Source organism: Methanoculleus frigidifontis, from assembly GCF_030464345.1.
GTDB classification, from domain to species: Archaea; Halobacteriota; Methanomicrobia; order Methanomicrobiales; family Methanoculleaceae; genus Methanoculleus_A; species Methanoculleus_A frigidifontis.
This window is the reverse complement of record NZ_VCYH01000004.1, coordinates 225,073-279,594: the sequence shown is the minus strand read 5'-3', so window position 1 is coordinate 279,594 and position 54,522 is coordinate 225,073. Positions and strand designations below refer to the sequence as shown.

59 protein-coding genes, 1 tRNA gene and 1 pseudogene (2 of these 61 cut by a window edge) are annotated in these 54,522 nt (G+C 61.4%); 31 read left to right on the top strand and 30 right to left on the bottom strand.

Going from position 1 to position 54,522, the window contains the following annotated elements:
• Both trpA and FGU65_RS07945 read left to right on the top strand, forming a co-directional pair.
• A protein-coding gene (gene trpA, locus FGU65_RS07950) for a tryptophan synthase subunit alpha (RefSeq protein WP_301663901.1) crosses the window boundary here: on the top strand, positions 1–207 show its 3' portion. 630 nt of this gene lie to the left of the window's left edge; only the last 207 of its 837 coding nucleotides appear in the window; its start codon lies beyond the left edge, outside the window; the stop codon is at positions 205–207.
• Positions 207–1,307, top strand: a complete 1,101-nt coding sequence (locus FGU65_RS07945; protein ID WP_301663900.1) for an ATP-NAD kinase family protein — start codon at positions 207–209, stop codon at positions 1,305–1,307. The genes trpA and FGU65_RS07945 overlap by 1 nt, the downstream gene beginning before the upstream one ends.
• A gap of 405 nt (positions 1,308–1,712) precedes the next feature.
• On the opposite strand, the pseudogene FGU65_RS07940 reads toward FGU65_RS07945, so the two are convergent.
• Both FGU65_RS07940 and FGU65_RS07935 read right to left on the bottom strand, forming a co-directional pair.
• Positions 1,713–2,921: pseudogene (locus tag FGU65_RS07940) on the bottom strand (Na/Pi cotransporter family protein); the annotation flags it as partial.
• 67 nt (positions 2,922–2,988) lie between these two features.
• Positions 2,989–3,477: a helix-turn-helix domain-containing protein gene (locus tag FGU65_RS07935; RefSeq protein WP_301663899.1), complete on the bottom strand. Its 489-nt coding sequence runs from the start codon at positions 3,475–3,477 to the stop codon at positions 2,989–2,991.
• A gap of 266 nt (positions 3,478–3,743) precedes the next feature.
• On the opposite strand from FGU65_RS07935, the gene FGU65_RS07925 reads away from it, so the two are divergent.
• From FGU65_RS07925 to FGU65_RS07895, 7 genes are all read left to right on the top strand, one after another.
• The gene (locus tag FGU65_RS07925; protein WP_301663898.1) at positions 3,744–4,976 is read left to right on the top strand and encodes a methanogenesis marker 16 metalloprotein; all 1,233 of its coding nucleotides are present in this window, start codon (positions 3,744–3,746) and stop codon (positions 4,974–4,976) included.
• Positions 4,977–4,982: 6 nt separating this feature from the next.
• Complete coding sequence (locus FGU65_RS07920) at positions 4,983–6,257, top strand: cysteate synthase (RefSeq protein WP_301663897.1); 1,275 nt, start codon at positions 4,983–4,985, stop codon at positions 6,255–6,257.
• Positions 6,250–7,377 (top strand): sulfopyruvate decarboxylase subunit beta, encoded by a 1,128-nt coding sequence (gene comE / locus FGU65_RS07915; RefSeq protein ID WP_301663896.1) that lies wholly within the window; start codon positions 6,250–6,252, stop codon positions 7,375–7,377. Before FGU65_RS07920 ends, comE begins: the two co-directional genes overlap by 8 nt.
• Positions 7,378–7,421: 44 nt before the next feature.
• Entirely contained in the window at positions 7,422–8,177 is a 756-nt protein-coding gene (locus FGU65_RS07910) for a carotenoid biosynthesis protein (protein WP_301663895.1), read from the top strand.
• Positions 8,178–8,334: 157 nt separating this feature from the next.
• Positions 8,335–9,807, top strand: coding sequence for a bifunctional phytoene desaturase/3,4-desaturase (gene crtID / locus FGU65_RS07905; protein WP_301663894.1), 1,473 nt, complete (start codon positions 8,335–8,337; stop codon positions 9,805–9,807).
• Between the two features lie 8 nt (positions 9,808–9,815).
• Positions 9,816–10,640: a phytoene/squalene synthase family protein gene (locus FGU65_RS07900; RefSeq protein ID WP_301663893.1), complete on the top strand. Its 825-nt coding sequence runs from the start codon at positions 9,816–9,818 to the stop codon at positions 10,638–10,640.
• 14 nt (positions 10,641–10,654) lie between these two features.
• The gene (locus tag FGU65_RS07895; RefSeq protein ID WP_301663892.1) at positions 10,655–11,506 is read left to right on the top strand and encodes a prenyltransferase; all 852 of its coding nucleotides are present in this window, start codon (positions 10,655–10,657) and stop codon (positions 11,504–11,506) included.
• A 5-nt stretch (positions 11,507–11,511) separates the two neighbouring features.
• Here the strand turns inward: FGU65_RS07895 and FGU65_RS07890 are convergent, their stop codons facing one another.
• Positions 11,512–12,444, bottom strand: coding sequence for an AEC family transporter (locus FGU65_RS07890; protein WP_301663891.1), 933 nt, complete (start codon positions 12,442–12,444; stop codon positions 11,512–11,514).
• A 114-nt stretch (positions 12,445–12,558) separates the two neighbouring features.
• Here FGU65_RS07890 and FGU65_RS07885 point away from each other — a divergent pair, with 114 nt between their 5' ends.
• Positions 12,559–12,951 (top strand): NUDIX hydrolase, encoded by a 393-nt coding sequence (locus FGU65_RS07885; RefSeq protein ID WP_301663890.1) that lies wholly within the window; start codon positions 12,559–12,561, stop codon positions 12,949–12,951.
• 9 nt (positions 12,952–12,960) lie between these two features.
• Here FGU65_RS07885 and FGU65_RS07880 read toward each other — a convergent pair whose 3' ends face one another.
• From FGU65_RS07880 to FGU65_RS07865, 4 genes are all read right to left on the bottom strand, one after another.
• Positions 12,961–13,425 (bottom strand): ArsR/SmtB family transcription factor, encoded by a 465-nt coding sequence (locus FGU65_RS07880; protein WP_301663889.1) that lies wholly within the window; start codon positions 13,423–13,425, stop codon positions 12,961–12,963.
• Positions 13,426–13,528: 103 nt separating this feature from the next.
• Complete coding sequence (locus FGU65_RS07875) at positions 13,529–14,338, bottom strand: hypothetical protein (protein WP_301663888.1); 810 nt, start codon at positions 14,336–14,338, stop codon at positions 13,529–13,531.
• A 28-nt stretch (positions 14,339–14,366) separates the two neighbouring features.
• Positions 14,367–15,143: a hypothetical protein gene (locus tag FGU65_RS07870; protein WP_301663887.1), complete on the bottom strand. Its 777-nt coding sequence runs from the start codon at positions 15,141–15,143 to the stop codon at positions 14,367–14,369.
• Between the two features lie 15 nt (positions 15,144–15,158).
• Positions 15,159–15,668 carry a hypothetical protein gene (locus tag FGU65_RS07865; RefSeq protein ID WP_301663886.1) on the bottom strand — a complete coding sequence of 170 codons (510 nt, stop codon included), beginning with the start codon at positions 15,666–15,668 and terminating at the stop codon, positions 15,159–15,161.
• A 590-nt stretch (positions 15,669–16,258) separates the two neighbouring features.
• Here FGU65_RS07865 and FGU65_RS07860 point away from each other — a divergent pair.
• On the top strand, positions 16,259–17,575 hold the full coding sequence (locus tag FGU65_RS07860) for a M12 family metallo-peptidase (protein WP_301663885.1): 1,317 nt from the start codon (positions 16,259–16,261) through the stop codon (positions 17,573–17,575).
• A 42-nt stretch (positions 17,576–17,617) separates the two neighbouring features.
• On the opposite strand, the gene FGU65_RS07855 is transcribed toward FGU65_RS07860, so the two are convergent.
• Positions 17,618–18,112 (bottom strand): hypothetical protein, encoded by a 495-nt coding sequence (locus tag FGU65_RS07855; protein WP_301663884.1) that lies wholly within the window; start codon positions 18,110–18,112, stop codon positions 17,618–17,620.
• 10 nt (positions 18,113–18,122) lie between these two features.
• Here FGU65_RS07855 and FGU65_RS07850 point away from each other — a divergent pair, with 10 nt between their 5' ends.
• Positions 18,123–18,338 (top strand): hypothetical protein, encoded by a 216-nt coding sequence (locus FGU65_RS07850; RefSeq protein ID WP_301663883.1) that lies wholly within the window; start codon positions 18,123–18,125, stop codon positions 18,336–18,338.
• Positions 18,339–18,825: 487 nt separating this feature from the next.
• Positions 18,826–19,026 (top strand): hypothetical protein, encoded by a 201-nt coding sequence (locus FGU65_RS07845; RefSeq protein ID WP_301663882.1) that lies wholly within the window; start codon positions 18,826–18,828, stop codon positions 19,024–19,026.
• Between the two features lie 101 nt (positions 19,027–19,127).
• Here FGU65_RS07845 and FGU65_RS07840 read toward each other — a convergent pair whose 3' ends face one another.
• Positions 19,128–19,307 (bottom strand): hypothetical protein, encoded by a 180-nt coding sequence (locus FGU65_RS07840; protein ID WP_301663881.1) that lies wholly within the window; start codon positions 19,305–19,307, stop codon positions 19,128–19,130.
• Positions 19,308–19,585: 278 nt separating this feature from the next.
• Between FGU65_RS07840 and FGU65_RS07835 the strand changes: the two genes are divergently transcribed.
• Positions 19,586–20,398, top strand: coding sequence for a hypothetical protein (locus tag FGU65_RS07835; protein ID WP_301663880.1), 813 nt, complete (start codon positions 19,586–19,588; stop codon positions 20,396–20,398).
• A 219-nt stretch (positions 20,399–20,617) separates the two neighbouring features.
• Here FGU65_RS07835 and FGU65_RS07830 read toward each other — a convergent pair whose 3' ends face one another.
• A complete protein-coding gene (locus tag FGU65_RS07830; protein ID WP_301663879.1) occupies positions 20,618–20,776 on the bottom strand; it encodes a hypothetical protein in 159 nt (52 codons plus the stop codon).
• A 784-nt stretch (positions 20,777–21,560) separates the two neighbouring features.
• Here FGU65_RS07830 and FGU65_RS07825 point away from each other — a divergent pair.
• From FGU65_RS07825 to argB, 5 genes are read left to right on the top strand one after another with little or no spacing between them, the layout of a single operon-like run.
• Complete coding sequence (locus FGU65_RS07825) at positions 21,561–22,466, top strand: ADP-ribosylglycohydrolase family protein (protein ID WP_301663878.1); 906 nt, start codon at positions 21,561–21,563, stop codon at positions 22,464–22,466.
• A 26-nt stretch (positions 22,467–22,492) separates the two neighbouring features.
• Entirely contained in the window at positions 22,493–23,479 is a 987-nt protein-coding gene (gene argC, locus FGU65_RS07820) for an N-acetyl-gamma-glutamyl-phosphate reductase (protein ID WP_301663877.1), read from the top strand.
• A gap of 9 nt (positions 23,480–23,488) precedes the next feature.
• Positions 23,489–23,971 carry a CBS domain-containing protein gene (locus FGU65_RS07815; RefSeq protein ID WP_301663876.1) on the top strand — a complete coding sequence of 161 codons (483 nt, stop codon included), beginning with the start codon at positions 23,489–23,491 and terminating at the stop codon, positions 23,969–23,971.
• Positions 23,968–25,119: a bifunctional ornithine acetyltransferase/N-acetylglutamate synthase gene (gene argJ / locus FGU65_RS07810; RefSeq protein ID WP_301663875.1), complete on the top strand. Its 1,152-nt coding sequence runs from the start codon at positions 23,968–23,970 to the stop codon at positions 25,117–25,119. Before FGU65_RS07815 ends, argJ begins: the two co-directional genes overlap by 4 nt.
• The gene (argB, locus tag FGU65_RS07805; protein ID WP_301663874.1) at positions 25,116–25,985 is read left to right on the top strand and encodes an acetylglutamate kinase; all 870 of its coding nucleotides are present in this window, start codon (positions 25,116–25,118) and stop codon (positions 25,983–25,985) included. The genes argJ and argB overlap by 4 nt, the downstream gene beginning before the upstream one ends.
• An 8-nt stretch (positions 25,986–25,993) precedes the next feature.
• On the opposite strand, the gene FGU65_RS07800 is transcribed toward argB, so the two are convergent.
• A complete protein-coding gene (locus tag FGU65_RS07800; RefSeq protein ID WP_301663873.1) occupies positions 25,994–26,278 on the bottom strand; it encodes a chorismate mutase in 285 nt (94 codons plus the stop codon).
• Between the two features lie 122 nt (positions 26,279–26,400).
• Between FGU65_RS07800 and FGU65_RS07795 the strand changes: the two genes are divergently transcribed.
• Complete coding sequence (locus FGU65_RS07795) at positions 26,401–26,991, top strand: site-2 protease family protein (protein WP_301663872.1); 591 nt, start codon at positions 26,401–26,403, stop codon at positions 26,989–26,991.
• 35 nt (positions 26,992–27,026) lie between these two features.
• Here the strand turns inward: FGU65_RS07795 and FGU65_RS07790 are convergent, their stop codons facing one another.
• From FGU65_RS07790 to FGU65_RS07760, 7 genes are all read right to left on the bottom strand, one after another.
• Entirely contained in the window at positions 27,027–31,355 is a 4,329-nt protein-coding gene (locus FGU65_RS07790) for a PAS domain S-box protein (RefSeq protein WP_301663871.1), read from the bottom strand.
• A 128-nt stretch (positions 31,356–31,483) separates the two neighbouring features.
• Entirely contained in the window at positions 31,484–32,119 is a 636-nt protein-coding gene (locus FGU65_RS07785) for a flavodoxin family protein (protein ID WP_301663870.1), read from the bottom strand.
• Positions 32,116–32,736, bottom strand: a complete 621-nt coding sequence (locus FGU65_RS07780; RefSeq protein ID WP_301663869.1) for a flavodoxin family protein — start codon at positions 32,734–32,736, stop codon at positions 32,116–32,118. Before FGU65_RS07780 ends, FGU65_RS07785 begins: the two co-directional genes overlap by 4 nt.
• A gap of 135 nt (positions 32,737–32,871) precedes the next feature.
• Positions 32,872–33,519 carry a peroxiredoxin gene (locus FGU65_RS07775; RefSeq protein WP_301663868.1) on the bottom strand — a complete coding sequence of 216 codons (648 nt, stop codon included), beginning with the start codon at positions 33,517–33,519 and terminating at the stop codon, positions 32,872–32,874.
• Positions 33,520–33,538: 19 nt separating this feature from the next.
• Positions 33,539–33,880 carry a carboxymuconolactone decarboxylase family protein gene (locus FGU65_RS07770; protein WP_301663867.1) on the bottom strand — a complete coding sequence of 114 codons (342 nt, stop codon included), beginning with the start codon at positions 33,878–33,880 and terminating at the stop codon, positions 33,539–33,541.
• Between the two features lie 8 nt (positions 33,881–33,888).
• On the bottom strand, positions 33,889–34,014 hold the full coding sequence (locus FGU65_RS07765; protein WP_301663866.1) for a desulfoferrodoxin FeS4 iron-binding domain-containing protein: 126 nt from the start codon (positions 34,012–34,014) through the stop codon (positions 33,889–33,891).
• Between the two features lie 65 nt (positions 34,015–34,079).
• Positions 34,080–34,319 carry a zinc ribbon-containing protein gene (locus FGU65_RS07760; protein WP_301663865.1) on the bottom strand — a complete coding sequence of 80 codons (240 nt, stop codon included), beginning with the start codon at positions 34,317–34,319 and terminating at the stop codon, positions 34,080–34,082.
• A gap of 161 nt (positions 34,320–34,480) precedes the next feature.
• Here FGU65_RS07760 and FGU65_RS07755 point away from each other — a divergent pair, with 161 nt between their 5' ends.
• Positions 34,481–35,089 (top strand): flavodoxin family protein, encoded by a 609-nt coding sequence (locus FGU65_RS07755; protein ID WP_301663864.1) that lies wholly within the window; start codon positions 34,481–34,483, stop codon positions 35,087–35,089.
• Here FGU65_RS07755 and FGU65_RS07750 read toward each other — a convergent pair.
• Entirely contained in the window at positions 35,086–35,952 is an 867-nt protein-coding gene (locus FGU65_RS07750) for a cation diffusion facilitator family transporter (protein ID WP_301663863.1), read from the bottom strand. The two genes, FGU65_RS07755 and FGU65_RS07750, sit on opposite strands and share 4 nt — an antisense overlap.
• A gap of 116 nt (positions 35,953–36,068) precedes the next feature.
• Between FGU65_RS07750 and FGU65_RS07745 the strand changes: the two genes are divergently transcribed.
• The 3 genes from FGU65_RS07745 (at position 36,069) to FGU65_RS07735 (ending at position 38,259) form a co-directional block, all read left to right on the top strand.
• Positions 36,069–36,569 carry a rubrerythrin family protein gene (locus FGU65_RS07745; protein WP_301663862.1) on the top strand — a complete coding sequence of 167 codons (501 nt, stop codon included), beginning with the start codon at positions 36,069–36,071 and terminating at the stop codon, positions 36,567–36,569.
• A 144-nt stretch (positions 36,570–36,713) separates the two neighbouring features.
• Complete coding sequence (locus tag FGU65_RS07740; protein ID WP_301663861.1) at positions 36,714–37,883, top strand: FAD-dependent oxidoreductase; 1,170 nt, start codon at positions 36,714–36,716, stop codon at positions 37,881–37,883.
• 40 nt (positions 37,884–37,923) lie between these two features.
• The gene (locus FGU65_RS07735) at positions 37,924–38,259 is read left to right on the top strand and encodes a DUF3784 domain-containing protein (RefSeq protein ID WP_301663860.1); all 336 of its coding nucleotides are present in this window, start codon (positions 37,924–37,926) and stop codon (positions 38,257–38,259) included.
• Between the two features lie 424 nt (positions 38,260–38,683).
• Here FGU65_RS07735 and tfrB read toward each other — a convergent pair whose 3' ends face one another.
• Both tfrB and tfrA read right to left on the bottom strand, forming a co-directional pair.
• Entirely contained in the window at positions 38,684–40,144 is a 1,461-nt protein-coding gene (tfrB, locus tag FGU65_RS07730; RefSeq protein ID WP_301663859.1) for a fumarate reductase (CoM/CoB) subunit TfrB, read from the bottom strand.
• Positions 40,141–41,769 (bottom strand): fumarate reductase (CoM/CoB) subunit TfrA, encoded by a 1,629-nt coding sequence (gene tfrA, locus FGU65_RS07725; RefSeq protein WP_301663858.1) that lies wholly within the window; start codon positions 41,767–41,769, stop codon positions 40,141–40,143. The genes tfrB and tfrA overlap by 4 nt, the downstream gene beginning before the upstream one ends.
• A gap of 72 nt (positions 41,770–41,841) precedes the next feature.
• Between tfrA and FGU65_RS07720 the strand changes: the two genes are divergently transcribed.
• Both FGU65_RS07720 and purM read left to right on the top strand, forming a co-directional pair.
• Positions 41,842–43,230: an aspartate kinase gene (locus FGU65_RS07720; protein ID WP_301663857.1), complete on the top strand. Its 1,389-nt coding sequence runs from the start codon at positions 41,842–41,844 to the stop codon at positions 43,228–43,230.
• Positions 43,223–44,215, top strand: coding sequence for a phosphoribosylformylglycinamidine cyclo-ligase (gene purM, locus FGU65_RS07715; protein ID WP_301663856.1), 993 nt, complete (start codon positions 43,223–43,225; stop codon positions 44,213–44,215). The genes FGU65_RS07720 and purM overlap by 8 nt, the downstream gene beginning before the upstream one ends.
• A gap of 59 nt (positions 44,216–44,274) precedes the next feature.
• Here the strand turns inward: purM and FGU65_RS07710 are convergent, their stop codons facing one another.
• The 4 genes from FGU65_RS07710 to FGU65_RS07695 all read right to left on the bottom strand — a co-directional run bounded on the left by FGU65_RS07710 (position 44,275) and on the right by FGU65_RS07695 (position 46,039).
• Positions 44,275–44,511, bottom strand: coding sequence for a hypothetical protein (locus FGU65_RS07710; protein WP_301663855.1), 237 nt, complete (start codon positions 44,509–44,511; stop codon positions 44,275–44,277).
• A gap of 76 nt (positions 44,512–44,587) precedes the next feature.
• Entirely contained in the window at positions 44,588–45,115 is a 528-nt protein-coding gene (locus FGU65_RS07705) for a ZPR1 zinc finger domain-containing protein (protein WP_301663854.1), read from the bottom strand.
• Positions 45,115–45,492: a cell division protein SepF gene (locus FGU65_RS07700; protein WP_301663853.1), complete on the bottom strand. Its 378-nt coding sequence runs from the start codon at positions 45,490–45,492 to the stop codon at positions 45,115–45,117. Before FGU65_RS07700 ends, FGU65_RS07705 begins: the two co-directional genes overlap by 1 nt.
• 49 nt (positions 45,493–45,541) lie before the next feature.
• Positions 45,542–46,039, bottom strand: a complete 498-nt coding sequence (locus FGU65_RS07695) for an RNA-binding protein (protein WP_301663852.1) — start codon at positions 46,037–46,039, stop codon at positions 45,542–45,544.
• A 122-nt stretch (positions 46,040–46,161) separates the two neighbouring features.
• Between FGU65_RS07695 and FGU65_RS07690 the strand changes: the two genes are divergently transcribed.
• The 3 genes from FGU65_RS07690 to purF are packed head-to-tail and all read left to right on the top strand — an operon-like array spanning position 46,162 to position 48,032.
• The gene (locus FGU65_RS07690; RefSeq protein WP_301663851.1) at positions 46,162–46,389 is read left to right on the top strand and encodes an LSM domain-containing protein; all 228 of its coding nucleotides are present in this window, start codon (positions 46,162–46,164) and stop codon (positions 46,387–46,389) included.
• A gap of 14 nt (positions 46,390–46,403) precedes the next feature.
• The gene (locus FGU65_RS07685) at positions 46,404–46,586 is read left to right on the top strand and encodes a 50S ribosomal protein L37e (protein ID WP_301663850.1); all 183 of its coding nucleotides are present in this window, start codon (positions 46,404–46,406) and stop codon (positions 46,584–46,586) included.
• Between the two features lie 9 nt (positions 46,587–46,595).
• Positions 46,596–48,032, top strand: coding sequence for an amidophosphoribosyltransferase (purF, locus tag FGU65_RS07680; RefSeq protein WP_301663849.1), 1,437 nt, complete (start codon positions 46,596–46,598; stop codon positions 48,030–48,032).
• Between the two features lie 696 nt (positions 48,033–48,728).
• Here purF and FGU65_RS07675 read toward each other — a convergent pair.
• Positions 48,729–48,803 (bottom strand) — tRNA-Met (locus FGU65_RS07675).
• 127 nt (positions 48,804–48,930) lie between these two features.
• On the opposite strand from FGU65_RS07675, the gene trxA reads away from it, so the two are divergent.
• Positions 48,931–49,350, top strand: coding sequence for a thioredoxin (trxA, locus tag FGU65_RS07670; RefSeq protein ID WP_301663848.1), 420 nt, complete (start codon positions 48,931–48,933; stop codon positions 49,348–49,350).
• A 39-nt stretch (positions 49,351–49,389) separates the two neighbouring features.
• Here trxA and FGU65_RS07665 read toward each other — a convergent pair whose 3' ends face one another.
• Both FGU65_RS07665 and FGU65_RS15890 read right to left on the bottom strand, forming a co-directional pair.
• Positions 49,390–50,967 (bottom strand): sodium:solute symporter family protein, encoded by a 1,578-nt coding sequence (locus FGU65_RS07665; protein ID WP_301663847.1) that lies wholly within the window; start codon positions 50,965–50,967, stop codon positions 49,390–49,392.
• A complete protein-coding gene (locus FGU65_RS15890; RefSeq protein ID WP_367652365.1) occupies positions 50,957–51,082 on the bottom strand; it encodes a symporter small accessory protein in 126 nt (41 codons plus the stop codon). Before FGU65_RS15890 ends, FGU65_RS07665 begins: the two co-directional genes overlap by 11 nt.
• Positions 51,083–51,396: 314 nt before the next feature.
• On the opposite strand from FGU65_RS15890, the gene FGU65_RS07660 reads away from it, so the two are divergent.
• Positions 51,397–52,350: a nucleoside recognition domain-containing protein gene (locus FGU65_RS07660; RefSeq protein WP_301663846.1), complete on the top strand. Its 954-nt coding sequence runs from the start codon at positions 51,397–51,399 to the stop codon at positions 52,348–52,350.
• A 9-nt stretch (positions 52,351–52,359) separates the two neighbouring features.
• Here the strand turns inward: FGU65_RS07660 and FGU65_RS07655 are convergent, their stop codons facing one another.
• Positions 52,360–53,739: a PAS domain S-box protein gene (locus FGU65_RS07655; RefSeq protein WP_301663845.1), complete on the bottom strand. Its 1,380-nt coding sequence runs from the start codon at positions 53,737–53,739 to the stop codon at positions 52,360–52,362.
• A gap of 169 nt (positions 53,740–53,908) precedes the next feature.
• On the bottom strand, positions 53,909–54,522 hold the 3' portion of the coding sequence (locus tag FGU65_RS07650; RefSeq protein WP_301663844.1) for a DUF362 domain-containing protein. Its footprint extends 493 nt past the window's final position; 614 of the gene's 1,107 nt are visible here — the last part of the coding sequence; its start codon lies off the right edge, out of view — the gene reads right to left on this strand; the stop codon is at positions 53,909–53,911.

Here is a 54,522-nt window from a genome sequence, read left to right as displayed (position 1 = left end):
TCAAGCCCCGAACACGTCCGGGCGGTCGTTGCCGCCGGTGCGGACGGCGTCATAGTAGGGAGTGCGCTCGTCAGGCTCGTCGAGGAGCGCCTCGGCGACGAGGCAGGAATGCACGATGCCCTCCGCACCGCCATTGGAGCAATGCTGCGTGTGCTCGTTCCCGAACGCGAGCCTGATATACCCGGACGGGAAAGCATAGAGGGATAATGCGGCGGATCGGATTCCTGGTAAACCCCATCGCCGGGATGGGCGGCGCCGTCGGGCTGAAGGGAACGGACGGGCAGTTTACGGAGGCTCTCCGGCGCGGGGCGATCCCGCACGCCTGCGATCGGGCGGCGGGGACCCTCGCCCTTCTCCGGGGCGACGGTATCGAGTTCGTCACCTGCGCCGGAGCGATGGGCGAGGATATCCTGCGGAGCGTGGGCATCACCGAATATACCGTCCTTCACCGGCCGGGCGAGCCCACCACCGCCGCCGACACCCGCACCGCCGCCCGGGCGTTCCTCGACGCGGGGGTCCGCCTGATCCTCTTCTGCGGCGGCGACGGGACGGCCAGGGACGTTTACGACGCCGTAGGCCGCGAGGTGCCGGTCCTCGGGATTCCGGCCGGGGTGAAGATGTACTCGGCGGTCTTCGCGGTCAACCCGCCGGCGGCGGCGGAGCTCGTCCGGCGGGCGGGCGAGGCCGGGTGCCGGGACGCCGAGGTGATGGACATCGACGAGGAGGCCTACCGCTCGGGGCACCTTGCCGCCCGGCTCTACGGCTATGCCTGCGTCCCCTCTATCCCTGAGCGGATCCAGGGCGGAAAGCAGGTCTTCGAGCAGCAGGACGAGGAGCGGGCGAAGGACGAGATCGCTGCGTTCATTACCGAGATCATGCTGCCGGAGACGCTGTACGTCATCGGCGCCGGGAGCACGACGGCGCGGATCCTGGAGCGGATGGATCTTGTGCCGACGCTTCTCGGCATCGACGTCGTCCGGGACGGGAAAATCGTCGCCCGCGACGCCGACGAGCGGACGCTGCTCTCTCTCCTCGATGACTATCCGCGTGCAAAGATCGTCGTCAGCCCCATCGGCGCCCAGGGTTTCGTCCTCGGGCGGGGGAACCAGCAGATAAGCCCGGCGGTGCTCCGGAAGGCCGGGTTACAGAATCTCGTCGTGGTCGCCACGCCCGCCAAGCTCGCCGCCACGCCCCTCCTGTACGTCGATTCCGGGGACGCGGCGCTGGACCGGGAGATCGGCGACTCCCTGCAGGTTATCTCCGGGTACCGCATCGCCCAGCGCAAACGGCTTCTCCACCCCGGGTAAGGAGCTTTCGCTCCTCTTCTGCAGTGAGTACTGTTCGGCGAGTTTGCGCAGGTCCCGGACTTTGGCGTTGGCCGCCTCGATGATGGAAAGAATCTCGAGGAAGCTGCTGTCTGCGATATCCCCCTCCACGCGGAGGCTGACCAGATGTTCGCGGTAGTGGTCGTTGATGGCACGCTGCAGTTCGACGTCCCGGGCACGCAGCTCGGCGACGGTCGCGTCCAGGATCCCGGGGAAGAAGATTCCGAGCCCAACGATGTTCTCTTCGAGGATCCGGTAGATACTCTCCGTCCTCTGCATCAGGGCGGCAGGAACGGCCTTCCCGCCCCTGGACGCTTTATGGGAGAATTCCCCGAGATCCGCTCCGAGATCCCCGAGCCGTTCGATCTCGTTGGACATCCTGGCCAGGTAGACCACCCCGGTTGCGCCGGAGCCCGAGAGCGCCCGCTTCGAGAGCGCCCGGAGAGCCTGTTCGATCCGTTCGTCGAGGTAGTCGTTCAGGCTCTCGAGTTTCTCGACCATCTGGTAGTCTGCCTCCCTTCCTGTGGCGAGGCAGGTCATCGATGCACGGAAGAGGTCGAGCGTGATCTCGTGGGCATGCCGAAGCTCCTTCTGGATCAGCTCGAGCCCGAGGTGCGTATCGTCGGGGATGCCGTCTTCGAGGTAGCGCGTCCGCATCAGGATCTCGGGCTCGCTGCCGGGCACCGCCCGCTCAACGAGGCGTTTGAACTGTCCGATGAAGAGGAGGAAGACTGCCGCCGCGATCAGGTTGAAGATGAGGTGGGCGTTCGCCACCATCTGCGCCTCGGTCCCGCCGATCGTCTCCACGACGCCGGTGAACGGCACGAGGAAGGGCAGGACCAGGAGCACGCCCCCGAGGTTGAAGATGAAGTGAGCCGCCGCGGCACGCCGGGAGTAGAGGTTCATCCGGGCGGAGGCAATGAGCGTTGTCGTGGTCGATCCGATGTTTGCGCCGAGCAGGATCGGGATCGCCTGCGGGAGGGTGAGCAGCCCCTGCTGGGCGAGAACGACGACGAGGCCGGTCGTGACGGAGCTCGACTGCACCATGGCGGTGAAGAGGAATCCGATCAGGATGGCGAGCGGAAGCGACGAGAACTCCGTGATGATCCCGACGATCTCGGGATCGCTCTGGTAGGGTGCGAGCGCCGTGGAGACGAGGTTTAAGCTGAAGAGAACCAGGCCGAAGTAGAAGAGGGGTTTACCCAGGAACTTATACCGGCCGCCGAAGATCCCGACGAGAAAGCCGACCGGGATCAGCACCTGCCCGAAGGCCGTCATCTTGAAGGCGACGAGCTGGGCGGTGACGGTCGTCCCAATGTTCGAGCCGATGATGATGCCGAGGCTCTGGAGGAACGAGAGGGTCCCGGCGTTGACGAGCCCGATGGTGATGATCGTCGTCGCGGCGCTCGACTGGACGAGGGCGGTGACGCCGGCGCCGAGGAGCGCTCCGACGACCGGGCGCGTCGTCACTCTGCCGAGAATCCTGTTGAAACTTCCCTTCGCGACCGCCAGGATCTCACGGGAGAAGTTCTCTATGCCGTAGAAGAAGAGGATCAGGCCGGGAACAATGGCGAATACGAGCTCCCAGGGGACCATGGTATCGTATGAGATACATGGGAGGTGCGGACGGAAAAAGGAGATGAATTGTACCGATGCACCGCTGCTACTCGATCCTCTTCCCGATCGTCTCGATCGCTTCCATCAGCGTCTGCTGCTGCGGCTTGATGATCGCGACCGGACAGTCGACGATCTTCTCGACGATAGTGGCGAGGATAGGTGCGCAGATGATCCCGAGCGCCCCCTCCTTGTCCGCCCGGGCGGCGGCGATGATGCACTCGTCGAGCGACTCCGCCGAATAGCCCCGGATCCGGTACCGCCGGTCGCCGACCGGGATCTCCCGGTTGTCGAGGTCGTCGAGGAGGAAGCGTGCGGCGATCACCGCGATGAAGCTCTGCTCCCGCGGTTCGAGGACGCCGACGATCTTCTTCACTGTGGAGAGGCGGGGATCGGCTCTCCCGCCCGTCAGTTTGTAGAGGGTTGCGACCGGGATCTCCGCCCGGTCCGCAAGCTCCCGCACGCTCATATCCCGGCGCCGCAGCTCCTCCTCGAGTGCGGCCGCAAACTCGACTTCGAAGATCCTTCTCGAGAACATTACTCTCCTATAGGAGAATTATTTGGGATAAACATTTCTTTTTTGGTAAATTTCAGGCGAGAATAATGAGATTCCTCTCGGTCGATGCCTGACCGGCGCAGGCACCCCGGGGCAGAGAGTTTAAGGATGTGGAGGGCTACCACATCATTGGTTTCACGGGAATCACCCGGGTACTGCATGATGAACCTGACGCATACGGGGGTTGTGAATATGGTGCTCGGAAAGTCCTGCGGGCTCTACGTGCGGGTGGAGGATATCAGGTTGTTATGAAGACGGTTCAGGAGATTGGGGAGAAGATCCGGCGAGGCGAGGCGGTCGTCTACACGGCCGCCGAGTTCAAGGCGCTCGTCCGGGAGGGGGAGGCGCTCTCTGCGGCCGATGTCGACGTCGTCACCACCGGAACCTGCGGGGTGATGTCGGGCACCGCCGCCATCCTCTCGGTGCCGGTCGCTCCTGCGGGGAGCTTCGAACGGGCGGAGAAGGTCTGGCTGAACGGCGTGCCGTGCCTGCCGGGCCCCTGCCCGAACGAGCGGCTCGGCCTCGTCGATCTCATCGTCTCCGGCACCGCTCATGCGGGTTCCGACTACGGCGGCGGCCACCTCCTCCGCGACCTCGCCGCCGGAAACCGGATCGAGGTCGTGGCGGAGGCGAAGAACCAGACCTTCGAGGCGGCGGTGACGCTCGAAGACCTGCCGTTCGCCCGGATGTTCACGACCCGGAGCGCGTTTAAGAACTACACGGCCTTCGTGAACCGCCGGCCGACGATGGTTTCCACCATCTTCTCGGTGCGGGGGCTCCGCGGCCCGTGCCGCGAGGTCTCGGTGAGCGGCTGCGGCGAGATAAACCCGCTGCAGAACGACCCCGCCCGGCTCTCCCTCGGTGCGGGTGCATCGGTCCTCCTGAACGGAGCCGCCGGGATCGTCGTCGGCGAGGGCACGCGGAGCAGCCCGGAAAGGCCGAACCTCTCAATCAGCGCAGAGATATGCGGGATGCGGTCGCAGTATCTCGGCGGCTTTCGGACCTCCGCGTCGCCGGAGTGCTTCATCAGCATCGCCGTGCCCATCCCGGTGCTCGACGAGCGCAGCCTCGCGCCGCTCCGCGTCCTCGACGAGGAGATCCCCATCCCGATTGCCGATATCAACGACCGGAAGGTTCTCGGGGAGGGCTCGTACGGGGCGGTCTGGCAGACGACAGACCGGTGCGTGCAGTACTATCCCGACTGGTGCGAGGACTGCTCGGTCTGCTTCGCCGCCGAAACCTGCCCGACCGGGGCGTTTTCGAAAGGAAAAGGCATCGACCGGAACCGCTGCATCGACTGCGGCACGTGTATCACAGTCTGCCCAAGCAGCGCCTGTGAGGGCGACTACGGTTCCCTCCGTCTCCGGGGCCGGAAGATCCCGATCACCCTGCGGCAGTCCAGCCGCAGGCGTGCGGAGGAGATCTGCATCGACCTCAAAGAGAAGATACTGAGCGGAGATTTTCCCCTCTCCGGGAGATGATACGAGATGGACGACAAATACCGGCTGCAGTGCCTCGGGTGCTGGCTGCCGTTCGACGACCACTATACCCTTGAATGCCCTGCGCAGTGCACAGCGCTGGTCAGGACCTACTACCGGAATCGGCAGCTCGACATCAAAGACCTGCCCGGCATGTTCCGCTACATCGACTGGCTCCCGGTGGAGCACTCGCTTCCGCTGGATGCGGGACCGGTCTCCTACCGGAGCGAGGCGTTCGCGCGGGAGCTTGGGCTTGAGCATCTCATCGTCACCTTCTCCGGATACTGGCCGGAACGAAAAGGCAATATCCTGACCTGCTCGTTCAAGGAGCTCGAGGCGCAGCCGACAGTTCTCCGCCTGCGCGAGAAAGGGAGCGGCATCCTCCAGATCGCATCGGCAGGGAACACCGGGCGGGCGTTCTGCCAGGTCTCGGCGCTGACCGGGATGCCGGTCGTCGTCGTCGTCCCGGCGGAGAACGCCGATCGCCTCTGGACGACCGAGGAGGCCGGATCGGTCTGCCTGATCACGATCGAGGGGGATTACACCGATGCCATACAGCTCGGGAGGGAGATCGCCACAATCCCCGGGATCACCCCCGAGGGCGGGGCGCGGAACGTCGCCCGGCGGGACGGGATGGGCACGACGATGCTCGACGGCACGCTGGCCGCCGGCAGGCTGCCCGACTACTACTTCCAGGCGGTCGGGAGCGGGACCGGGGGCATTGCCGCGTGGGAAGCGGCGGAGCGGTTGATCGGCGACGGGCGGTTCGGAACACACCGCCCCGAGCTCCACCTCTCCCAGAACGTCCCCTTCATCCCGATGGTGCGTGCGTGGGAGGCAGGGCGGGACTGGATCCGTCATGAGGATATGCCCGATGCACGGCAGGCGATCGCGGCGGTCTCTGCCGACGTGCTGACGAACCGCGAGCCGCCGTACGGGGTAAAGGGCGGCGTCTACGACGCCCTCGTCGCGACCCGCGGGCGGATGTATGCGGCTACCAACGACGAGGCACGGTCTGCCGGGGCGCTCTTTACGGAGACCGAGGGGATCGACCTCGATCCGGCGGCAGCCGTCTGCGTCGCGTCACTGGTGCAGGCGGTCGAACGGGACACGATCGATACCGGACGATGCGTTCTCCTCAACATCACCGGCGGCGGCTACGAGCGCGTCCGGGAGGATCATGAGCAGCACCGGATCGAGCCGTTCCTCCGCCTCCCTGCCGGTGCGTCCCTCGACGATGCGGTGCGGCATGAGATTGCAGGGTGGGTGGCGTCCCATGCATGAACGGCACGTCATCGACCGGCTCGCCGGCCAGGGAATCGATACGGTGGTATCGCTCCCCTGCGATAAGACCAAAGATCTCTGCTTTCTCTTTCCGAAGCGGCTGCGCACCGTCGTTCTCACCCGCGAAGAGGACGGCATCGGCATCTCTGCAGGGCTCGCCCTCGCCGGGGGGCGGCCGGCGCTGCACATGCAGAGCTCGGGGCTCGGCAACTCCTTAAACGCCGTCATGTCCCTGACGGTGACCTTCGATCTCCCGCTCCCGATCCTCGCGAGCTGGCGGGGCGTCTACCACGAGAGTATCCCTGCCCAGGTCCCGTTCAACCGGGCGCTTCCCGGCGTGCTCGACGCGCTCGATATCCCGTACACCATCATCCGGGACGAGACGGAGGCGGGCCTGATCGACGCCGTCATCGAGAATGCCTACGGCGAGATGCGCCCGCACGTGGCTCTGATTGTGCCGTCCTTCTGGGAGGGGCCGGGGGATGTCTGTACACCCGCAGAATCGCCGCTCCCGCCCCGGAGCCGGAAATCCCTACTCGAATACCATCGGACGATCCGCGAACCCGGGATGACGAGGTTCGCTGCCATCCGGGTGATCGCCGACCTCCTTGAGGGCGAGCTCGTCGTTGCGAACATCGGCGTCCCCTCAAAGGAGCTCTATGCCGCCCGCGACCGGCCCGAGAACTTCTACATGCTCGGGAGCTACACCCAGGCGACGCCGATCGGCCTCGGGCTCGCGCTGCAGTCGGGCCGCGACGTGGTGGTGCTCGACGGCGACGGCAGCCTGCTCGGCTCGGCCGTCCTCCCGGTAGTGGCGGCCGAAGCTCCCGCAAACCTCACCGTCGTCTGCCTGGACAACGGCGCCTTCGGCAGCACCGGCAACCAGCCGACGAGCGCCTACGGCCAGGTGGATATGGAACTTCTCGCGATCGCCGCTGGGATCCGGAACACCGCCAAAGCCCATACACCGGAGGAGATCCGGGAGGCATGGGAGGCGCGGGGGAGGGGACCCGCCTTCATCCATATCGTCCTGAAACCGGGGAACGCACCGGTGCCGAACGTCCCGTACACCCCGGAGGAGATCCGAAACCGGTTTATGGGGTCGCTGCAGCGGGTATAGTCCTGTCCGGATACGTTTATCTCGGCCGCCGCCGTTCCCGGTGCATGCAACTCTCCGTCAGGTGGGGGCTCCTCTCCGTTGCCCTGATCCTCTTTCTCGCCGGATACCTGGTGGTGCGCTTCGATGCGCCCGATCTGGCGTCTGTTGTGTCGGTCATCTTCCTGATCGGGCTCGCTCTTCCTTCGTATATCGCCCTTGTGCGGTGGCTCGGGGCGGTGAGAGGCATCGGACTCCTGGTTCTGCTCAGCCTGCTGCCCCTGCTCGTCGAGGCGTATGCCGTCGCCACCGGCGTTCCCTACGGCAGGTTCACCTATTCTCCGCACCTCGGAGATCCCCTTTTCGATCTCGTTCCCTGGACAGTTGCATTTGCGTACCTGCCGATGCTGCTCGGAGCGGTGACCGTCGCCAGCGCCGCCGTCGGCACTGCATGGTATCGGCTGATTCCGGCAGGAACCCTCCTCCTTCTGCTCATCGATCTTGTCATCGACCCGGCAGCCGTGCACGCCGGTCTCTGGGTCTGGGCGGAGGAGGGCGCCTACTATGGTGTCCCGGTCTCGAACTTCGCAGGCTGGGTGCTGACCGGGGCTGCCTATATCGGGCTCATCTCGCTCATCGCCGCCCGGAAACTCGCAGCCGCTCGATCGGTTCCCGGGATGGTGGCGAGCAGTCTCCTGCTCATTCTGGCGTTCTGGATCGGCTATCTTGCACAGAACGGCCTTCTCATACCGGCATTTCTCGGGGCGGGGCTTTTTGCGGCAACCTGCCTGGTCGTTTTCAGGGACGACTCACCCCGGGAATAGCAGATGAGCGCCCGGCAGATGCTCCGGGTGGAATTGGTTTGCACGGGAAATGCAGCCCCGGCGTCGATCGGATCTTCGGTCTCTTCGGCAGCGGGAAAATTTATATGCGAGATCTGTGTTCTTTCGTCTGTTTCTGTTCCTGCCAGGGGGTTTATCAATGCGGGTTGTAGTCGTTGGGGCGGGGTTCGGCGGTCTCTCCATCGCCGTCCTTCTCGCAAAGAATGGTTTCGATGTCACGGTTATCGAGAAGAACGAACAGCCCGGGGGACGGGCGAGCGTCTACAGTGAGAATGGTTTTACGTTTGATATGGGGCCGTCGTGGTACCTGATGCCCGACGTCTTCGAACGGTTCTTTGCCGAGCTTGACCGGCGTCCCGAGGACTTCTTCCGGCTCATCAGGCTGGATCCCTCGTACCGGGTCTTCTTCGGCGATGAAAAAGCGGTCGACGTCTCCGCCGATCTCGAGGATAACTACGCTCTCTTTGAGTCGTTTGAGCCGGGAGGGGCGGAGAAACTGAAAGGCTATCTTCGGGAGTCGGAGGAGAAGTATGACCTTACCATGGGCAGCCTTCTCTATCGGGACTACCGTACGGTGCTCGATTTCCTTGACGGACGGCTTCTCCTGGAGGGAATGAAGCTGCACCTCTTTGAGAACCTGGAGACCTTTGTCCAAAACCACTTCGAGAGCGACGAGGCCCGGAAGATCGTGCAGTACTCCATCGGTTTCCTCGGCGGTTCGCCGCAGAATACCCCCTCATTCTACCACATCATGACGCACATCGATATGAACCTGGGCGTGTGGTACCCTGAAGGCGGGATCCGGGCGGTTGTACAGGGGCTGATCTCGCTCGGCCGGGAGCTTGGGGTCGAGTATCGGTACAACGAACCGGTGACCGCCATCAATGTGGAGCACAAGACCGCCCGCCACGTTGTCACCCCCGCCGGTTCCTACGATACCGATATCGTCGTGGTCAACGCAGATTACCCCTTCACGGAGCTGCGCCTCCTCGGGGAGGACGCACGGTCGTACTCCGCCTCGTACTGGGAGAAGAAGATCCTGGCACCTTCTGCGTTCGTCGCCTACCTGGGCGTGAACCGGGAGATCGGCGGGCTGGTGCACCACAACCTCTTTCTGGAACCGGACTGGGAGGAGAGTTTCGAGACGATCTTCGACCCCGAGAAGGCCGCCTGGCCGTCGCATCCCTCGTTCTACGTCAACGTCCCCTCCAGGACAGATACGACCGCTGCGCCGGAGGGCACCGACACGCTCTTTGTCCTGGCTCCCCTGGCTCCCGGCCTTGAGGATACCCCGGCGTTGCGCGATCGGTTCTACAACCTCCTGATGGACCGCATGGAGGAGATCCTCGGCGAAGAGATCCGGGACGCCGTCGTCGTCAAGAGAATATTCGCCCTCTCCGACTTTGCACAGCGCTACAATGCCTATAAAGGCACCGCGCTCGGGCTCACCCACACCCTCTGGCAGACGGCGCTCTGGCGTCCTGCACACCGGAGCAAACGGGCCGGGAACCTCTACTACACCGGGCAGTACACCCACCCCGGGATCGGTGTGCCGATGACCCTGATCTCGTCCCAGCTCGTCGCCCGTGAACTGACCGAACGGTATCAGTGAGGTGCGTCGTGATCGACAGAACCCTCTACACCATCTTCAAACACGGCAGCAAGACCTACTTCTACTCGACGCTCTTCTTCCCGCCGGCGGTGAAAGAGGACGTCTTCGCGCTCTACAGCTTCGTGCGCACGGCGGACGATTACGTGGATGCCGTGCCGCAGCAGGTTGAGGAGTTCTCCGCCTTTGTCGACCGGTACGCCTCGGCAAGAGAAGGCGAGACGACAGGGGATGTGGCGATCGATTCGTTCGTCGATCTTGCCGGGCGGAAACGGTTCGATCCGGCATGGACGGATGCGTTTCTCCATTCCATGGAGAAGGACATCACGGTCGGCTCCTACCGGACGATTCATGACCTGGAGGTCTACCTCTACGGCTCGTCCGAGGTGATCGGGCTGATGATGGCGCAGATCCTTGACCTCGCGCCCGAATCACACGCTGCCGCACGGAACCTGGGGCGGGCGATGCAGTATATCAACTTCATCCGCGACATCCCCGAAGACCTCATCCTCGGGCGGACATACTTTCCCCGGGAAGAACTGGACCGATTCGGGCTCGACGACCTCTCGGAGACCGCCGCCCTCCGGAACCGGGACTACTTCGCGGCGTTTGTCCGGTTCCAGCTCGGGCGGTATCGGGAGTGGCAGGAACAGGCGGAGGCCGGGTTCGGATGGATACCCCGGCGCTACCTGATCCCGATCAGGACGGCGTCGGACATGTACCGGTGGACCGCCATGACCATCGGCCGGGACCCCGCCGTCGTCTATCGACGCAAGGTGAAACCGTCGGTGATGCGGATCGTATCCGGCGCCACCTACAACACCCTGAGGACGTAGAGGTGTAAAACACCGTGGTTTTGCGACTGTTCTCACTTGCCTGGCGGGTCTCCCGGTTCCGGTTCTGGATCTACACCGGCGGGACGTACGTGGTCGGCTACGCGCTCGGGATGAACTCCTGGTCGGCCTTTTTCGCCCCCGAATACATCCTCTTCCTGCTCTACTTCTTCCTCCCCGCCAACATCTTCATCTACGGGGTGAACGACTGGTGGGACCAGGAGACCGACAGGTTCAACCCCAAAAAGGACGTCAAAGAGTATCGTCTGAGTCAGGCGGACGGCCGGAACCTCTTCCTCCTCCTCGGGCTGTCGGGCGGCATCAGCCTGGCGCTGCTCTTCGTGCTGGATACTGTCGGGCAGGTGCTTCTCCTCTCGTTCCTCTTTCTGTCCTACTTCTACAGCGCACCCCCGCTGCGGTTCAAGGAGGTGCCGTTCCTCGACTTCTCGTCGAACATGCTGTACATCGTCCCGGGCATCCTGGGCTACTACCTCGCGAGCGGCGCCATCCCCCCGCTCCTTCTCATCTTCGCCGGGTACTTCCACATCGCGGCGATGCACCTCTTCTCCGCCATCCCCGACATCGGCTACGACAGGGCCGCAGGGATGATGACGACGGCGGTTCTCCTGCAGAAGCGGGGCTCGCTCCTCCTCTGCCTCGGGTTCTGGTCCGCTCTCGCTGCCATTGTCATTCTGCTCGCCGGCTTTCGCCCGCTCAGCCTGCTGGTGCTGGTCTACCCTGCAGTCCCCCTCGCTCTCCTGCTGCGGCAGGACCTCTCGCTCGAACGGGTCTACTGGTACCTCCCGTATGTTAACACCAGCCTTGGCGGACTGGTCTTCGTCCTTGCAACCCTCCGGACGGTCTCGTAGTAGGGTCAGACCAGCAGCGTCGTGATCAGCGGGATTGTGAGGAGCGAACCGATCGTCGAGACGAAGACGACCTGCGAGGCGAGGCGCGAGTCGGAGCCGTACTGCTCTGCGAAGATGACGGTGTTCGCGGCGACGGGCATCGCGGCGAGGGTGATCAGCACGCCGAAGATCAGGGGATCAGTGACGAAGGGGCGTGCGAGGAACCAGAACGCGACCGGCAGGATGAGGAGCCGGATGAGACTGACTGTTGCGGTCCGCCAGTTCCCCACCATCTCCCGCGCCGGGAAGGTGGCGAGCAGCGCCCCGACGACGATCATGGCGAGCGGCGTCGTCACGTCGCCGAGGATCGCGATCGAATCGATGAAGGGGGAGGGGATCTCCACCGAAAAGAGAAAGAGGAGAAACCCGATCACCGATGCGGCGATCCCGGGGTTTGCAAGCATCTTCGGGTCGAACCCCTCGCGCCGCCCCTCGGTCATCATCGCTATCCCGACCGAGAAGACCAGGACGTTGAAGACCAGGTTGAAGATGGCGACGAAGAAGAGCGCGTCTGCACCGTATATCGCCCCGATGACGGGAAAGCCCATGAACCCGACGTTCCCGAAGACGACGGCGAACTGAAAGACCCCCCTCTCCGCGGCCTCGCGGGAGAGCGCCCGTGATGCGAGGTAGGCGACGGCGAACGAGAGAACGTAGAGCGCTCCGGTCAAAAGCAGCATCTCTTCGGTGTTCGCGAGGCGGTCCGGGGAGAAGGGCACCTGCATCGAGACGATGATCAGGGCGGGGATCGTGACGTTGATCAGCAGCGCAGATATCCGCCCGGTCGAGTGCCGGTCGAGGATGCCGGCGGCGAGGGCGATGTAGCCCGCCGCGATGAGGAGGACGAGGATGAAGATCCGGTCCGCCACCATCAGAAACTCTCCGATCATCCCGTCCATGCTGTCGTCCTCACTGTGTTCCTCAAAGATGTGCCCCGATCATCCATTACGGTTCTGCTCGATGTCGCGCGAGTGGGCGGATCTTTATTACGCCGGCAACGCTACCTCTCTTCCATGCAGGAGAAACCGTGGCATCTCGCTGTCTCGGCGGTGATCCGCAGCCGCGAAGGGAAGGCGCTGCTCCTGAGGCGTGCTCCCGACGACGAGATCAATCCCGGGAAGTGGGATCTGCCCGGCGGCAAGCCCGACCCGGGCGAGACCTTCGACCGCGCCCTCCGGCGGGAGGTCGCCGAGGAGACCGGCATGCACGTTCTGATCCGGCACGTCGCCGGTGCCGGAGAGCTCGAGCTCACTGATAAACGGATCGCTTACCTGATTATGGAATGCGACGCCGACACCGAGGACGTCAGGCTCAGCCCCGAGCACGACGAATATGGCTGGTTTGCTCCCGGGGAGATCCGCTGCCTCGATCTTGCGGAACAGTTCGCAGGGCTGTTTGGCCCGTAGTCCGGTTCTCTAGACCTTCCGGAGCGGCCGGAGCACCAGATACCAGAGCGCGAACGTCACGAAGAGGAACGCCTCTCCGGCGAAGAGAAGAAGGGGATCGCGGAGGGTGCTTCCGCCCTGCACGGTATACCCGCGGAAGTACGTGGCGAGGAGGATCGCTCCGAGCGTCAGCGTGACGAGCGAGGTGCCGAGCAGGATGGAGATCCGGTGACTGTTGCCCGGGCGGAGGAGCCGTCGCATCCTTTCGGTCAGGGAGTAGCGGCGCCACTTCCGGTCTTCGTCCTCCGTCACCATCCCCCGGTCCGCCAGCAGGGAGAGATGCTCGTGGACGGTGGATTTGGCGAGGCCGAGGTGTCCGGCGAGCTCGCTGACGGTCATCGGCCGGGCGTCGAGTGCTTTTACGATCGCAACCCGGGTGTCGGAGGAAAGTGCCGCGATATCGGCACGGTCAAGAACAATCTCTTCAGTCGCCACAGGTATCCCCCGCCGCCTTCCCGGTGCAGCCGGTATCAGACCGTTTCCCGCCGGAGAGGAAGTAGATTTTGATCCGGTCGAACGGGTGCAATCCATGCCGGGATTACCCCGCGGTCATCGTCGGCAGCGGGCCGATTCCGGGTGCATCCGTGCCCTGCACGATGAAGGTCGCCGAATTCCCCCGGGGGAGGCGCTCCACGACATACCCGGGATCGCGCGCGACCTCTTCTACGCGGGAGACGGAGCCGTGCTCGATGACGGTCACCAGGTTGGGATTGTAAGTGAGTGTCGTGCCGTTTTGAGTCGTGAAGGTGCATGGGGTGGTCAGGGTGATCGAGAAGAGGAGAATCTCCTCCTGCTTTGGCCTCGGAAGGTCGGCCGCCACCCGCACCTCGCGCCATTCCCCGTTAGCGAGGTCGTCGACGGGCACCACGGCCGGTGCGCCGGTGATGATGGTGTCCCCTTCCATGGACCCGGTAGTGGTGTTCAGGTGCCCGACCTCGGTCGTCAGCGCAAAGTCGGCATGAGCACAGTCTTCCCCGGCAAAGTTCCTGACGAAGAAGTCGAGATCGATCCTACCGCCTTCGATCGCGATATCGCGGGTGTACCGGATCTCTTCCGGGCGTGCCGGTTCGGTGCTGTAGTCGACCCCGAGATCGATTGCCCGGTCCCAGGCGGCGGCGTCCTGCAGCAGCCAGGTGTCGTTCTCCACGTCGTAAACGATGGTCGCACTTTCGGAAGGGTAACGGTAATCGAGCCCCGGTGCCGACACCAGTATCCAGTTCACCCGGTTGATCGGTTCCTGCCGGTGCTGCACATCGGGAGGGAAGGCGGTGAGGATGGCGAGGTTTGCCGCAACGACAATGACGATTGCGACAAAGCCGATCCGTACCCACGTCTTCCGGGTCATCATAGTATTATCACGTTTGAAGAATGGTGATTTAGAGGTATGGGCTCATCATCAGTACATCTCCGGTCTGTGCGTCGATGACGACCAGCCCTCCCTGGAGAACGTAATCCTCAGGCTCGCCTTTCATCGTTACCACCCACGTCAGCGCCTGCATGCCCGGTTGTGTGTATTCGATGGAGAGATCCGCTGTTGCGTCGGTCACCCTGATCTTCGGAAACTGCCCGGCCGCGATATTCAGCGCTTCATCGCGGGTGACTTTCGGTTCGAGCGGGCACCGGATCTCGCGCTGGATTCCGATGTAGGAAGTGACATCGCCGCTCCCCGGGTCGAGACTGACGACGACCGTGTTCGGCGTCAGGACACCGTCGACCTCTTCTCTCCAGACGTACGTGTATTCGCTGCCCGCATCGCCATGAGAGAGCAGGTTTGACTCAACAAGCTGCATGTTCTTCCCTGCAAAGCCGCCGTATTTCTCCCCTGCGTAGACCATTGCTACCGCTTCGGCTTCGGCAGGATCGAGTCGGATGTCGTGGGAGTCTTTCTGCGCATGGCTGAACGAGGCACGCTCCACTGTCCCGGTGTATGCGTTGACGTAGACCTGTCCCTCTCCGGTGTTGAAAATGTAATAATCTCCCAGATTCAGGTTTTCGGTCTTCTGGTACTGGACGGTCTCGTCCGGTGTGTTGATGAACTCCTGTGCTTTCCCTTTCGCAATATCCACTCCGATCGGAGCGCCGGCGTTAGCCGCGGCAGCGGCCGAGACTGTAATGAAGATGCATATGATTGCAATAATCGGTATCTGTTTCATGATCGAATCACCCTCTCAGTAGACTCCGTAACGAGCGGGAGTGAGGTAGCTGTTGTAACTGCCGGAGATCTCGTAGGTCTCCACTCCATGGTATCCATACGGCCACTGCCAGTAGCAGTCATCCTTTGCGTTGCTTGTGGCGCTTACAACGGTCTCTCCGTTTCGTACCCTATCCCAGAAACTTTCTGACCAGCATTTTCCGTTTTCAACCTCGACCTCACCATCGAAGCCGATGCAGATGTCCGCGCCTTTTCCCGTGACAGTTTGCTGGACGAGGTCGCCGTTGTACGGGTTGTAGTGAGACGAATAGCAGGCGAGGTAGACTGCGAGCAGGACATCGCGGATGTCAGTTCCGTAATCCCGGATGTAGTACTGGTAGGTTCCGGGATAGTGCCCGTCGGTATCGGCCAGTATCCAGGATTCGGAGGAGAACTTTATCCCGCCCCCTTTGTGCGAGTCGTCGTAGTAGAGGCCGTGACCGTTGAAGAAGAATATCGCGTCCGACCTGAATTGGTTATACGCCACTGATGCTAGTGCGTTTGTGGACGACGAACTGTCGTAGCTTATTGCAGCCTGATCGACCCGTGCGTCGTACGCAGTTGGTGTCGTATCCGAACAGTCGTAGTTGTGCGCCGGCGTTAGTGCACCGGCGGCAGAAGGCAATGCTGCCAGTAGGCAGCATGCCATCAGCATGAATAGCCATCGGTTCATGAGTAATTCTCCGTGAGCGTCCGTGCGTCGGATGGCCCGGAAACATGCCTGTGTCTGCTGGAAATCTCATAAAACCCTACGCCGTTGTTCGGAAAAAACCGAATGAATCTTAAACCTTCTGATCCGGTTCCTGGTGAGTGGCTACCTCTGAATCGTCATGTTATAAGAACACTTCTGTGTAGTTCGGAAAAAACCGAACGACGGCTGCGGGTTTTATCCCTTCTCATGACCTAAAAACGCGTTGGGTATCGCGTGCGGCACCCGTAACAATGCGCGAGGCCGCCCATCCCTGGTTGACGCCCGGATGATGCGCCCCGCATGCCCGGAGGCAGAAGGAATGTACACATTTCGCGTACTTAAGTGTGTGTTCCTCTTCCCCGGGGGAAGAAACTGGAGGAAAGCAAATGAAAAGCCAATTAAAGCACTTGAGCTATCTCCTGGCGTGCTTCGTTGCGATAGCAATGGTTGCCCCGGGGGTGAGTGCTCAAAACACGACGGAAGATGTCAGAGTAAGTATCGATGAACCTGCCATTGTCATCGGGGAGTCTATGAATGTTCTTGCTCGGGATGCTACATCCATATCTGACCTGAAATCTTCAGGAATCATCGAGCCCGAAGACCTCAAAATTCCCAAAGGCATTACCCGATACGATCTCGTGACGTTCGATCACGCTGCATTGAACAAGGGGGTGCAACAAGGTACACTTCTGGTTCAGATCCATGGAAAGGACTACACAGTTGATCTGAACAGAATGACATTCGAAAACCTTGATGACGGTATCGATTCGTTCGAAGGGTCGATACAGGGTGTGAAAGAGAGTGATGTCCTTCTCACAACTGGAAGTAATGTTCTCGTCGGAAGTGTAGTCTTTAATAACGAGACATTCTGGATCATGCCGGTCGAACCGCGAGCACGTGCGGAAAGGTCACAGTCGCCTTTGCACATCATCTACAGCTCCAAAGACGTCGAACACCAGGAAGAACCAGTTACAATTGACTATGGGCCCGTTGCACCTGAGAGCGAATATTCAACAGGTAGTGATCAGCGTACCGAACTGCACGTTGATGGCACAAGGCAGTATTACACTGTTACTATCCTTGTAGCAACAGATAATGAGTTTTATCAAGATCAAACAAATTGGAAGGCAATAGCACAGGACATCATCGCTACGGCAAATCAGCAGTTTGGAAGAGATGATGTCCAGGTCTCCCTTTGCGTTATGGGGTATGATGATTCCAGGCGGATTCAGCTCTCCAATCACCCCGAAATCATATCCGATCCTCTCGGTGCTTTCTGGGATGTGTACCCGCTATTAGATCTTGATGCATGGTCATCAGATCTCGGCTTATATCTGGGTGGTTACGATCATAGCACTGGTGTCCAGGGGGCGGCATATGGATTTACTAACAACGGGAGACACGCTTGGGCGCAGATGGTAACAGATTGGGATGACGGGGCGTATTGGGGTACGACTCACGGCCGCAGGTGTGTGAGCATTCATGAGATAGGTCATAACTTTAACGCCGACCATGAAAGCACGCCCGGGTATAATCAGGCGTATGCATTTAATGGCGGTCTTACCCATACGGTGATGTGGAGTTATTATTTTGAACATCTCAATTGCTATGAGTTTTCGTCCGACGATTATCATGGAGATGCCACTCACGACAACGCGAGAGCCATTCGTGAAGCAAAGGCATGGGTTGCAGGCTATGTGTAACACCACCCATACAAGTTTTGTAGAGGTCAAAGCATGGTACAATCACCTCCTGCGATAGTACACCGGCATAAAAGACTCATTCTGGTACTCGTTGTACTGGTAATCCTCCCATTGATCTGCATTGCTGCTTTTCCCTATCTCCTCTCCCTGACCGTTCCGCCCGACCGGCTCCAAGTCTTCGAGGTCACCGAACAACACGCCCAGAACGGCACGATTGTCCATCTTGACGAGCAAAACTTTCAGGAACACCCGGTGCTGGAAGACGTGCTGCTCGGAAGCGAGCACGATCGGCCGGGGCCTCCGTATGCCAAAGGCGACCTGCGCCGTGTAGGCGAGGTGGAATATCCTGAAAAGATAACGCAGACGACCATCGATCGCTACATCATTGATAACACGACTGGCAAGAGGAAGTACTTTGAGTATACGGGGCGATACTACAGAGTCGGGACGGTCTATCAGGATTAAGGTTCCACGATAACGACAGCATGAGAAGGTTATGTACATGATGCAGAGAACAATACCCCTTGTTTCAGTCATGCTTGTTCTCATGGCAGCTCTGCTCTCAGGCGGCTGCACCGATGAAGGAGGGGCTGACGAGGGAACCGTCGAGGGTGTCGGGACGGTTCTGCAGGTCAATGGCAGCAGCACATATGTCATTCAGACGGCGGACGAAGCACGGTATGTTCCTGTCAACCTTGATGAGAACTACCGGGTTGATGGCAGGGTGATCTACTTCCGGGGAGTTGTCCCCGGAGGCTGGTAGAGTGTCCGAAACATCAGGCATCCCTCTTGAGATCCGCGATATCGGCACCTATGTTCCACCCGGATCAAACGCCACGATCACGTTTGAGAAGATATAATTGTGGGTTGGGCAGCATTGCTCTGCCCTCTCCAGCAGGGGTGGCAAGGGAACCTCAGACTTGGGTCGTGGGTGTGCACTACACGATGGAGTTCTTGTGGTACTCCTTACTATGGCATTTTCACGAACGAGAGTCCCCGGACATCGTGGCAGGAGTAATCATGAGAATCGCCGAGGTGAACTCGCTAGGATTGTATGTAATGCTTCCCGTTCTTACAGGGGATTATGTGCACCCGCATAAGCGTCTGAGTTGTCCATCACCCAGGTCGGCGCTCGGAAGATACACACAACCCGGAACTGGGAATCCTTAATGGAATTCCGGCTTGAGACGATGATCGGTTTACGGTAACAGTTTCGTAAGGGTGAGTGAAGCATGCGGCAAGGAGTATCGATGGACGCTATTTTAACGGGATTATTCGCCGTGATGCTCCTTCTCTTACTCTTCTACGATACTCTCAGGAGGGTATATCCGGGACTGGACCCTCTCCTCATGCTTTTCGGCCAGCTTGCCGGCCTCGTTTTCCTGGCACTCCTCGTATTCTGCATCGCCGGTCTGGTGCTGCTGATTGTCCGGCGATTGTACCGCAGATAGCGGGTTCGTCCCGGCCGGAACGGTACCGGAGCTCCGGTCGTGGGGGTGCCGGCACGGCATAACTCACAGTGAACAGAACGCTCTTCCCTGAGTGCCCTTCCTTACTCTATCCTCTTCCCGATCGTTTCAATGGCTTCGATCAGCGTCCGTTTCTTCGGCTTCATGATCGCGACCGGACAATCGACGATCTTCTCGTCGATGGGGAATTTGCCGTGCTGGGCATGCATACAAAGACCTGAATTTTCAAAGAGCTGGGGTATATCGTATCTCCTCTCCTGCATAGGTTTCTTAAGTCGGCTAGTCGAGGATGAATCTCCTGCCGTCTGCCCCGTGCTCCCGTTGCCAAAACGGATAAAGACACCATGACGCGGAGAGAGATTCGACAGAGGTCATTTATAGAAGGGTGTTAATTTCTCATGTGCGGGTACCGGAGCCGGTATCCCGAAGCGGGGGGAGGCCCATCCGTGGTTGACGCCCGGAAGTGCTGCCGGAGTGACGGGACTTCCAGAGCACCCCGGTTAGAAGAAAAGATTTACCGAATAGGAAACTGGTGGTCCCGATGAAAGGTGTGGTATCGTTATCCATCCTCGCATTCGCACTCGTCCTGGCAGCCGGATGCGCATCCCCGCTGTTCAGCACGGTCGTCGTCAGGGATGCGTACTGCGATCTCGACAACAATTTCACGTTCACCCTGGAAAACACCTGCGGCAGCAACCGGTCGGTCGACTACGTCTGGACTCTCAACGACCCCATGGGCGGTTACCTGCTCCGTCAGGGGGAAGGATCGGCCGTTCTTCAACCATTTGAGTCCCGGATGGTTACCATCAAAACCGGCGTACCCTTTCACGAATATTCCTTCATCGGCGCCGTGATGCATATCACGCTGTGCAGCGATGGGAGTGAGATCTACCGATACGAGGAGCAAAAGTCACCCTCCGACTGGGATTACTCCATGCTGCCCCCTGTCAGGTATCTCGTGAAACCGAAACCGACAACATTCGTCTTCTCCACGTCCGTCGACCGCGGTCCGAACGGCGATTTTCTTGTAGCCATCGACAACGTCTCCTACTCGCCTCAGGATACCTCGGCGGAGATGCGGACGTCCCGGTTCTATCTGCAGATCGGGGATGCGGGCTGGTGGACGTCACGCATCACGTCGTCCCCGCAGAACGGCTCCGCACCGGTCTTCGTGGACAGCGACGGCGACTCGTGCATCTCCGCAGGTGATTATTACATCGTGTCAAGGACCTTTGCGGGACAGGACGTGCGGTTCCGCACCGGGGGCGTGTACATCGTCCTGCAGCACACCTGCTCCCCGTTGGAAAGCGGTCGCCTTCGTTACGGCGAATGCCCGCTCCCCTCCGACGGTTGACTTGTATAAGGGGCCCGACGCGGAGACGGACGACACAGATAATATATACGTGTCGGCGTTCCAGCGTTAGCATGACGATGTCGAAACGGCATCGCCGGAGGTCATACTCTGCCGCACTCACTTCCTGCGATGGTGCACCGGCACAAGAGACCCATTCTGGTACTCGCTGTACTGATAGTAGTCCTCCTGGCGATCTGCGTTGCCGCGTTTCCGTATCTCCTATCCCTGACCGTTCCGCCGGATCGGCTTCGGGTCTTCGAGGTCACCGGGCAGAAAGCCAAGAACGGCACGGTCGTTCATCTTGACGAGCAGAACGTTCGGGAATACCCGGTGCTGGAAGACGTGCTGCTCGGAAGCGAGCACGATCGGCCGGGGCACGGGGGTGCGGCATGCCGTCCCGGTTAAGAACTGCTTAAATACCTGCAATCCGACGCAGATCCTTCGAAATTTCGACCCTCACAGAAGCCCGCAGTCGGACGATCTCAGGGCGGGCCATACTAAACATCGTCCGGAAATTACCTTCGCTCATATCGCCGATATGGCCCTCGGATCCTGCCGATTTACGGGAATCTGAGCCACATCCTCCGGCCGATTCCGATGCCGAATTCCACCGTCTGACGCATCCGGTAAAATCGAAAAAGAACGGCGATTTGCCCTCCGTTCAGAGCGAAAAGAGGGGCGGTCACCCCCCAAAAGCCCCGGTGCCGGACCCTGCCCGTGCGATGTACACCGTGCGGCACGGTTACGGCAGGGTTGCAGCACATTCTGTCGCCATTCTAAGGCATTTAGTCGCCTTGTTTCCAAATATGGCGCCCGAACGGCGCTTTCTATGGGTCATGTACAGCATTCGGCAGATCACAGGCACAGGCAGAGACATGAGCACGTGCAGATCGTGCACTGTGTGATCTTTCAGTATGCTGTACATCTGTACACGTGTAGGTACAATCTCTCTTTTCCGCAGCTTGTATCCCTCCCATCTCCTCATTCCGGCATTCCCATGGTTTGCAGCAGGTGCTTGAAACCTGCTGCGAACCTGCTGCAATGCCGCACCCATCATCGCCGCCGTCGGTCCGGTCCTCCGGCAGACGCGAACCGGAGCGGCGCACTTCCGCCCCACCGCCACAATAATCCTTATCTGCACCAACACAAGAGATACTACGTAATGCTGGACCAGTTCAAAGGCTGCCTGCTGGGGGCTGCAATCGGCGACGCGCTCGGGATGGCCGGAGAGAGCGGCCCCGCGAGTTTCCAGCGGCTCGGCGAGGGATTCCGGCGCGCATGGCGGGGCCACCCGAACGCGGGCCTCAAGCCCGGGCAGTTCACCGACGATACCCAGATGATGCTCATCGTGGCCGGGCTCCTCGCGGACGGAACCTACACGGACGAGGCATACGCCGCCGAGCTCTCCCGGATGTACGCGGACGGGGAGATCCGGTTCCCCGACGGTGCGGTCGGGGCTGCCTGCGAACGCCTCCGTACCCGGAGCCCTGCCGAGAGCGGCGTGAACTCGAGCACCGCCGGGTGCATCGGCATCGGCATCCCGTTCGCGCTGCTCTACAACGATCCCATCGAAGTGACCGAGCGGGTGGTCACGGCGTGCAGCGTCACCCATACGCACCCGGCCGCCCACGCGGGCGGCATCACCGTCGCGATGCTGATCCACTATACCCTCCGCGGGTATCCCGATGCCCTGGAGCTCGCGCAGCGGCATGCCGCCCTGGAGGATATCAGCCTCGGCAACAAGATCCGCGACGCCCTCCGGATCGAGCGGGAGGGCATCAGCCTTGAGAGCGCTCTTTCGGTGGTGGGCAGCGACGTTACCGTCTACCAGACCGTGCCGCTCGCCTTCTTCATCGCAAGCCGGTTCCCCGACGCCGCGGACCTCCTCTCTGTGGCGTCCCATGTCGGCGGCAACACCGATACCATCGCGCTCATCTGTGGTGCGTACGCCGGTGCAAAATATGGAAAGGGGGTGTTCCCGGCCGATCTCCTAGACGGCCTCGAGGATAGAGAGCGTATTGAAGATATCGCCGAACGGCTCTACCGGCGCTGCGCCAATAAGGATTAAGTTTTTATAAAAACCACATCTGTTCCATGCACATTGCGATCATCGGAGCATCCGGGTACACCGGCGGCGAGCTGATGCGGCTGCTCGCCAACCACCCTTCTGCAGAGGTCGTCTGCGCCACATCCCGCAAACAGGACGGCGTCCCCGTCACAGCCGTCCATCCGCACCTCGCGGGGCTGACGGATCTTGCGTTCCAGAACATCGACGTCGATAGCATCGACGCAGATTTCGCGTTTCTGGCCGTCCCGCACACCGCCGCCATGAAGGTAGCGGGCGCCCTGCTCGAGCGCGGCATCCTGACCGTCGATCTCTCCGCCGACTACCGCCTCCCGAAGGCGATCTTCGAGAAGGTCTACGGCGTCCCCCACGAGGACTACTTCGAGGCGCCCTACGGGCTTCCCGAGCTGCACCGGGACGAGATGCAGGGCGCCGCCTTCGTGGCGAACCCGGGCTGTTTCCCCACGGGCGCCGCGCTCGCAGCAGCCCCGCTTGCAGAGCGTGCCCACACCATCATCTTCGACTCCAAGACCGGCGTTACCGGAGCGGGCAACACGCCCTCGGCGACGACGCACTACCCGAACGTCGGCGACACCTTCAGCGCCTACAAGTGGACGACGCACCGGCACCTGGCGGAGATGAAGCAGGAGATCGCCGCGCTCGGGTCGGACGCCCGCTGCTACTTCACGCCGCACCTCCTCCCCGTGAACCGCGGGATCCTCACCACCGCTCATATCCTGCTCAAGGAGCCGATGGAGCAGGACGAGGTCGAGGCGCTCTACCGGAAATTCTACGAGAACGAGTTCTTCGTCCGCTACCAGAAACCGACGCTCGCCGCTGTGCGGGGCACGAACTTCTGCGATGTTGCGGTGGAGAGCGAGGGAGACCGCGTCGTCGCCGTCTCTGCGATCGACAACCTGGTGAAGGGCGCCAGCGGCCAGGCGATCCAGAACATGAACCTGATCTCCGGGTTCGACGAGACGGCAGGGCTGCGGTTCGCCGGGATGGCACCCTAGGTGATTTTCATGCAGGTACAGGACGTTATGACAAAAAATCCCGTGGTTGTTCCGGTCGAAGCACCCGTCCGTGAGGCGGCGCGGCTGCTTAGGACCTACCGGATCGGCGGGCTGCCGGTGATGCGCGGCGACGAGCTTGTGGGGATCATCACCGAGAGCGACGTGCTCTCCCTCCTCGACACCGGTGAGATCTCCGACGACCTCTGGCTCCCCTCTCCCCTCGAGATCATCGAGGTGCCGATCCGGGAGTTTATCAACTGGGAGCGGACCAAGCAGGCGCTCTCCGATATCGGCGACATGCCCATCGGTGAAGTGATGAGCAGCCCGGCAATCACCATCGACGCGGAGGCGGATATCGAGGCTGCGGCCGCCCTGATGCTCCGCGAGGGGGTCGCCCGGCTGCCGGTGGTGCGGGAAGGAGAGCTCGTCGGGATCGTGACCCGGGCGGACATCGTCCACGGCGTCGGGGCGGGGGCGGAGGAGTCGGCGTGAAGAGCATCTGCGCCGTCGACGGCGTGACCGCCTGGGGCGTGAAAGAGGGGAAGTACGGCCTCGCGCTCGTCCGGGCGAGCGGAAACGCAGCAGGTGTCTTCACCTCGAACCGGATGCGTGCCGCACCGGTCGAACTGATGATGGAGCGGATGAGCCGCGGCACGCTCGATGCGATCATCGTGAACAGCGGGTGCGCCAATGCGTATACCGGCGAGCGGGGATACCGGGACGCGGAGGAGATGTGCGCGATCGCCGGCGACGCCCTGCACCTCGACGCGGAGGCGGTCGGCGTGGCGAGCACCGGCGTCATCGGCAGGTACCTCGACCTCGGCCGGATCCGCACGCAGACGGGAGAGGCCGCCAAAAATCTCCGGCGGACCGGCGAGGCGGAGGATGCTGCGGCACGGGCGATCATGACCACCGACACGTTTCCGAAGCACGCAGTCCTGAAGACGGAGTCGTTCACCATCGGGGGAATCACCAAGGGAAGCGGGATGATCGCCCCGAACATGGGAACGATGCTCGCGTTCATCTATACCGATGCGGAGATGGAGACGCCGGCCCTGCACGGCCTGCTGCGGCAGGCGACCCGCCGGACGTTCAACCGTGTCGTCGTCGACGGGGATACGAGCACCAACGACGTCGCGTTCTGCACCGCCACCGGCGAGGCGGGCTCCGTCGACCAGCACGAGTTTGAGACCGCTCTCGAGCAGGTCTGCCGGATGCTCGCCGTGCAGATCGCCCGGGACGGCGAGGGCGCGACGAAGGTTCTGGAGGTGACCGTCCGCGGCGCTCCGGACGAAGAGGCGGCCGCCGCCGTTGCCCGGACGGTGATCGCCTCCCCGCTCGTCAAGACCGCCATCTACGGCGAAGACCCGAACTGGGGGCGTGTCGTGGCCGCTGCCGGGCGTGCCGGGGTGGCGTTCGACCCTTACGCCGTCTCCCTCTCTGTCGGGCAGGGAGGCGACCGGTCGCCGCTCGTGGCGCGCGGTGCGATCGTCGCCGATCTTTCGCGGGCGAAGGCGGCGATGCACGGCGATACCGTCGTCTTCGAGCTCGATCTCGCCGCAGGCGAGGGCGAGGCGACTGCGTGGGGCTGTGACCTCACTGAGAAGTACGTGGAGATCAACGGGAAGTATACAACATGAAACGAGAAGACGTTCTGATGGAAGCACTGCCGTATATCCAGAAGTTCCATGGCAAGACGATCGTGATCAAGCTCGGCGGCCACGCGATGGTCGACGCACAGATCCTGGAGACGGTCATTCAGGACGCCGTCCTGCTCCGGTACGTGGGCATGAACGTAGTTCTGGTGCACGGCGGCGGCCCGGAGATCACCGCGAAGATGAAGGCGATGGGCAAAGAGCCCAAATTCGTCGCGGGTCTGCGGATCACCGACCATGAGACCCTGGAGATCGCCCAGATGGTGCTGGTCGGCAAGATCAACGACGGGATCGTCTCGCTGATCGCGAACTGCGGTGCCCGGGCGGTCGGCCTCTCCGGGAACGACGGAAACCTGCTGATAGCCCGGAAGATGGACCTGCAGAAGGTCCGGGTCGGTGATGTCGAGCAGGAGGTCGACCTCGGCCACGTCGGCGAGATCGAAGAGGTCGACCCGGAGATCCTCCACTGCCTGCTCGAGCAGGGGTATATCCCGGTCATCGCCCCGATCGCCATCGACAGGCTTGGAAAGAGCCTGAACATCAACGCCGATACCGCAGCGGCGGAGATCGCAACGGCACTCGGCGCCTTCAAACTCATTAATCTCACCGATGTGGACGGCGTGATGAACGCCGACCGTTCCCGGATCTATCACCGCCTGAAACTGCACGAGGCGGAGGTGATGATCGAGGACGGGATCATCGTCGGCGGGATGATCCCAAAGCTCCTCGGGTGCATGAAAGCGGTCGGCAGCGGCGTTACGAGTGCTCACATCGTGAACGGGAACCGGGGGCACAACCTGCTCCTCGAGCTCTTCACCGATGAGGGCGTCGGGACGATGCTCTCTGCATAATTTTTTTGTTACGGGAGGTTCCCCTCGCCGCTGCACTCATGCTGCTTCTCTTCACTCATATCGATGAGGATTGTGAAGATCTTCTTTACCGCAACCGGGTCGATCCGCATCTCCACGGCGTCGTTGAAGACGCGGTCGAGCACCCGGGCTCTCTGCTCTTCGTCGTGAATGGGAAGCTTCGCCTCGTGCTTGAGGCGTGCCATGGTTCCGGCGATACCCTGCCGGCGTGCAATGAGCCCGATGATCGCTTCATCGATCTGCCGGATCTCCTCCCTGACCGTCTCGAGGGACATAGGTACTCTATCGGGCTGACGGGAATGATAAATCTGCTGTTTATCTCCGATCGTCGGCGTTTCCCGCCGCCGGGGGGATGGACGGGAAGAATATTAAGACCGCGTGGCAAAACGGTACTCTAATGTTGGAACGTATCCCCCTGCGCGAACGCCGGGATCTCATCATTGCGTGGCTCGCCATCTCCATCGCGTTCACCCTGATCTACGTCAGGGGCGGTGTGAATCTGACGAACTTCCTGCTGCTCTTCGTGATGTCGCTCGTAACGGTCGGTGTCGCATTCGTTCTCCACGAGCTTGCCCATAAGTTCGTGGCCATGCACTACGGCTACTGGGCGGAGTTCCGGAAGGACAACCAGATGCTCCTCGTCGCCGTCGTGCTCGCGGCACTCGTCGGCGTGGTCTTTGCGGCACCGGGGGCGACGTACGTCTACGGCAACGCGACACGGCAGGAGAACGGCTGGATCTCCGCGGCAGGCCCGATCACAAATCTGCTGCTCTGCATACCCTTCCTCGGCCTGGTCTTCCTCGGGGCGGAAGGCATCCTCGGCCTGGTCGGCGTCCTCGGTCTGCGGATCAACGCGATGATCGCGGTCTTCAACATGCTCCCGGTCAGCGTGCTCGACGGGCGGAAGGTTCTCGCCTGGAACCCGGTCGCCTTCGGCGTCATCATCGCGGCCGCGGCCGGTGTGCTGATCTGGTCGCTGACGCTCTGAAGAAGCGTCGGCTGCATCAATACCTTTTTCTGCCCTCACTCCCGCCCGTCTGCTTCAGGCGGTGATGCCCTGCGAAGCGTGAACCGGAAGGCCGCCCCTTCCTCCGGGCGGCCGCAAACCCGGTCTTCGATCCAGATCCTGCCGCCGTAGCGCTCGATGAGCATCCTGACGATGAAGAGCCCGAGTCCTTCACCGCGTCCTTTCTGCTTGCCGCGCTCGAAACGGCGGAATACCTCTTCCTTGACCTCGTCCGGCACACCCGGTCCGGTATCCGCCACGGTCACGATCATCTCGTCCTCCCGCTCGTCCACAGTGATGGTGACGGCAACATCCTGTCCGCCGAATTTGACGGCGTTGCCGATGAGGTTTGTGAAGACCTCGGAGAGGAGCTCGTCGGCCAGAGCCATGCACGATCCGGGGCAGTCCACGGTGATGGATGCCTCGGGGAAATGCTCCTTCTCACTCGCAATGATCCGTTCGAGCGACATCGGAGCAAGCGGGGCTGTTTTCTGGTGTATCTTCCGGATCGTCGAGACGTTCGCGAGAATATCGATGCTCTTTCTGATGGTGCTGCGAAGTTTTGCCACATACTCCGCAGGTTTTCCGTCGAGCATGTCGCTGAGAAGATCGGTATACAGCGTGGCGACATTCTCCGCGTTCCTGATGTCGTGGGTGAGGATGTCCAGATACAGGTTCGCTTCCCGGTGCGCCTCCTCAAGCTGGCGGCTTAAGAGGAGGCGCTCGACGGCGGTGCCGATCTCCCTGCCGATCCGCGTGAGGATGAATTGCTCGTCGTCGGTGAACGGTTTCCCTGCCCGTCCGATGACGTTGATTGCGCCGAGAACCCCGGTATGTGCCACGAGGGGGATGCTGGCGGCCGAGTATCTGCTCCTTTCCGGGTCTCCCGGGTACCGAAAGGTCTCTTCGTCAAAGAAGAGCGGGATCCCGCGAACCAGCACGGTGCTGTAGGGCTCGCGGTGAATATCTTCGGTGTGGGTGATGGGCGGGAACCCCTCGGGGAGATTGCATGCATGAACAAGCCGTGCACTGCCGTTGTCCGCATCGATGCGGTAAACCGCGCCGCCTTTGAACCCCAGAAGTTCGAGGGTCGTGCCGAGCACCGTCCGGAGCATTTCTTCAGGATCGGTGGACGCGGTCGTGGCGCCGATGATCCGGTTGAGTGCCGAAAGATGCCGATTCCGCATCTCGAGGTCTTCTTCGGCCTGCCTGCGTTCGATCCCCTGCGAGAGGATGTTGGCGACCGCCTGGATGAGGTAGACATCGGCTTCGGTGAAGTGCTGCGCCTCGCCGGTGTGGACACCCAGAATGCCGTATGGCGCCCCTTTTCCCTGGAGAACGACGCTGATCCCGCTGAGAACCCGGTGCCTCTGGAGGATCTCAGGTCTGGTGAATCGCGTCTCGGTGCGGAAGTCCTCGACGATGACCGGCTCGTTCGACCGGAGGGTGTAGCCTGCCTGCGAATCCCCGGCCTCGACCAGGGCGCTGCCGACCAATCCGTCCTCCCAGCCCGTGCCTGCCTGGAGGAGAAATTCCCCGGTCTCGGGGAGGAGACGGAGTACCTTGCAGTACCTGACTTCGAGGAGATCGGCGAGCGTTCCGACCGCTTCGTCCAGGAGGTACTGGAGGTCGCTTCCGCTCAGGGCGATCCCGCTGAGCCGGGCGATCGCGGCCTGCCGGGCCTCCCGGCTCTGCATGATCGCTTCGGCCTCTTTGTGCCCGGTGATGTCCCGTGCCGCCGCGAAGACGCCGGCAACCTCCCCCTCGTTGTTCCGGTAGACGGAGGCGTTGTAGAGAACGGGGGTTGTCCGGCCGCTCCGGTGCCGGAGTTCGAGCGCGTAGTCGCGGACCTCCCCGACTTCGAACGCCTGCCGGTAGCCCTGCCGGGCCAGTTCGGGGTCGGTGAAGTAGTCGGAGAAGTCGGTGCCGATGAGCACCTCACGGGGATACCCTGTCGCCGCTTCGGTGGCGGAGTTGACATCGGTGATCCGGCCGTCGGGGGAGATGGTCACGAGCGGGTCGAGGCTCGCCTCGATGAGCCCCCGGGTATAGGATATGGCCGCATACAGGGCGTCCTCCATCCGTTTCTGCTCGGTGATATCGGTCCCGAAGACGATGACGCCGTTCAGTTTCCCGGCAGCATCGATCACCGGCTGACCGCGAATCCTCCAGGTTCTCCCGTCGGGCGTGCTAATCTCTCCTCCCTGCGGCTTGCCGGTTGCAAACGCTTCACGTAAGGGGCAAAATGCGCACGGCTCGCTTCGGGAGTGCCAGATCTCATAGCATCTGCTGCCGATCAGATCTTCGGCTCTCAGCCCGGTACTCTCTGTTGCGGCCCGGTTTGCCCACCTGATCGAAAAGTCGGCGTCAATGTACACAAAAAATTCGCCGGTTGAATCGAGGATGAGGGATTTCTCCCGCTCCGACCGGAGGAGTGCCTCTTCCGCCTGTTTTTGTTCTGATATGTCGATCCCGGATCCCATGATGCAGAGCGGCCTGCCCGCGGTGTCCGTGACGAGGGTGACCGAGATCTGAACCGGGAACGTGGAGCCGTCCTTTCGCCTGGCCTCCAGTTCCCCCATCCAACCCCCCCGCTCCCGGATAATCTCCGCAACCCGCCTGTATCTGTCGGCATCTGTCCAGAACCGGGACGCCGGGCTGCCTATCATTTCATCCTCTGCTCCGTAGCCCCACAGGTCGAGGGTCGCCTGATTCATGTAGGTGACGCGTCCCGCAATGTCCGTAAGCGTGATGGCGTTCTGCGCAGAGGCAATCGCCAGATCCTTGATCCGGAGTTCCTTCTCGGCCTGCCGCTGCCGGGTAATGTCGCGGATGACGCCGAGCCGTCCGGTGATCTCGCCGTGCTCGTCCCGGAGCGTACTCACCGTGGTATCCACGTATATCGCTTCGCCGTCCCGCTTCCGGTGGATGGCCACCCCGCGCCAGGAGCCGGTCTGGTTCAGGGACTCCCAGGCAGTCTTTTCATCCTCCGGGGAGAGCCATTCGCAGGTGACGATCTTACGGTTGTGTCTCCCGAGAGCCTCGGCGGCAGGAATCCCATAGAGGCGCTCTGCCGCGGTGTTGAAATAGGCGATCCGCCCGTCGGCGTCGATTGCCATCACCGCATCGTCTATCTGGGAGAGGACCTGCGCCTGAAAGCGGAGCTGCTCTTCGCTCTTCTTCCGCTCGGTGAGGTCGCGGGCTATGGAGAGCACCTGGTCGACCGTCCCGTCAGGAGCAAAGAGTGGAATGGACCGGGAGTCGTAGTAGTGCATCTTGCCGTCGCGTGGGTACGTGATCTCCTGGTTCTGCGGTCTTCCCGACGTGACCACCGCATCGATGATCTGGAGCCGCTCCCGGCACGCATCCGGGGGGAAGAGCTCCCGGATATTTTTTCCGATGATCTCTTCGGGCTTCTTCCCGAGGCCTTCCGCTCCCCTTCTATTGAGATAGAGCAGCGTCCCGTCCCGGTGCGTCAGTGAGATGACGTCGGGTGATGCCTCCGCGAGCGTCCGGTATCGCCGCTCGCTCTCCGAGAGCGCCTCCTCCATCCGTCTTCGCCCGGTAATATCAGTGCAGCAGGACAGGCTGCAGATGGGGTTGCCGGAATCATCGGTTATTCTGTGCACGGCGACCTGGACGTCCATCGGCTCGCCGTCTCTCGTCCTGCCCTGCAGTTCTCCAAGCCACTCCCCCTTCTCATGCAGCCCCCGAACTGCCGCCGCCTTCCGCTCATCATCGGACCAGTACTGCAGGCCGTCCGTTCCGATGAGTTTGCCGGGCTCGCTGTATCCTCCCATATTGAGCAGGGCGCGGTTGACGTAGACGATCCTTCCTGCAAGATCGGTGATGACGATACCGATGGTTGCTGCACCCAGCGCCGCCTCAAGGATGCGCAGGTATTCGTCGGTCTGTCTCCTGTCCGTGTTTTCTGCCCTGATGCCGGGGATTTGCAGCCTGCGTCCTGTATCGTCCGTTTCCGTTCCCTTCTCGTGCAGCTCTTTGAGGACGCGGATGATCCAGTATGGGCGGCCGGGCGCGATCTCGACCCGTTTCCCTGAAAGGCTGTAGCACGCCTCCGCCCCGGGCGTCACGGAGAACGCCTCCCTACCTGACTGCACCTCTGTGTATACGGCTGCAGCCCATCGGGCGTCTGCGCAAGCAGAAAGCGCCGCGAGGTTCGTCCCGATGAGATCTTCTCTTTTCATACCCGTAATCAGTTCCATAGCGGCGCTCATCCAGACGACCCGCATGGATTCGTCTATGAGAAGAAGTGGGTCGCTATCCGACGCTTCGAGGAGTTTGAGCGCCGCAAGGATATTGTCAGGGATCTCGAACCGGTGCATTCCGTCACCCGCGGTCTGGCTATCAGTCCGGAATAATAGGAGGAGTGCGGCTGATCTATATAAAATAGGGGGTTGGCTCCGGGCGCGAGTCTTTCGTCCTGTTTGTTATTGTGCCCCGCAGGGAGTTTTCAGGACGAATCTTCCGGTTTCGGTGCGGATTCCTCCTCGCCGAGCCGCTGCAGAACATCGATAACTTTCTTTCCCTTCTCCAGCGCCTCGGCAAGCGCAGTCGGGTGGCCACGGATGCCCCCGTAGCGATCCATATCGTTTGCGATAATATTGTCGTAGTACTCAAACCCGGCGGTGTTGAAGAATGCGGTGATCGCCGGGAACGCAGCATCGAAGACGTTGTCCCATCCGAGTCCCGCCGTCGAGAGGAAGACGCCCTTATGCCGCTTGATATGCTCGTGGGTGAAGTAGAGATCTTTTATCATAAACTTGCGCGCCCAGAGGTACTGCGCCCGGTCGATCAGGCCTTTCAGCTCGGCGGTGATGCCCATCGAGTAGATGGGCGATGCGACGGCAAGGCAGTCGGCGGCGAGGATCTTTTCAAAGAGGTCGTCGAGGTCGTCGCGGACGACGCATTGCCCGGTGCGGTGGCAGGCGTTGCAGCCTCTGCAGGGGGTGTAGTCGAGGCTCTTGAGCACCACCTTCTCGACGCGGGCTCCCGCACCTTCAGCTCCCTCTAAAAATGTATCGAGCAGGGTTTCGGTGTTGCCGCGCCGGTGGGGGCTTCCCGATATGCCGATGACCGAGAGCGTCATGTCTGCTCCGCCTTCATCCTCCGCAGTTCGCTGACGACGTCTTTCCCGAGCCGGTAGGCGTCTTCGCGTGCGGTGGGGTGCCCTTCGATGGCACCCTTCTCGTCGACGTTATTGATCATGAGGTGTCTGGTATCCTTATTCTTCACCTCGATCACGTTGAAAAAGCACTTTATCGACGGAATCGCGGCGTCGAAGACGTAGTCCCAGTCCTGGCCTGCGGTGGCGAGGAAGACGCCGATGCGCTTCCCTTTCTTCTCGGGAGGAACGATAGGAAGTTTCAGGACGTATTTACGGGAGCGGAAGACCTGCGTCCGGTCGATCAATGCTTTTGCCTGGGAGGCGAGGCCCATGCAGTAGATAGGGGATGCCAGGATGATTGCGTCCGCCTCGATGATCCTGTCGTGAATCACGTCCATGTAATCGCGCTGAACACACCGGTTAAGCCGCTCGCACGCGTTGCATCCGCGGCAGGGATTAACCTCGACGTCGGTGAGCGCAAGCTTGTCGATCTCCACGCCCTCTTCTGCGCCCATCGACTCGAGCACCCAGTCAAGGAGGGTTTCCGAGTTGCCGTGGCGCCGCGGGCTTGCGGCAAAGGCAAGGACCTTGATCTGCATACTGAATGAATGCCCCGCAGATGAGAAAAAGCAAGCGGCACGGTGACCGTCTGCCCGGCATCAGAGTGCCCGCAGGCTGCGTTCGTTTCAGGGTTGCCCCAAAATCCGGGCGGCGGCGGAAAAAGAGGTGGAGATTCAGATCTCTTTAAAGCAGAGATACCAGTCCTTGCACTCGTATCCCTCTTTCGCGCGCCGCTCTATCTCCTCGGGTGTCTTCGGCGCCGGGACGATGACCTTGTCGCCGGGCTGCCAGTTGGCGGGCGTGGCCACACCGTGCTTGTCCGAGACCTGGAGCGCCTTGATGAGCCTGATGATCTCGGGCATGTAGCGGCCGTTGCTCATCGGGTAGTAGAGCATCGCCCGCATGATACCGCGGTCGTCGATGATGAAGACCGTGCGGATGGTGGCGGTCGTGCCCTGTGCCGGGTGGATCATGCCGTAGCGCCGCGCGACGTTCATGTCCAGGTCCGCGATGATCGGGAACGGGATATCGACGCCCATCTTCTCTTTGATGTTCCTGACCCATGCAAGGTGCGAGTGCACGCTGTCGATGGAGAGGCCGAGAAGCTGCACGTTCAGGGCCGCAAGGTCGTCGGCGATCTTCGCGAACGCCATGAATTCCGTCGTGCAGACCGGGGTAAAGTCCGCCGGATGCGAGAAGAGGACCACCCACTGGCCTTTCAGGCTTGAGAGTTTCAGCCGTCCATGCGTGGTCACGGCTTCAAAGTCCGGCGCAGCCTCGCCGATCGTCGGCAGTGTGTACTGTACTTCGGGTTGCTCCATGGTATCGGCACCTCGCTCCCTACTTTATGTACTCCTCGAGGGCCGTCTTGCCGTAGACGTACGCCGGCATCCCGGCCAGCAGGAAGGCAACCCGCAGCCCCTCTTCGATCTCCTCTTTCTTTACGCCGAGGTTCTGGGCGCCTGCCATCTGCGCCCGGACGGCGTGCCGGTCGCGGAGGGCGGCGGCGATGGCGATGGCGATGACCTTCTTCGTCTGCCGCGAGAGCGCTCCGTCGTCCCAGATCATCTGGTCAAGACCCATCACTTTTCCGTAGAGTTCCGGGTTCATCTCCTTGAGTTCTTTGAAGATCACGGGGACTTTTCCGATCTTCTCTTCAAGGCTTTTGAGATTCTCTTCCATGACTCTGCTCACTCCTGCAGCACCATCGGTTCGCCGCAGCAGACGAGCTCGCCGCCGCCGGCCTCTTTGACTTCGACAACGTTTCCGCAGATCTCACAGAGGTAGACCTGCCCTACAGCAGACACATTTACCATTGCCCATCACTTCCTCACAATCCGGGTGGGTCCCGCCAGGGGTGACCGGGCGGGATGTCTCCCGGTTACTTCTTATAGCTTTTCCTCTCGGGCGGGTTCGCCACGTCTTCCGGCGTCTTGATGTCCGGCCTGATATGCGTTATCGGAAAGCAGTTGTAGGTCTCGCAGGCGCAGGTCGGGCATCTGACGAGATCCTCGTCGACCTTGCCGAGGCGGATCTCACGGCCGCAGTCGACACAGATGTACTTGCCGGGTCCGGGCTTCTCTCCAGCTTTAGCCTGTTTTGTCTCTCCTGTCTCTGTCACGGATATCACCGAACCGGTGATTTCATTTCTGCATATATAATCGTTCCCCTCAGCGGCACAGCGGTCAGGAATGGCCTCTCCTGATAATCAGGATGCATGCTGCACTGTTCCGGGCACCCAAATGCCCGCAGGTTAATAAGGTGTCCGGGTAATTCCGTAGTATGGCCAAAAAGATCATTGCGCTCCTCGGAAGCCCGCGTATGGGGGGGAACACGGCAAAGCTGCTCGAACAGGCTATCGAGGGTGCGCAGGATGCCGGGTGCGACGTCGAGAAGATCCCGGTCTTCCATCTGAATTTCAAGCCCTGTATGGAGATCTTCCACTGTATGGAGAACGAAGAGTGCAAAATCAAGGACGATATGACCGGGATGTACCAGAAGTTCCGGGAGATGGACAGCCTGATCGTCGCCGCCCCGGTCATGACGATGGGTATCCCCGGGAAGCTGAAGATGTTCATGGACAGGTTCCAGGTCTTCTACATGGCGAAATATTTCCGGAACGCCTCCTTCATCTCACCGGAACACCGCAAGGAGCGGAAGATGCTCTTCATCTCCATCTCGGGGATGAACATCCCGAACGTCTTTGAAGGCGCCAAGATCACGACGAAGGCGTTCGGGGAGATCATCGACTGCCCGTACTGGGACGAGGTGTTGCAGAACGATATGGATACCATCCGGGATATTACGACGAAACCCGACGTTATGAAGGCTGCCTACGAGAAAGGGTATCGCCTTGGCAGCCTGCTGATGGCAGAAGAGGAGCGTGCCTAGGGGTCTGCCGGTTCAACGTGGACGACGATCTCCCTGAGCCCTTGAATCTCCCGCGCGAGCCGCCGCTCGACCTCGACGGTGAGTGCGTGGGCGGCGTCGACCGGGAGCTGCGGGTCGACGGTGACATGGATGTCGGCGAAGAGCTCTCCGGGTTTGCCCCGGCACCGGAAGTTGTGGCAGTCGCTGATGCCCGGGATCGACCGGACGATCTGGTAGACATCATCAGGGTCGCAGGGGAGGTTTGCGGCGTCGGAGAGGATCTGGGTGGCGTTGTAGAGGATTGTAAGGCCCATCCGGAGGATCAGCGCTCCGATGGCGAAGGCAATGATCGGATCCGCCAGCGGGTAGCCGAGGCGCACGGCCAGAAATCCGGCAAGGACGGAGAGGGAGACGTAGACGTCGCTCCGTGTATGGGCGGCATCGGCAAGGAGGATCTCGCTGGCATACTCATCTCCCTTGCGCCGCTCATACCGCGAGACGCCGATGTTGACAAGCAGGGTCGTAAGCATCACCCCGACGGTGATCGGCGTAATATCGGGGGCAACGGGGTTTACCAGCCGTGCGTAGCCCTCGGAGACGATCCAGTAGGCGGTCAGGAGGAGCATGGCGCCGATGACGAGTGTCCCGAGCGTCTCGAATTTTCCGTGCCCGTACTGGTGCGTCTCGTCGGGGGGCATCAGGGCGACCGTGACGGCGAGGATCCCGATGACGTTCGAGGAGGAGTCAAATACTGAGTGGAGCGCGTCCGCGACCATGCTCACCGATCCCGCGAGGAGCCCGAACACCGCCTTGAGCAGGGCGACTGTGATATTCAGGACGAATATCAGGAGGAGCGTCCGCCGCACCGGGGGGGTATGCATCATGTAAATGTGACCGCCCGGTGCAATATGAGGGTTTTGGCCGACCGTCCGGCGGGGCTCGCCGGGCGCCGGAGATGAATGAAAGTCTTTAATAGGTTCATCTCAGAAAGTAGAATCGTATGACAACCGACGAGAATGCGCAGAACGCCTATGCCGGTGAGTCGCAGGCAAACCGGAAGTATTCGGTCTTTGCCGAAAAGGCTGATGCGGACGGGTATCCGAACGTTGCAAAGCTCTACCGTGCAGCGTCGCAGGCCGAAGCAGTGCACGCCAAGCGCCTGCTCTTCATCCTGGGCCAGGTCGGATCAACCGAGGAGAACCTGAAAAAGAGCGTCGAGGGCGAAAACTACGAGTTCACCACGATGTACCCCGAGTTCGTCCAGCAGGCAAAAGAGGAGCGGAAGAACGAGGCGGCGATCGTCTTCACCCACGCGATGAAGGCGGAAGAGGTGCATGCAAACCTGTATCTGCAGGCACTCGAGAGCGTCAGAACCGGGAAGGACCTCGAGGCCGAGGGTATCTATCTCTGTCCGGTCTGCGGCAATATCGAGATCGGCTCTGCGCCTGAGAAGTGCCCGATCTGCGGCGTCCCGCAGCGCATGTTCCGCGCAATCGAATAATTTCACTCTTTTTTAGTACGGGCCGCCGGGTTTCCCGGTATGTGCTTTCGTCCGCAGAGCGGAGGTGGTCGAACCGCTCGCCAGCAGAACTGCTCCGCGCGCGCCCAAAGGTTAAATACGGATCTTGCGATAAACTCGAATTATATGCCATCCGTTGAGCCATCCGTGACGGTCTACTCGACAAAGAGCTGTCCTTACTGCAATATGGTCAAAGCATTCCTCGACAAATACGGGGTTTCCTACCGAAACATCGACGTCGGGGATGACCGCGAGGCTGCGCGGGAGATGATACGCACCTCCGGCCAGCGGGCGGTGCCGGTGACGACCGTCGGCGACGAGGTGATCGTCGGGTTCGACGCCAAGAGGCTGAAGGAACTCTTCGGGACGGCGAAGGGGGAGGAGGTCTACGACACCGTCATCGTCGGCGCAGGCCCTGCCGGGCTGACGGCTGCTGTCTACTGTACCCGACATCTCCTCAAGACCATCGTGATCTCGGAGAATATCGGGGGTCAGGCGACCTGGAGCTGGTCGGTCGAGAACTACATGGGGTTTCGCGTCATCACGGGCGAGGAACTCATTAAGAAGTTTGAGGAGCAGGTGCGGGGGCTGAACGTCAGCCTCGAGCTCGACAGTGTCCGGGAGATCACACGGGAAGGCGACCTCTTCCTCGTCAGGACGGTCTCGGGCAGCGTCTACCGGGCGATGACGGTCATCATCGCGACGGGCAAGCAGCCGCGGACGCTGGGACTTGCCCGGGAGAATCTGTTGATGGGCCGGGGTGTCAGCGTCTGCGCCATCTGCGACGGCCCTCTCTACCGGGACAAGGACGTGGCGGTGGTCGGCGGCGGGAACTCCGCGCTCCAGGCTGCGATCGGACTTTCCCGTATCGCAAAGTCCGTCGTACTCATCGTCAGGAGCACCCTCCGCGCCGACGAGGTCTACCAGGAGCAGTACGAAAAACTCGGGATCCCGACGTACCTGCACCACGAGGTGACAGAGCTGCACGGCGACCAGTTCCTCACCGGGATCACCGTAATCGACCGGAAGACCGGCGAGGAGACGGATTTTCCCGTTGACGGGCTCTTCCTTGAGATTGGTCTTGAGCCGAATACGGAGTTCCTGCACGACCTCGTCGACCTGAACGAGTGCCATGAGATCCTCGTCGACGAGAACGCACATACGAGCACCGAAGGCGTCTTCGCGGCCGGCGATGCCACCTGCATCAAAAGCAAACAGATCATCGTCGCAGCGGGCGACGGGGCGAAAGCGGCGCTCGAAGCCTACGATCACGTCCTGAAGCACCGGCGCGAGTGACCGTCCCGCTCGGCACACTCATTATCTCACGGAGCATACGGTGTACCCGGAAGGTGACCGGTTGGACGTTCTCTTTATTCTCACCGAACTTGTCGGCTTTGTCATGCTCGCGCTCGGCTATCTCATCCGGTACCGGGGCCGGGTCGACCTGATCGCCGGCTATGATGAGAAGAAGGTGCGCGACCCGGAGGGGCTTGCACGCTTCGTCGGGACGAACCTCCTGCTGCTCGGTGCGGGTGCGTTTGTGATCCTCGCGCTTGAGTTTCTCCTCCCCACCTATGCGGTGGTCTTCTTTGCCGTCTATGCCCTCGCTGCGGTCCCGGCAGTCAGCCTCCTGACCGTATGGGGCTCGAGGCGGTTCGAGACGGGCAGGTGAAGGCTCCTACTCCTCTTCTCCGGCGTCTGGCGGTGGTACCGCAGACACGGGAATTTTTAATTGGTGTAGAAAGATACTTCCTTCAACTCGCCCCGCTGCGCAGGCAGTCCCTCCGGACCTGGAAGGCTTCACCGTCGGGCCCGAAATCAGCGTTCTGCATTACTGGTGCCGGTACTACGAGCGGCACATGCTCCATTGCGATATCAAATGCGAGCACCGGACCTACTGCCCGCTGTACAACCCGGATGTTGCACGGATATCACCCTGAACAAGTTCTCTTTCGGGATCGCTCTCTTCCGTGCATACGCCCGGCGCTGGTTGTCCGTCCTCCCTTTTGATCTTCACGGCATATCGCAGCAACACTGCAGCGATGTTTCTTGCCCGAACGAATCGTCCAAAAAAGGTGGAGCTTTCGGCGACCCGATCACTCGTCGGACCGCTCCGCATCCTTCTTCCGGTATCCCTCGAGGAGCAGCGTCGCCAGGTTCTTCACCGGAACATCGGTGCAGTCGGCGATATGGAACTCGCAGAAGGGACAGATGGTGGTGACGACGTCGGCGCCGGTCTTTCTGACCTCTTCGTCCCGCTTCGCCCCGAGTGCGGCCGCCTCCTCCGGGACACCGGAGCGGACGCCGCCGCCGGCGCCGCAGCACTGCGTCGGCATCTCCCGAAACTCCCGGACGACCTGCCGGAGAAGTTCCCGGGGCTCCTTGCTGATCCCCTGCCCCCGCAGCAGGTGGCAGGGGTCGTGGTAGGTGGCGGTGATATCGAGCTTCGCCGGCGGTTCGATGCCGTACTCGGTGAGCACTTCGGAGATGTCTTTCACGACGAACGGCGTCTCGTAGTCGTTCTTCAGCGTCGCCCCGCACCCGGCGCAGATCGTCATCACCGTATCGATCCCTCGCCGGGTGAATGCATCGATGTTCTTCTGCTTCAGGTCGTTGATGAACGACGTCTGCCCGGTCCTGATGAGAGGAGAGCCGCAGCAGACCTGGTCGTGGGGGACAATCACCCGGATGCCGTTCCGCTTCATGACCTCCATGGCGTCGAGCGCCGTCTGCGGCACCCGGCCGTTGAACATGCACCCGACGAAGAACCCCACTTCACCCCGGACCTCCCCCTCCGGCTCGATCACCTCGGGCACCTGCTCGAGGAAGGTGGGCTCTGTCCGGGCGACGCTCCGCCCCGTCTCCTCCACGAGTTTCGCCACCTCCTGGTGGCGGGGCAGCGTCAGCCCGCGGCGGTTCGCGATTTCGCGGAGTTTCTCGATCGCTTTTCCCGGGATCTCGATATCCTTCGGGCAGACCTGCACGCACCGCTTGCAGGTGGTGCAGTAAAAGAGCCCTTTCTCGATCGCCTCGTCGATCCGGTTCTGCGTATCGCGCGGGTCGAGGGCGAGGCGCATCTGCTGCCGGAGCACCGTCGGCCCGGCAAAATCGGTGACCTGCAGTGCGGGGCAGGCGGAGACGCAGGAGAGGCACTCGATGCAGTCCCGCAGCGGCTTTATCGCCTCGATCTCCTCCTGTGACGGGAGGACGGCATCGTCCGCGGGGCGGATGCGGGCGATCCGTTTGAGCACCGGCTCCATGTCGACCGCGAGATCTTTCTGCACGGGGAGCGCCAGCGGCTCGACGGTCATCCCGTCCCGCGCCTCCTCCATACAGGCGAGCCCCGGTTCGCCGTCGATGCGGACGGCGCAGCTGCCGCACTGGCCCGAGCCGCAGCAGTAGCGGTAGACGAGCGTCGGGTCGTGTTCGTCGTGGATGGCGTGCAGGGCGTGGAGCACCCGGGCGCCGTCGTTCACCCGGACGGTATAGGTCTCGAAGTGCGGCGCCGTATCGGTCGCCGGGTCGAACCGGGAGACGCGAACCGTGATCTCCTTCATGCCGTCCCCTCCCTCTGCTCGATCCGGGCACCCTGCAGCGAGATGCGGGTGTGGCCGTAGAGGGAGGCCGCAGGCTCCCACGACGTAGTCACGTCCTTTCTGACGTGGGCGCCGCGGTTCTCGGGCCGGAGCAGCGCCGACCTGACCACCAGGGATGCGGTGGTGCACATGTTCCGGACGGTGCAGCACTCGATGAGGTTTTGGGGCGAGGCCGCCCGGAGCGGCAGGCCGGCGAGGCGGTCGATCGTGGCGAGCGCGCCGCCGAGTTCGTCCGCGGTCCGGAAGATCCCGGCGCCGTTCCACATGGCGATTTTCAGCTCCCGCCGGACGGCGGCGGGGTTTGCCGAGCCTGCGAGATACGCGTCCAGCATGCCCTTCAGCGTCTCGACCTGCTCTGGATCGATCTTCTTCTCCCGTTTCGGCGCCTTCCCTGCCGCCTCGCCCGCACGCTTCCCGAAGACCTGGGTGTCGGCAAGGGCGTTGCCGCCGAGGCGGTTTGCGCCGTGCACCCCGCCGGTCACCTCGCCGCAGGCGAAGAGGCCGGGGAGGGTCGTCCGGCACTCCGGCGTGATCGCAAGGCCGCCCATGATGTGGTGGGCGGTCGGCGCCACCACCATCGGTTCTTTCCTGATATCGACGCCGAAGGCCAGGAACTGCTCGAGCATCACCGGCAGGCGGGTCTCGATCTCCCCGGGCGCGAGGTGGGTGACGTCGAGGTAGACGCCGCCCTGGTCCGTGCCCCGTCCCTCCAGGATCTCGGTGGCGATCGCACGGGCGACCACGTCCCGGGTCGAGAGCTCCAGCCTTTCCGGGTCGTAGCGCTCCATAAACCGCTCGCCGCGGGTGTTGAGGAGAAAGCCCCCTTCTCCCCGGACCGCCTCGGTGACCAGGCGCCCCCGGGCGTCGTAGGGGTAGACCGCTCCCGTGGGGTGGAACTGCACCATCTCCATATCGATCAGCTCGGCTCCCGCCCGGTAGCCGAGGGCGAACCCGTCGCCGGTTCCGGCGGCCGAGTTTGTGGAGATGTCGTAGACCTGGGTGCCGCCGCCGGTGGCGAGGACGGTGCTGTCCGCCTGCAGCAGGACGAGATCGCCCCGGGTGTCGAGGGCGGCCGCACCGGTGACCCTGCCGCCCTCGGTGAGGAGGTCGATGACCGCGTACTCATTCAGCACCTCCGCCCCGGTGGCGTCGAGCCGCTCCATCAGGGTCGCCATTATCTCGTGGCCGGTACGGTCGCCGGCGTAGCAGGTCCTCGGGAACCGCTGCCCGCCGAACGGGCGCTGGGCGATCTTGCGTTCCCCGGTGACGTCGAAGACCGCTCCCCACCGGATCAGGTCGGCCATCCGCTCCGGCGCCTCCGTGACGAGTGCGTCCACGAGAGCGGGATCGTTCAGATACGCACCGCCGCGGAGCGTATCCTCACGGTGAATGGTGCAGGAGTCGGCCTCCCGCAGGACGGCGTTATAGCCCCCCTCCGCCATCGTCGTGCACCCTCCTTTTCCGGCGATGGATTTTGAGACCAGCGCCACATCACCGTACCGGGACGCCTCGATGGCGGCACGGACGCCGGCACCGCCGCTTCCGATAACCAGAACGTGGCAATCTACAATCTCGCTAGCAAGCATCTTATTAGTCTGTGCGTTGTATACTATCATAAAATAATTGCAGGACATGAGTGAGCCAGAATGAGGCTTTTAATGAAATTTGGCGGCACATCCGTCGCGGATGGTGAATGCATACAGCGGGTCGCAGACATCCTTGAGTCGCATCGTGCGGAGGGTGTCGAGCTGGCTGTTGTCGTATCGGCATGCTCCGGGATCACCGATCAGCTCGTCTCGGTGGCACGCGAAGTGGTGAACAGCAGGGACAACGCAGCAATCGAGTCGTTCATCCACGCCATGCGTACCCGGCACATGAAGACCCTGGAGCAGGTGGCTCCCGATTATATCCCGGAGGTGACCGCCGTCTTCGACGACCGGCTCTGCCAGCTCCGGAATATCCTCAACGCGGTCTTCACGCTCAAAGAGCTCACGCCCCGGTCACAGGACTACATTATGACCTTCGGTGAGCGGTTTTCGGCACCGCTGCTGAGTGCAGCGCTTCGCCAGCGGGGCGTCCCGTCGGTCGCCCTCGACGGCGTCGAGGCAGGGATCATCACCACTTCGAACCACGGCGATGCACGTGCCCTTCCTGCAAGTGAAAACCACATCAAGAGCCGGGTCGTGCCGATGCTCTCCGAGACGGTCCCGGTGGTCATGGGCTTTATGGGGGCGACCGAGGAAGGGTTCATCACGACGCTCGGCCGGAGCGGTTCGGACTACTCGGCCGCCGTCATCGGCAGCGGGATCGATGCGGACGAGATCTGGATCTGGACCGACGTCGACGGCGTCATGACCTCCGATCCCCGGATCATCAGAGACGCCCGGGTGCTCTCCGACGTCTCCTACCTCGAAGCGATGGAGCTCTCCTATTTCGGCGCCAAAGTCCTCCACCCGCGTTCGGTCGAACCGGCGATGCAGAAGGATATCCTGGTGCGGGTGAAGAACACCTTCAACCCGGGCCACCCGGGCACCTCGATCCTGCGCAAGGAGCACCGGGAGAAGCGGGTCGTAAAGGCGATCTCGTTCATTGAGAAGGTGGCGCTGATAAATATCACCGGCGCCCAGATGATCGGCCGGCCGGGCGTTGCGAAGGCGATCTTCTCGGCGCTCGCCGAGCGGGAGGTCAACGTCATGATGATCTCGCAGGGCTCGTCCGAGGCGAACATCTCGCTCATCATCGACGAGGCGCACCTTGAGGAGGCCATGGACGGACTCTCACCCCTGGCACGCGAGGGCGTCGTGCGTGAGGTGACCTACGACCGCGACGTCGTGGCGGCCGCGGTCGTGGGGGCGGGCATGGCCGGCACACCCGGCACCGGCGGCCGGATCTTCACTGCTCTTGGGAAAGCCGGGATCAACGCCATGATGATCTCGCAGGGCTCGTCCGAGGTGAACGTCTCCTTCGTGGTGAAGGGCGGCGACGGCAAACGCGCCCTGCAGGTGCTCCACGACGAGTTCCGTCTCTCGGAGGACTGCGATGACTGAACACACCTACCGCGAGGCGGGCGTGGACATCGACCTCGAGGCGCAGGCGGTCCGTGCCCTGATCGGGCAGCTCGCCTACCGGCGGGAAGGCGCTTTCCCGATGCTCGGGAAGGCGGGGCACTTCGCCGGGCTGATTGACTTCGGCGAGTACGCGCTCGCCCTTGCGGTCGACGGCGTCGGGACGAAGATGCTGATCGCAGACGAGCTCCGTGACTGGCGGACGGTCGGGATCGACTGCATCGCCATGAACGTCAACGACCTCTACGTCATGAATATGGAGCCGGTTGCGTTCGTCGACTATATCGCCACCGATTCGCTCTCCGTCGAGAAGATGGAGCAGATAGGCGAGGGGCTCAACGAGGGTGCGCGTCGTGCCAACATGAACATCGTCGGCGGCGAGACCGCCACCTTACAGGGCCTCGTGAACGGCCTTGACCTTGCTGGGACCTGCCTCGGCGTCCAGAAGAAGGAGAAGGTCGTCACCGGCGAAGCGATCGCCCCGGGCGACTGCATCGTCGGCGTCCCCTCAAGCGGGGTGCACAGCAACGGGCTGACCCTCGCCAGGAGAGTCGTCGATGCATACGCCTCGTACGCGACCGAGCTTGCAAACGGGAAGACGATCGGCGAGGAGCTCCTGACCCCGACCCGGATCTATGCCGAGGTTCTGGCGGTGACGGACGTCTGCACCGTTCACGGGATGTGCCACATCACCGGCGGCGGGCTTCTGAACTTCCTGCGGCTCTCCGATCTCGGGTTTTCGATCACCGATCCGCTGGATGTCCCGGAGATCTTCCGGTGGCTGCAGGAGACCGGGAAGATCGGGACGGTGGAGATGTACCGCACCTTCAACATGGGTATGGGCTACGCCCTCATCGCTCCCGAGGAGAGCGTTCCCGCTATCCGGTCGGTCATCCCGGACGCCCGGGTCGTCGGCGAGGTCGTGCGCGAGCACGGCACCTGGATCGAGGGAACCGGGGTCCGGTAACTGCCGGAAGGGGACGAACGTCCCCCGCTGCCCGTATTTTTTATTGCATCCTGTCTCTATTACGAACCCCCGCCGTGCTCCTCGAAGTAGTGCATCGCTTCGGGGACGTGATTCCGGACCTCCCGCAGGAACATATCGGTGAGGTGCGCGTCGGCGATGCGGAGGGAGTGCTGCATCTCCCGCTCCGTCTCTTGCGAGAGCCCTCGTCCCCCCGCCATCTCCGCCCGGATCGTGTGCACGGCGTTGTCGACATCCTGTTCATTCTCCCACCTGGTTACGGTTATCGTTCGCGCCATTTCTCATACCTCACGGTGGCCGTATGTGGGCAGAGCACCTATTTTATGGTAACCCCGCATCCGGGGAAAAATGAGATCAGGTCTCGGAAGAGTCCAGGAGTGTCTTTTGGGCCTTATCGCTGATGAGCGCACTGTTCCCGGCCGGATCCGTGAGGATCAGGGTAAACGGGATGCTGCCGTTCTTTGCATCGAGTATCCTGCTCAAAACGCCTTCCGCCTGCGTACGCTCTTCCTCCGTCTCAGGGTTCATCAGGATGTTTGCCACCGCCTGTTCAAAGCGGTTCAGCACCCCCTCGATATTTGTGACGAACCCCTCGCAGGCGGTGCCGGGTTCAACCTTCAGCCCGAGTTCGGGGATCTCTATTGTGCCTGTGGTGCTCCGCACGACCCGGATGGCGAGGTCTTCCGGCGCATCGACCGGCACTGCCCACATGACGGGATCGCCTTCGCCGAGGATGATCGTGTCGATGTGGCGGTAGCCGCATCTGGCACAGCCGATGCTCACGAGCAGGATGTCGGAGAAATGCGGGATCTCGAGGCGATGGTGGACGAGCTCGATCTCTTCTCCGCACCCGGGGCAGGTGCCCTGATACCTGTTCCGCACTACAGTCCTCCGCCGATCTTCTCGCGGGAGACCTTCACGGACATGGGGGTGATCACAACGTACTTCTGGTCGCCGAGCCCGATGATATCACCGTTGACGTCGCGGGCAACGTCCCGGAGATCCTTTAAGACACGCTCGAAGGTGATCTTGTCCATCTTCAGCCGCCCGATATCGACGATGACGACGTTGCCGTTGTAGACTTCGTCCTTCACGCGCGGGGTATCCTTGAGATCGGCGATCGTTGCAATCTTGACATACATCGAGGCCGGTTCTCCTTCGCTCGTCCCCTCGTAGGACGCCAGATCGAGTTCCATATAGTCTTCGTCGCTTTTCTGGCTGCCCTTGCCGAGGATGCTATCGAATATCTTCTTAACCATGAAAAAAATGTTGAATGAATTTTATTTAATAGTATCTTTATTTTCCGCGCTATATCTCCAGGTTCCAGATGTCGTCCCCGACATAGTGGATGTTTTTGACGGATTTTCCTTTCTCCTGTCCCCTCATCTCTGCGGCATCGAGGAGTGCGACCCCCACGGCGAGCGGTTTGCCGTGGCGCTCTTCGACGATCTGCACCGGCGCTCCCGCCCGGACGTCGTCCCCGATCTCCACAATGCCGGGACGCATAATATCCGCTCCGTTCACGACGAACCTGATTGCACCCTGGTCGACGACGACCTTCCGGGCGGAGAGGGGGTGCTCGACGAGCCCCCGCACGGTCGGAAAGACCCACGTTCCGTGCCGCATCAGCTGCGGCTTTCTGTCGACCAGGTAGATATTGAGGTCGGTATCGGTCTCCACGCGTTCGATGCGGTCGGTGACGAAGAGTGCGGCTGCATCACCGATCTGATCCTGGAGATTGGCCTTCAGCTCGGTGAGATGCGATTTCCTGATGGTGTGGCGCTTTTTTACGGTTATCCTGGACATTGTTGCAGACCTCATCGGGTAAAATATACGGCGGGACGTGTCTATCCCCCAAATTCGGTTATATTTAAGTAGCTTCCTCACTCAAATATATTACTCCAGAATGGACGGCACAGGGTAATCATATGACGCGAAGACCGTTAGATATTTTAGATCAGGTACTGAATCGTCAGCCCGTTATCATCAGTCTCAAAGGTGGAAGGGAGATTCGGGGTGTTCTGCAGGGGTACGACGTACACATGAATCTTGTACTGGACAAAGCGGAGGATGAAGTCGACGGCACCGTCAGGAAGCTCGGCACCCTCATCGTCCGCGGAGACAATGTGATCTATATTACACCATCTATCGAGTAATCAGGTGATACGACATGAGTAAAGGCACACCTTCAATGGGAAAGCGGAATAAGAAGACGCACATCGCATGCAGGCGGTGTGGGAGGATCTCCTACCACGCACGGCACAAGGTCTGCTCCTCCTGCGGTTTCGGGCGGAGCAGCAGGATGCGCAGCTACAACTGGACCGACAAGAAAGCGAAGGTACCGACCCACTAGAGTTGTATCATGTGTGGTATCGTTGGCATCGTCGATGCTGGCGGTGTTTCGTTCCAGCTGTATTATGCCCTGTACGCTCTCCAGCACCGCGGGCAGGAGAGCGCAGGGCTCTCCACTTTTGACGGGAAAACACTCTATAAACACAAAGGGCAGGGGCTCGTTGCCGAGGTGTTCGACGAGGAGATTCTCTGCAGCCTGAAAGGGAGCGTCGGTGTCGGGCACGTCCGGTATCCGACCACCGGCGCAAAGATTCCCGAGAACGTTCAGCCCTTCAACTTCAGGTACGCCGGACGGCACCTTGCGATCATTCATAACGGCAACCTGGTCAACACGCCCGCTCTCCGGCAGGAGTACGAACAGCGCGGGCAGATCTTCTGCACGACCACCGATACCGAGGTCATCGCAAACATCATCGCCGACGAGCTCCGTGTCTCAAACAGTATGGAGGACGCGGTGCTTCTCTGCATGCGGCGCCTGCAGGGTTCGTACTCCGTCGTCATCATGCTGAACGACACGCTGTACGCCTTCCGCGATCCGATGGGTATCAAACCGCTCTGCATTGGGAAGACGGAGCAGGGATACGTCGTCGCCTCGGAGAGCGTGGCGGTGGATGCACTCGGGGGAACGTTTGTCCGGGACATCAGACCCGGCGAACTCGTCACCCTGAACGAAAGCGGTTTTTCGTCGACGCAGATTGCGGTTGCAAGCCATACGGCGCACTGCATCTTCGAGTACGTCTACTTTGCCCGGGCTGATTCCGTCATGGACGGCATCCTCGTCTACGATGTGCGGCAGAGTATCGGGCAGAAACTCTACGAGTCGGACCGCCTCAAGCCCGACATCGTCTGCCCGGTGCCCGACTCGGGCACGGCCTATGCGGCCGGGTATGCCGTGCGTTCGGGCTGCCCGTTCCTCGAAGGCCTGATGAAGAACCGCTACATGGGCAGGACGTTCATCATGCCGACCCAGAGGCAGCGGGAGCAGGCGGTCAGGATCAAACTAAACCCGATCCGGGGCAACCTCAAAGACCGGAAGGTGGTGCTGGTCGACGACTCGATCGTCCGCGGGACGACCTCGCGGCGGATCGTGGAGATGATCCGGGAGGCAGGCGCCGATGAGGTGCACGTGCGGGTGGGCTCGCCTCCCATCATAGCCCCCTGCTACCTGGGTGTCGATATGCCCACACGGACGGAGCTGATTGCGAGCGGGAAAGAAGAGGAGGCGGTCAGAGACAGCATTGCAGCGACGTCCCTCACCTACATCTCTCTTGAGGACCTGGTGGAGGCGATCGGGATCGATGCGTCCAACCTCTGCACCGGCTGCCTGACCGGCCACTATCCGGTTGAGATCCCGGGAGAGAAGTCCTGCCGCCGCGCCGTCACCTACGTCGACGGCACATACCAGTCGAACCTCAAACGGTTCGGGACCGAGCAGGAAACCTCCTGATCTTTTTTCACCGATTCCGGGCGTGAACCGTGATATACGAGGAGATCCCTCACGGATCGGCTGAATCTCCCCGAAATTGTCAACGCAGATCCGGTCGGATTCTTCGGTAGTGCTCCAGCATATCACTGATAGTGATCTCAGAGAATCCGACCGAAATTACGTTTGCGCACCAACCGGCATTCATGATAAAAAATACCCTGGGGAGAAGATTTCCATGATCGGGCTTTGGTGAAGCTCTCTTCCGGCTGTCATTCTTCCCTGACGAGATTGGTGCCGAACCGGGCCTGTTCCCGAAGTTCGGCCTTTTCTCTCACGCATGCCCTCATGCCGCGGACTGTGGTGGCTATCGCCATGGGGGTGGGGCTGACAGGGGTCTCCCCCTCCCCCGTCTTACGCAAAAGATCCGCACACCTCACCCCCCACCTCACCCGGCCTCCGGCCTCCTCCCCCGCCCCCAGGGACGGGGCAGTCATGGCGATACCCAATGGAACGCCGTGCCCCGGATTGCAACCGATCGGGAATGCCCGGAGACGATCTCAACAAAGGTAGCATCAGTTGTTTCGTAGGGCGCTACCGATTCTTCTGCCATCCCATGTGCAGTTCTGGTCATGGGGGCTCTCGAAACATCTGCCGGACAGGGCGCAGAAAGGTCTGATGCAACGGTGAAACAGGGACGAAGAAGAAGAACAATCTCTATAGCGAGGGATGGATTTGAACCATCGATCTACGGGTTATGAGCCCGTCGGGATTTCCTGACTACCCCACCTCGCTCCTCATAGTATGAGAGCTATACTTCATTGTATGTGGGACCATATATACGTTTGCATGCCGTTTTTTCTCCGGGACGGCTGCCGATCGCAACACCGATATATACCTCCTCCTCACTAACCTCACTTCTATGGAGGAGAAGAAACTTGAAGATGATGAACTGGAACGCCTGCGGCAGCAGCGGCTCCGTCAGATGCAGGAGGCTGCGATGAAACAGCCGGAGGGTGGTGTGCTGGAGCTCACCGATATGAATTTTGCCGAGACCATCCGCAAACATGCCTACGTTGTCGTCGACTTCTGGGCGGAGTGGTGCGGTCCGTGCCGGATGGTTGCCCCGACGATCGAAGAGCTGGCCGGCGAGTATGCGGGAAGGGTTACGTTCGGCAAGTGCAACGTCGATGAGAACAACCGCACTGCTGCAAGCTTCGGGATATCTGCGATTCCGACGATCCTGTTCTTTGCGAACGGCCAGCTGGTCGAGCGGATCATCGGGGTGCAGCCGAAATCCGTCATCCTGGCACGCATGGAGCGCTCTTTCGCCTCTCTCTGATGCCTGCCGCATCAGAGATCGCTTTTTTTGAAAAAAAAGTTAGGATGCGTCGGTTGAACCCGGAGCCGGCGCCAGGTTCCGATCGACCAGCCAGCCCACTCCCAGCGCAGCGGCCGAGAGGGGCAGGGCGATGACCAGCGGGTCGATGACCGGCCACGGCATCGGGAGGAGGCTCTCCGCACCGAAGAGGAGCTCTGCAAGGCCGAGCACTGCAGACTCTTTTACGTGGATAAAGGCCGTCCAGACAAACCAGACGACGGCACCCGTCACCATGCTGTACTTCGCGGCCCGCAGCGACGGCCGCTCCGAGAAGAGCGCCTGGACATAGGCCGGGAGGAACGCGGCGGCGCCAAGACCCATGAACATCGCCGTCGCCCGGGCGATGATGCTGCCGGGCATGACGTAGGCGAGCAGGACCGAGACGACGATCATGGCTATGGTGGCGAGCTGGATCGTCCGCATCGACGGCTTCTCGCGCCGGGTATGCCGCCAGATATCGTACCCGAGACTCGTCCCCATGGTGTGGAAGAGCGAGCTTAAGGTCGACATGGCGGCGGCGAGGAGCGCCAGCATGAAGACGATGACGAAGAGGTCCGGCATCGCCGTGTTGATGTAGTTTGGGATGATCGTATCGATGTTCCCGTTCGTCGCCGCCTGCAGGGCAATGACGCCTTCGGTCTGGTAGAAGTAGACGTTGGTCAGCGGCCCGACCGTGAAGGCGACACCGGTCATCATCAGGATGAACGGTCCGCCGACCAGCACCGCCCTGTTGAGCGCCCTGCTATCCTTGACCGTCATGAATCTGACGGCGAGCTGCGGCTGGGCGAGGACACCGATCCCGACGCCGAGGACGAGGGTGGTTATCAGGGTATACCAGATCGGAGACCCGAGCTCCGGCATCGACGCCCACCCGGTCATCCCGGCGGCCGCAAGCGCGGAGGGCACCTGACCCGAGAGCGCGTCTAGTGCTGCGTGGGCGTTTATAACGCCCCCGAGGAGCGTGTAGGTGAGCACGAGCAGCGCCGTCATGCCGACGAGCATGATCGCGCCCTGGAGGGCGTCGGTGTACATGACGGCGATGAGGCCTCCGATCACGACGTAGAGTGCGACGACTGCGGCGAAAGCGAGCAGCGCCGTATCGTACGGGATCTGGAGCGTACTGGTGATGAACTGCGCTCCGCCAATCAGGATTGCGGCGGTATAGAGCGGCATGCCGACGACAATCAGAATGCCGGTGAAGGTCTGTAAGAAGGGCGAGCCGTAGCACTTCCCTATCAGATCCGGGAAGGTGACTGCGCTGACGCGCTGCCCGATCCGCCGGGTTCTCTTTCCGAAGATCACGAAGGCGATGAGGACGCCGACGCCGATGCAGAGGACGGTCAGCCACATCAGTCCCATCCCGAGCTGCGCCGCCGCACCGCCGAAACCGATGATCGCTGAGGTGGAGATGAAGGTGGCGCCGTAGGAGAGTGCGAGGACGACCGGGTGGATCTTCCTCCCGGCGACCATGTAGTCGTCGTGTCCCCGGGTCTTCCGGTAGCCGAGATAGCCGAGGCAGATGACCATCAGGAGGTACACGACGGTCACCAGGGCGAACGTGAGGGTATCAACTGCCATGACTATCATCCAGCCCTATATTCCAGTTCAGAAGGCCGTACAGGATACACGCAAGCGTAAGACCAATCGCAAGCACGTATGCAAACCAGATCGCGGGATCAGTAATTCCGAGCATAAATAGTCCTCCCGGTAACGGATTACCGGTTCAATACACGGGAACGCGGGCGTCGTGCCGGTTCCCTATCTAAAGCTGAAGAAAAAGGCGAATGCGTTCTGCACGTCGGTGCAATCGGGGTTCACGCAAAGATGCGCCATAGGTGAATTCCCGATATGCGTATACGCACCTGATATTTAACGGTTGTTTATCGCAGTTCTCCGGGCCGGCCGCACGGCGCATCCGGAGGGTGCGCGGGTTCACGGCAACGAATGGCCTTTTTCTGATAGGAGAGCCAACAGTTCGGCACAGGAGAGGGCGCCTGTGGTGATGGTATGACCGGTATCGTTGAAGGGACGGCAGAGCTTGCGCTCGATCTTCTCGTCCGGACGGTGCCGGTGGTGATCTTCGGTGTCTTCATCGCAGAGGTGCTGATTGCGCTGCGGGTCACGGATGCGATAGCCCGGTTTGCCCGCCCGATCACGTCGTTCGCGCACCTCCCCGATGCCTGCGGCACGAGTTTTCTGATGGCTTTCCTCTCGTCGCACGCGGCGGACGCAATGCTGGTTGATTTCTACCATAACGACCGGATCGGGCGGCGGGAGCTCATCATCGCCGCGCTGATGAACTCGTTCCCCGGCATCGTCATGCACTGGCGCTACCTGCTCCCGGTCTACGTCCCGCTCCTCGGCACGGTCGGGGTCGCTTACTTTATTATCCTGATGGGGATCGGATTTGTCAAGACCGGTATCGTGGCGGTGGCAGGGAGAGTGCTCCTTCCGCCCCCGACCGATGATGGAGACGCCGCCCCTTCCGGCAGGGAGCGCGGGCCGTGGAGAGAGACCGTTACCGAAGCATGGCAGTCCTCGAAAGGGACGCTCCGGCGCATCCTCCCGATCATGATCCCGACGCTCATCATCGTGGCGTTTCTCATCGAGCTCGGGGTCTTCGATGCGTTCTCGGCGTACTTCAGCGGCATCAGTGCCTACTTCCCTGTCCCGGTCGAGGGGATCAGCATCATCGCCGCCAAGTTCGGGTCGTTCGTCGCCGCTGCGAGCGTTGCCTCCGCCCTGCTCGCGGCTGGTGAGATCTCAGGGAAAGAGGTGATCGTCACGCTGCTCGTCGGAAACCTCCTCTCCAGCGTTGTCCTGGCCTTCCGGTGGTTCGGTTCGTTCTACGTCGCCATCTTCGGCCCGAAGCTCGGGACGGAGATTATGCTCTACTCAACCCTTCTGCGCGACGGCATCACCCTGGCGGTGATCTTTCTCCTTGCCTGGGTCTGGTTGTAGAGCGGCCGGCTAGTAGTGGCGCCGCAGGAACTCCCGGATCATCGCAGATTCGATCCAGCCGCTGTCCAGCCGGTTCACGATCCCCTGGATGGTATAGGCCTGCTCGATGATCTTGCCGGATGCCGGGTTCTCCTCGAGGCACGCGAGGCCGACGATCACCTGCAGCGGGTTTCTGATATGGTCGCCGAGGATTGCAAACTGCTCGATATTCCGGTCAATCTGCCCGTAGGCCTCGCGCTTCTCCTCCTCGAGCTCCGAGAGTTTCAGGGCGGATCCGAGATCGTTTGCGAGGGTTGCAAGCAGATTGGTCTCTTCTGCGGTGAAGCTGCCGCCGTCGGTGCGTGCGACGGCGATGACGCCGACCGGTTCAATCCCGGCGATCATGGGGATTGCGCGGACATCGCCGATGGAGTCCGGCCACCTGTCGCGGGATTCGGCATCGGCCGCCTGCCGCGATACGATGCTGCCTGTCTTGTAGGCGGATTCGATGAGGCGGCGCAGCGGACGGTGGTGCGCAACGATGGTGTAGTGCTCGTCGGAGATGGCGAAGAGGGAGACCTTCTCGCTCTTTCCGAGCCAGATCGACACGATCAGCCCCTCCCGGATATGACCGAGCCGGTAGCAGGCCTTGCGGAGGAGGCTATGTTCGTCCCGCTCCCGCACGAGGATGCCGCCGAACTCGCTGGCGCCCCGGAGCATCAGCTCGGCCTCCCGCCGCTCGGTCATATCGACCACGGTGCAGACCGCGGTCGACGGAGAGAGCGCGCCTGCAGAGAGCACCATGTAGCGCATGGACCCGTCCCTGGTGGTGAATGTTCCTTCGTAGTTATCGATGGTGTTCTCCTTCTCGAGCAGGTAGAGGAACTGTTTGAGTTCGTCGTTCTTCCTCCAGACGCTCTTGATGGCGGTCCCCGTCAGTTCATCGGACATATAGCCCAGCATCTCGGCGCATCGCCGGTTCACCTCGGTGATCTGCAGGCTGCGCAGGTCGACGAGAAAGATCCCGGCCTGTGAATTGCCGAAGATGCTGTGGTACTTCTTCTCCTGGTCGCGCAGGCGGCCGACCAGGTAGGCGATGATCCCGGATATCCCGACCATGACGATAAAGCGGATCGTCCCTTCCGTTATCGCGAGCATGTCGGGGTACGTGAAGAAGTAGACCATCATGGCGTAGAGCGAGGCGAGGACGACGGCGAGGACGAACCCTCGCTGCGGGTGCCGGTATATGGCAAGGAGGATGGGGATATAGAAGAGGTGCGGAAAGATGCCGGTGATCTGGTGCCACAGGCTATATGCCGTGATGAGGAGGGTAACTACCGACAGTACCAGGACGGCTATGAGCCATCTGTCCGAGAGATATCGCCATGCGGAGAGGGACGAACACCCCATAGCCCTACATAGGGGGCATTAATCAATAAACCCTCCGGTATTGTGTCTTTGATTCCGATCCGCTCCTGCAGTGTTGCCGCATCCGGATTTCAAAGAGTTTTCTGTCGGATTCTCCGGTTTCCACCAACTCCCACGCCGTCCGGGAGAGGTGTGAGGAGGCGTCTCCCCCTCAGATCTCGATCAGCCGGTAGTCGCTCTCGCCGAGATCGATCTCTGCTGCGTAGGCGATCTGGTAGCGCCCGTCCGTATAGCTCCACGTTCCCTGGAACTTGTCCCCGCCCGGTGCGTGGTGCTGTTTCAGGAGCGATTGCCGGAACCCCGTCTGGCTGTTGACGAGATCGTAACTCGCATGATCGATTGCCACCGGATCGGTGGATGCGAGTATGCCGATATCGGGGACGACTGCAGCGTCGCTCCAGGGAACGCAGTCGCAGTCCGGGGTGATGTCCATCAGGAGGTTGACATAGCCGATCCGCCGCTCTTTTCCGACCGTGGCGCCGAAGGCATACTCGACCATCCGCTCGAGAAACGGCCGGATCTCCGTCGTCCAGTCGAACTCGATCGCCCCTGCAGGGCACGAGCGCATGCAGTCGCCGCAGCCGACGCAGTGTTCGGGGTTGAACCGTGCGCGTTCCCCGGTCATCGTCATCGCCGCCCACGGGCAGACCTCGGTGCATTTCCCGCAGCCCGTGCACGCCGCTTCGTCGAGGAGCGGGCGGCCTGCGTGCTGCTCAGCCTTGCCGACGGGCGGTGCGCACCCCATCGCGAGGTTCTTGATCGCCC

What these genes read in the sequence shown, in the direction of transcription:
- FGU65_RS07690 (WP_301663851.1), top strand. Translation starts at nt 46,162, where the DNA reads ATGACGCGAAGACCGTTAGATATTTTAGATCAGGTACTGAATCGTCAG.
- FGU65_RS07925 (WP_301663898.1), top strand. Translation starts at nt 3,744, where the DNA reads ATGAAGACGGTTCAGGAGATTGGGGAGAAGATCCGGCGAGGCGAGGCG.
- FGU65_RS07775 (WP_301663868.1), bottom strand. Translation starts at nt 33,519, where the DNA reads ATGGAGCAACCCGAAGTACAGTACACACTGCCGACGATCGGCGAGGCT.
- FGU65_RS07665 (WP_301663847.1), bottom strand. Translation starts at nt 50,967, where the DNA reads ATGGCAGTTGATACCCTCACGTTCGCCCTGGTGACCGTCGTGTACCTC.
- FGU65_RS07890 (WP_301663891.1), bottom strand. Translation starts at nt 12,444, where the DNA reads ATGGACGGGATGATCGGAGAGTTTCTGATGGTGGCGGACCGGATCTTC.
- FGU65_RS07685 (WP_301663850.1), top strand. Translation starts at nt 46,404, where the DNA reads ATGAGTAAAGGCACACCTTCAATGGGAAAGCGGAATAAGAAGACGCAC.
- tfrB (WP_301663859.1), bottom strand. Translation starts at nt 40,144, where the DNA reads ATGAAGGAGATCACGGTTCGCGTCTCCCGGTTCGACCCGGCGACCGAT.
- FGU65_RS07660 (WP_301663846.1), top strand. Translation starts at nt 51,397, where the DNA reads ATGACCGGTATCGTTGAAGGGACGGCAGAGCTTGCGCTCGATCTTCTC.
- FGU65_RS07800 (WP_301663873.1), bottom strand. Translation starts at nt 26,278, where the DNA reads ATGTCCCTCGAGACGGTCAGGGAGGAGATCCGGCAGATCGATGAAGCG.
- FGU65_RS07935 (WP_301663899.1), bottom strand. Translation starts at nt 3,477, where the DNA reads ATGTTCTCGAGAAGGATCTTCGAAGTCGAGTTTGCGGCCGCACTCGAG.
- FGU65_RS07840 (WP_301663881.1), bottom strand. Translation starts at nt 19,307, where the DNA reads ATGCAGGAGAGGAGATACGATATACCCCAGCTCTTTGAAAATTCAGGT.
- FGU65_RS07835 (WP_301663880.1), top strand. Translation starts at nt 19,586, where the DNA reads ATGAAAGGTGTGGTATCGTTATCCATCCTCGCATTCGCACTCGTCCTG.
- FGU65_RS07785 (WP_301663870.1), bottom strand. Translation starts at nt 32,119, where the DNA reads ATGACGCTCTCGGTCATCGGCATATCGGGAAGCCCCCACCGGCGCGGC.
- FGU65_RS07700 (WP_301663853.1), bottom strand. Translation starts at nt 45,492, where the DNA reads ATGGTTAAGAAGATATTCGATAGCATCCTCGGCAAGGGCAGCCAGAAA.
- FGU65_RS07850 (WP_301663883.1), top strand. Translation starts at nt 18,123, where the DNA reads ATGGCAGCTCTGCTCTCAGGCGGCTGCACCGATGAAGGAGGGGCTGAC.
- FGU65_RS07745 (WP_301663862.1), top strand. Translation starts at nt 36,069, where the DNA reads ATGACAACCGACGAGAATGCGCAGAACGCCTATGCCGGTGAGTCGCAG.
- crtID (WP_301663894.1), top strand. Translation starts at nt 8,335, where the DNA reads ATGCGGGTTGTAGTCGTTGGGGCGGGGTTCGGCGGTCTCTCCATCGCC.
- FGU65_RS07815 (WP_301663876.1), top strand. Translation starts at nt 23,489, where the DNA reads ATGCAGGTACAGGACGTTATGACAAAAAATCCCGTGGTTGTTCCGGTC.
- FGU65_RS07855 (WP_301663884.1), bottom strand. Translation starts at nt 18,112, where the DNA reads ATGACTGAAACAAGGGGTATTGTTCTCTGCATCATGTACATAACCTTC.
- FGU65_RS07765 (WP_301663866.1), bottom strand. Translation starts at nt 34,014, where the DNA reads ATGGTAAATGTGTCTGCTGTAGGGCAGGTCTACCTCTGTGAGATCTGC.
- FGU65_RS07780 (WP_301663869.1), bottom strand. Translation starts at nt 32,736, where the DNA reads ATGCAGATCAAGGTCCTTGCCTTTGCCGCAAGCCCGCGGCGCCACGGC.
- FGU65_RS07655 (WP_301663845.1), bottom strand. Translation starts at nt 53,739, where the DNA reads ATGGGGTGTTCGTCCCTCTCCGCATGGCGATATCTCTCGGACAGATGG.
- comE (WP_301663896.1), top strand. Translation starts at nt 6,250, where the DNA reads ATGCATGAACGGCACGTCATCGACCGGCTCGCCGGCCAGGGAATCGAT.
- tfrA (WP_301663858.1), bottom strand. Translation starts at nt 41,769, where the DNA reads ATGCTTGCTAGCGAGATTGTAGATTGCCACGTTCTGGTTATCGGAAGC.
- purM (WP_301663856.1), top strand. Translation starts at nt 43,223, where the DNA reads ATGACTGAACACACCTACCGCGAGGCGGGCGTGGACATCGACCTCGAG.
- FGU65_RS07755 (WP_301663864.1), top strand. Translation starts at nt 34,481, where the DNA reads ATGGCCAAAAAGATCATTGCGCTCCTCGGAAGCCCGCGTATGGGGGGG.
- FGU65_RS07860 (WP_301663885.1), top strand. Translation starts at nt 16,259, where the DNA reads ATGAAAAGCCAATTAAAGCACTTGAGCTATCTCCTGGCGTGCTTCGTT.
- FGU65_RS07795 (WP_301663872.1), top strand. Translation starts at nt 26,401, where the DNA reads ATGTTGGAACGTATCCCCCTGCGCGAACGCCGGGATCTCATCATTGCG.
- FGU65_RS07710 (WP_301663855.1), bottom strand. Translation starts at nt 44,511, where the DNA reads ATGGCGCGAACGATAACCGTAACCAGGTGGGAGAATGAACAGGATGTC.
- FGU65_RS07825 (WP_301663878.1), top strand. Translation starts at nt 21,561, where the DNA reads ATGCTGGACCAGTTCAAAGGCTGCCTGCTGGGGGCTGCAATCGGCGAC.
- argC (WP_301663877.1), top strand. Translation starts at nt 22,493, where the DNA reads ATGCACATTGCGATCATCGGAGCATCCGGGTACACCGGCGGCGAGCTG.
- FGU65_RS07945 (WP_301663900.1), top strand. Translation starts at nt 207, where the DNA reads ATGCGGCGGATCGGATTCCTGGTAAACCCCATCGCCGGGATGGGCGGC.
- FGU65_RS07695 (WP_301663852.1), bottom strand. Translation starts at nt 46,039, where the DNA reads ATGTCCAGGATAACCGTAAAAAAGCGCCACACCATCAGGAAATCGCAT.
- FGU65_RS07910 (WP_301663895.1), top strand. Translation starts at nt 7,422, where the DNA reads ATGCAACTCTCCGTCAGGTGGGGGCTCCTCTCCGTTGCCCTGATCCTC.
- trxA (WP_301663848.1), top strand. Translation starts at nt 48,931, where the DNA reads ATGGAGGAGAAGAAACTTGAAGATGATGAACTGGAACGCCTGCGGCAG.
- FGU65_RS07750 (WP_301663863.1), bottom strand. Translation starts at nt 35,952, where the DNA reads ATGATGCATACCCCCCCGGTGCGGCGGACGCTCCTCCTGATATTCGTC.
- FGU65_RS07885 (WP_301663890.1), top strand. Translation starts at nt 12,559, where the DNA reads ATGCAGGAGAAACCGTGGCATCTCGCTGTCTCGGCGGTGATCCGCAGC.
- FGU65_RS07720 (WP_301663857.1), top strand. Translation starts at nt 41,842, where the DNA reads ATGAAATTTGGCGGCACATCCGTCGCGGATGGTGAATGCATACAGCGG.
- FGU65_RS07770 (WP_301663867.1), bottom strand. Translation starts at nt 33,880, where the DNA reads ATGGAAGAGAATCTCAAAAGCCTTGAAGAGAAGATCGGAAAAGTCCCC.
- FGU65_RS07870 (WP_301663887.1), bottom strand. Translation starts at nt 15,143, where the DNA reads ATGAAACAGATACCGATTATTGCAATCATATGCATCTTCATTACAGTC.
- FGU65_RS15890 (WP_367652365.1), bottom strand. Translation starts at nt 51,082, where the DNA reads ATGCTCGGAATTACTGATCCCGCGATCTGGTTTGCATACGTGCTTGCG.
- FGU65_RS07920 (WP_301663897.1), top strand. Translation starts at nt 4,983, where the DNA reads ATGGACGACAAATACCGGCTGCAGTGCCTCGGGTGCTGGCTGCCGTTC.
- FGU65_RS07790 (WP_301663871.1), bottom strand. Translation starts at nt 31,355, where the DNA reads ATGCACCGGTTCGAGATCCCTGACAATATCCTTGCGGCGCTCAAACTC.
- FGU65_RS07845 (WP_301663882.1), top strand. Translation starts at nt 18,826, where the DNA reads ATGGACGCTATTTTAACGGGATTATTCGCCGTGATGCTCCTTCTCTTA.
- FGU65_RS07740 (WP_301663861.1), top strand. Translation starts at nt 36,714, where the DNA reads ATGCCATCCGTTGAGCCATCCGTGACGGTCTACTCGACAAAGAGCTGT.
- purF (WP_301663849.1), top strand. Translation starts at nt 46,596, where the DNA reads ATGTGTGGTATCGTTGGCATCGTCGATGCTGGCGGTGTTTCGTTCCAG.
- argB (WP_301663874.1), top strand. Translation starts at nt 25,116, where the DNA reads ATGAAACGAGAAGACGTTCTGATGGAAGCACTGCCGTATATCCAGAAG.
- FGU65_RS07875 (WP_301663888.1), bottom strand. Translation starts at nt 14,338, where the DNA reads ATGATGACCCGGAAGACGTGGGTACGGATCGGCTTTGTCGCAATCGTC.